The sequence below is a fragment of the Pseudomonas sp. FEMGT703P genome, from assembly GCF_002786345.1.
In the GTDB taxonomy this organism is placed as follows: Bacteria; Pseudomonadota; Gammaproteobacteria; order Pseudomonadales; family Pseudomonadaceae; genus Aquipseudomonas; species Aquipseudomonas peli.
The window spans coordinates 1-57671 of the sequence record NZ_PGCM01000013.1 but is presented as its reverse complement, the minus strand read 5'-3'; the positions used below and the strand labels follow the sequence as shown (position 1 = coordinate 57671).

The 57671-nt window shown below is 60.9% G+C and carries 46 protein-coding genes and 3 pseudogenes (1 of these 49 running past the window's edge); 26 read left to right on the top strand and 23 right to left on the bottom strand.

Going from position 1 to position 57671, the window contains the following annotated elements; all coding sequences use genetic code 11:
• On the top strand, positions 1 to 1892 hold the 3' portion of the coding sequence (locus CUR33_RS19565) for a putative bifunctional diguanylate cyclase/phosphodiesterase (protein WP_289240674.1). Its footprint begins 502 nt before the window's first position; only the last 1892 of its 2394 coding nucleotides appear in the window; the start codon falls outside the window, past its left edge; its stop codon occupies positions 1890 to 1892.
• Here CUR33_RS19565 and CUR33_RS19560 read toward each other — a convergent pair.
• The 4 genes from CUR33_RS19560 to CUR33_RS19545 form a co-directional block, all read right to left on the bottom strand.
• Entirely contained in the window at positions 1849 to 2352 is a 504-nt protein-coding gene (locus CUR33_RS19560) for a DUF7482 domain-containing protein (protein ID WP_160085882.1), read from the bottom strand. The two genes, CUR33_RS19565 and CUR33_RS19560, sit on opposite strands and share 44 nt — an antisense overlap.
• 220 nt (positions 2353 to 2572) lie before the next feature.
• Positions 2573 to 2743, bottom strand: coding sequence for a hypothetical protein (locus CUR33_RS19555; RefSeq protein WP_167143638.1), 171 nt, complete (start codon positions 2741 to 2743; stop codon positions 2573 to 2575).
• Between the two features lie 181 nt (positions 2744 to 2924).
• Positions 2925 to 4415: a flavin-containing monooxygenase gene (locus CUR33_RS19550; RefSeq protein WP_289240673.1), complete on the bottom strand. Its 1491-nt coding sequence runs from the start codon at positions 4413 to 4415 to the stop codon at positions 2925 to 2927.
• Between the two features lie 175 nt (positions 4416 to 4590).
• Positions 4591 to 5193, bottom strand: a complete 603-nt coding sequence (locus CUR33_RS19545) for a nitroreductase family protein (RefSeq protein WP_289240672.1) — start codon at positions 5191 to 5193, stop codon at positions 4591 to 4593.
• A 151-nt stretch (positions 5194 to 5344) separates the two neighbouring features.
• Between CUR33_RS19545 and CUR33_RS19540 the strand changes: the two genes are divergently transcribed.
• Together CUR33_RS19540 and CUR33_RS19535 are read left to right on the top strand one after the other, a co-directional pair.
• A complete protein-coding gene (locus CUR33_RS19540) occupies positions 5345 to 6283 on the top strand; it encodes a class I SAM-dependent methyltransferase (RefSeq protein ID WP_289240671.1) in 939 nt (312 codons plus the stop codon).
• An 88-nt stretch (positions 6284 to 6371) separates the two neighbouring features.
• Positions 6372 to 7025, top strand: a complete 654-nt coding sequence (locus CUR33_RS19535; protein WP_289240670.1) for a DUF3313 domain-containing protein — start codon at positions 6372 to 6374, stop codon at positions 7023 to 7025.
• Between the two features lie 11 nt (positions 7026 to 7036).
• Here CUR33_RS19535 and CUR33_RS19530 read toward each other — a convergent pair whose 3' ends face one another.
• Positions 7037 to 7378 (bottom strand): cupin domain-containing protein, encoded by a 342-nt coding sequence (locus CUR33_RS19530; RefSeq protein WP_090250378.1) that lies wholly within the window; start codon positions 7376 to 7378, stop codon positions 7037 to 7039.
• 189 nt (positions 7379 to 7567) lie between these two features.
• On the opposite strand from CUR33_RS19530, the gene CUR33_RS19525 reads away from it, so the two are divergent.
• Genes CUR33_RS19525 through CUR33_RS19500 form a run of 6 tightly spaced genes read left to right on the top strand, consistent with a single transcriptional unit; the run spans position 7568 to position 12477 of the window.
• Entirely contained in the window at positions 7568 to 8494 is a 927-nt protein-coding gene (locus CUR33_RS19525; protein WP_289240669.1) for an exopolyphosphatase, read from the top strand.
• A 60-nt stretch (positions 8495 to 8554) separates the two neighbouring features.
• Positions 8555 to 9700 (top strand): MlaE family ABC transporter permease, encoded by a 1146-nt coding sequence (locus CUR33_RS19520; protein WP_167143653.1) that lies wholly within the window; start codon positions 8555 to 8557, stop codon positions 9698 to 9700.
• Positions 9697 to 10485 carry an ABC transporter ATP-binding protein gene (locus CUR33_RS19515; protein ID WP_160085895.1) on the top strand — a complete coding sequence of 263 codons (789 nt, stop codon included), beginning with the start codon at positions 9697 to 9699 and terminating at the stop codon, positions 10483 to 10485. The genes CUR33_RS19520 and CUR33_RS19515 overlap by 4 nt, the downstream gene beginning before the upstream one ends.
• Positions 10486 to 11403, top strand: coding sequence for an MlaD family protein (locus CUR33_RS19510; protein WP_170048631.1), 918 nt, complete (start codon positions 10486 to 10488; stop codon positions 11401 to 11403).
• A complete protein-coding gene (locus tag CUR33_RS19505; RefSeq protein WP_289240668.1) occupies positions 11400 to 12011 on the top strand; it encodes an ABC-type transport auxiliary lipoprotein family protein in 612 nt (203 codons plus the stop codon). Before CUR33_RS19510 ends, CUR33_RS19505 begins: the two co-directional genes overlap by 4 nt.
• Before the next feature lie 28 nt (positions 12012 to 12039).
• Positions 12040 to 12477 (top strand): nucleoside deaminase, encoded by a 438-nt coding sequence (locus CUR33_RS19500; protein ID WP_289240667.1) that lies wholly within the window; start codon positions 12040 to 12042, stop codon positions 12475 to 12477.
• A gap of 3 nt (positions 12478 to 12480) precedes the next feature.
• Here CUR33_RS19500 and CUR33_RS19495 read toward each other — a convergent pair whose 3' ends face one another.
• The 3 genes from CUR33_RS19495 to hslO all read right to left on the bottom strand — a co-directional run bounded on the left by CUR33_RS19495 (position 12481) and on the right by hslO (position 17780).
• Positions 12481 to 14409, bottom strand: coding sequence for a RecQ family ATP-dependent DNA helicase (locus CUR33_RS19495; protein WP_289240666.1), 1929 nt, complete (start codon positions 14407 to 14409; stop codon positions 12481 to 12483).
• A 761-nt stretch (positions 14410 to 15170) separates the two neighbouring features.
• On the bottom strand, positions 15171 to 16712 hold the full coding sequence (locus tag CUR33_RS19490; protein ID WP_090250397.1) for a phosphoenolpyruvate carboxykinase: 1542 nt from the start codon (positions 16710 to 16712) through the stop codon (positions 15171 to 15173).
• A gap of 180 nt (positions 16713 to 16892) precedes the next feature.
• Entirely contained in the window at positions 16893 to 17780 is an 888-nt protein-coding gene (gene hslO, locus CUR33_RS19485; protein ID WP_090250400.1) for an Hsp33 family molecular chaperone HslO, read from the bottom strand.
• A 215-nt stretch (positions 17781 to 17995) separates the two neighbouring features.
• Between hslO and CUR33_RS19480 the strand changes: the two genes are divergently transcribed.
• The gene (locus tag CUR33_RS19480; protein ID WP_289240665.1) at positions 17996 to 18790 is read left to right on the top strand and encodes a phosphatase PAP2 family protein; all 795 of its coding nucleotides are present in this window, start codon (positions 17996 to 17998) and stop codon (positions 18788 to 18790) included.
• A 68-nt stretch (positions 18791 to 18858) separates the two neighbouring features.
• Here the strand turns inward: CUR33_RS19480 and CUR33_RS19475 are convergent, their stop codons facing one another.
• Positions 18859 to 19293 carry an RNA-binding S4 domain-containing protein gene (locus CUR33_RS19475; RefSeq protein WP_289240664.1) on the bottom strand — a complete coding sequence of 145 codons (435 nt, stop codon included), beginning with the start codon at positions 19291 to 19293 and terminating at the stop codon, positions 18859 to 18861.
• Positions 19294 to 19391: 98 nt separating this feature from the next.
• On the opposite strand from CUR33_RS19475, the gene rimB reads away from it, so the two are divergent.
• Both rimB and rimK read left to right on the top strand, forming a co-directional pair.
• The gene (gene rimB, locus CUR33_RS19470; protein WP_090250408.1) at positions 19392 to 19859 is read left to right on the top strand and encodes a retropepsin-like aspartic endopeptidase RimB; all 468 of its coding nucleotides are present in this window, start codon (positions 19392 to 19394) and stop codon (positions 19857 to 19859) included.
• Entirely contained in the window at positions 19856 to 20761 is a 906-nt protein-coding gene (gene rimK, locus CUR33_RS19465) for a 30S ribosomal protein S6--L-glutamate ligase (protein WP_160085908.1), read from the top strand. The genes rimB and rimK overlap by 4 nt, the downstream gene beginning before the upstream one ends.
• A gap of 84 nt (positions 20762 to 20845) precedes the next feature.
• Here rimK and CUR33_RS19460 read toward each other — a convergent pair whose 3' ends face one another.
• From CUR33_RS19460 to ompR, 3 genes are all read right to left on the bottom strand, one after another.
• Positions 20846 to 24616, bottom strand: a complete 3771-nt coding sequence (locus CUR33_RS19460) for a bifunctional diguanylate cyclase/phosphodiesterase (RefSeq protein ID WP_289240663.1) — start codon at positions 24614 to 24616, stop codon at positions 20846 to 20848.
• 67 nt (positions 24617 to 24683) lie between these two features.
• Entirely contained in the window at positions 24684 to 25997 is a 1314-nt protein-coding gene (locus CUR33_RS19455) for an ATP-binding protein (protein ID WP_090250417.1), read from the bottom strand.
• 430 nt (positions 25998 to 26427) lie between these two features.
• Positions 26428 to 27162 (bottom strand): osmolarity response regulator transcription factor OmpR, encoded by a 735-nt coding sequence (gene ompR / locus CUR33_RS19450; protein ID WP_090250422.1) that lies wholly within the window; start codon positions 27160 to 27162, stop codon positions 26428 to 26430.
• A 225-nt stretch (positions 27163 to 27387) separates the two neighbouring features.
• Between ompR and CUR33_RS19445 the strand changes: the two genes are divergently transcribed.
• The 7 genes and pseudogenes from CUR33_RS19445 (at position 27388) to CUR33_RS20880 (ending at position 35660) form a co-directional block, all read left to right on the top strand.
• The gene (locus tag CUR33_RS19445; RefSeq protein WP_289240662.1) at positions 27388 to 29727 is read left to right on the top strand and encodes a Tex family protein; all 2340 of its coding nucleotides are present in this window, start codon (positions 27388 to 27390) and stop codon (positions 29725 to 29727) included.
• A gap of 207 nt (positions 29728 to 29934) precedes the next feature.
• Positions 29935 to 31515 (top strand): glutamate--cysteine ligase, encoded by a 1581-nt coding sequence (gene gshA, locus CUR33_RS19440; RefSeq protein ID WP_289240661.1) that lies wholly within the window; start codon positions 29935 to 29937, stop codon positions 31513 to 31515.
• A gap of 150 nt (positions 31516 to 31665) precedes the next feature.
• Positions 31666 to 31875: a ribosome modulation factor gene (gene rmf / locus CUR33_RS19435; protein ID WP_282874695.1), complete on the top strand. Its 210-nt coding sequence runs from the start codon at positions 31666 to 31668 to the stop codon at positions 31873 to 31875.
• Between the two features lie 302 nt (positions 31876 to 32177).
• Positions 32178 to 33059, top strand: a complete 882-nt coding sequence (gene aguB, locus CUR33_RS19430) for an N-carbamoylputrescine amidase (RefSeq protein ID WP_167143683.1) — start codon at positions 32178 to 32180, stop codon at positions 33057 to 33059.
• 89 nt (positions 33060 to 33148) lie between these two features.
• Positions 33149 to 34258 (top strand): agmatine deiminase, encoded by a 1110-nt coding sequence (gene aguA, locus CUR33_RS19425; RefSeq protein WP_289240660.1) that lies wholly within the window; start codon positions 33149 to 33151, stop codon positions 34256 to 34258.
• Between the two features lie 79 nt (positions 34259 to 34337).
• Positions 34338 to 35117 (top strand): annotated as a pseudogene (locus CUR33_RS20885) (PAS domain-containing protein); the annotation flags it as partial.
• Between the two features lie 84 nt (positions 35118 to 35201).
• On the top strand, positions 35202 to 35660 hold the full coding sequence (locus tag CUR33_RS20880; protein WP_448703262.1) for a methyl-accepting chemotaxis protein: 459 nt from the start codon (positions 35202 to 35204) through the stop codon (positions 35658 to 35660).
• A 67-nt stretch (positions 35661 to 35727) separates the two neighbouring features.
• Here CUR33_RS20880 and CUR33_RS20875 read toward each other — a convergent pair.
• From CUR33_RS20875 to desA, 11 genes and pseudogenes are all read right to left on the bottom strand, one after another.
• Positions 35728 to 36168: pseudogene (locus CUR33_RS20875) on the bottom strand (methyl-accepting chemotaxis protein); the annotation flags it as partial.
• A 111-nt stretch (positions 36169 to 36279) separates the two neighbouring features.
• Positions 36280 to 36948, bottom strand: a pseudogene (locus CUR33_RS20870) (PAS domain-containing protein); the annotation flags it as partial.
• A 201-nt stretch (positions 36949 to 37149) separates the two neighbouring features.
• Positions 37150 to 38871, bottom strand: coding sequence for a SulP family inorganic anion transporter (locus CUR33_RS19410; RefSeq protein ID WP_289240657.1), 1722 nt, complete (start codon positions 38869 to 38871; stop codon positions 37150 to 37152).
• Positions 38861 to 39724: an MBL fold metallo-hydrolase gene (locus CUR33_RS19405; protein WP_289240656.1), complete on the bottom strand. Its 864-nt coding sequence runs from the start codon at positions 39722 to 39724 to the stop codon at positions 38861 to 38863. Before CUR33_RS19405 ends, CUR33_RS19410 begins: the two co-directional genes overlap by 11 nt.
• Before the next feature lie 47 nt (positions 39725 to 39771).
• Positions 39772 to 39963: a YgaP family membrane protein gene (locus tag CUR33_RS19400; protein WP_090250448.1), complete on the bottom strand. Its 192-nt coding sequence runs from the start codon at positions 39961 to 39963 to the stop codon at positions 39772 to 39774.
• A 20-nt stretch (positions 39964 to 39983) separates the two neighbouring features.
• Positions 39984 to 40400, bottom strand: a complete 417-nt coding sequence (locus tag CUR33_RS19395) for a DUF6691 family protein (RefSeq protein WP_289240655.1) — start codon at positions 40398 to 40400, stop codon at positions 39984 to 39986.
• A gap of 2 nt (positions 40401 to 40402) precedes the next feature.
• A complete protein-coding gene (locus CUR33_RS19390; RefSeq protein WP_289240654.1) occupies positions 40403 to 40834 on the bottom strand; it encodes a YeeE/YedE family protein in 432 nt (143 codons plus the stop codon).
• On the bottom strand, positions 40831 to 41157 hold the full coding sequence (locus CUR33_RS19385; protein WP_289240653.1) for an ArsR/SmtB family transcription factor: 327 nt from the start codon (positions 41155 to 41157) through the stop codon (positions 40831 to 40833). The genes CUR33_RS19390 and CUR33_RS19385 overlap by 4 nt, the downstream gene beginning before the upstream one ends.
• 177 nt (positions 41158 to 41334) lie before the next feature.
• A complete protein-coding gene (locus tag CUR33_RS19380) occupies positions 41335 to 42636 on the bottom strand; it encodes an OprD family porin (protein WP_170048647.1) in 1302 nt (433 codons plus the stop codon).
• A 471-nt stretch (positions 42637 to 43107) separates the two neighbouring features.
• Positions 43108 to 44079, bottom strand: a complete 972-nt coding sequence (locus CUR33_RS19375) for a GGDEF domain-containing protein (protein ID WP_170048648.1) — start codon at positions 44077 to 44079, stop codon at positions 43108 to 43110.
• A gap of 100 nt (positions 44080 to 44179) precedes the next feature.
• Complete coding sequence (gene desA / locus CUR33_RS19370; protein ID WP_090250462.1) at positions 44180 to 45364, bottom strand: delta-9 fatty acid desaturase DesA; 1185 nt, start codon at positions 45362 to 45364, stop codon at positions 44180 to 44182.
• 167 nt (positions 45365 to 45531) lie between these two features.
• Between desA and dibA the strand changes: the two genes are divergently transcribed.
• The 7 genes from dibA (at position 45532) to CUR33_RS19335 (ending at position 57618) form a co-directional block, all read left to right on the top strand.
• Positions 45532 to 47820 (top strand): phosphodiesterase DibA, encoded by a 2289-nt coding sequence (dibA, locus tag CUR33_RS19365; RefSeq protein ID WP_289240652.1) that lies wholly within the window; start codon positions 45532 to 45534, stop codon positions 47818 to 47820.
• A gap of 10 nt (positions 47821 to 47830) precedes the next feature.
• Positions 47831 to 48961 carry an HDOD domain-containing protein gene (locus CUR33_RS19360; RefSeq protein ID WP_289240651.1) on the top strand — a complete coding sequence of 377 codons (1131 nt, stop codon included), beginning with the start codon at positions 47831 to 47833 and terminating at the stop codon, positions 48959 to 48961.
• 40 nt (positions 48962 to 49001) lie between these two features.
• Entirely contained in the window at positions 49002 to 53465 is a 4464-nt protein-coding gene (locus CUR33_RS19355; protein ID WP_289240650.1) for a PAS domain S-box protein, read from the top strand.
• Positions 53458 to 53844, top strand: a complete 387-nt coding sequence (locus CUR33_RS19350) for a response regulator (protein WP_090250473.1) — start codon at positions 53458 to 53460, stop codon at positions 53842 to 53844. The genes CUR33_RS19355 and CUR33_RS19350 overlap by 8 nt, the downstream gene beginning before the upstream one ends.
• Positions 53837 to 55489 (top strand): diguanylate cyclase, encoded by a 1653-nt coding sequence (locus CUR33_RS19345; RefSeq protein WP_160085951.1) that lies wholly within the window; start codon positions 53837 to 53839, stop codon positions 55487 to 55489. The genes CUR33_RS19350 and CUR33_RS19345 overlap by 8 nt, the downstream gene beginning before the upstream one ends.
• A 179-nt stretch (positions 55490 to 55668) precedes the next feature.
• A complete protein-coding gene (locus CUR33_RS19340; protein ID WP_090250478.1) occupies positions 55669 to 56181 on the top strand; it encodes a fasciclin domain-containing protein in 513 nt (170 codons plus the stop codon).
• Between the two features lie 147 nt (positions 56182 to 56328).
• Entirely contained in the window at positions 56329 to 57618 is a 1290-nt protein-coding gene (locus CUR33_RS19335) for an NAD(P)/FAD-dependent oxidoreductase (RefSeq protein ID WP_289240649.1), read from the top strand.
• Positions 57619 to 57671: the final 53 nt, after the last annotated feature.

Below are 57671 nucleotides of genomic sequence, written 5' to 3'. Positions count from 1 at the left end.
ACCTGATGGGCTGGCTGCTGATGGCTTTTGAACTGGACGATCAGGCAACCGCTCACCTGGCCCGTCTCAGCGGCGCCGACGTCGCGCTGCTCGACGGCCACCCTGGGCAATACCGGGTATTGGCCAGCAACCTGCAGGCGTTGCCTCGGGCCGAGCTGGCCAGCCAGCTGCTGCCAAATGCTGAGGGCGTGTTCCGCTTCGACTTACAGGGCCTTGAGCAAGTGGCCCTGCGCGCTCCGCTAGTGGATACCAGTAGCGAACTGCAGGTGCTGCTGATGCGCTCGCTGGCCGCCGAGCTGGCTGATTACCAACCGCTGCAATGGCAGCTGGCAACCATCTTTACCATCGCCCTGCTGCTGGCCGGGCTCGGCGCGCTGTGGATTGCCAACACCGTCAGCCGGCCGCTGAGTCAGATGGTCGACAACGTGCGGCGCATCGCCAGCGGCGACTATCAGGTACCAATGGAAACGCAGGCGAGCGGCGAAGTCGGCTTACTCGCCCGCGAATTCGTCGCCATGCAGCAAGGCATTGCCGAGCGCGAAACCACCATCAGCTTTCTCGCTTACCGCGACCCGCTGACCGAACTGGCCAACCGCAACCGTTTTGTCGCCGAGCTGCAACAGGCCCTGACGCAGTGTCCGCCAGGCGCAGGTATCGCCGTGCTGCTGATGGACCTGGACAACTTCAAGGACCTTAACGACACCCTCGGTCACGACGCCGGTGACCAGCTGCTCTGCCAGCTCGCCGCACGCCTGCAGGTGCTGCTACGCCCCGGCGAGCAACTGGCGCGTCTCGGTGGTGACGAGTTTGCGCTGCTGATCAGCCCCTGCCAGCCGGGCTGGCTGATCCCTGCCGCCGAGCATTACCGCGCCGCTCTGCACGAACCATTCGCCGTACGCGGCATCAGCATGACCCTCAACGCCACGGTTGGCATCGCCCTGTATCCGGACCACGGTGAAAGCGCCGGCAGCCTGCTGCAGCATGCCGAAGTGGCGATGTACCTGGGCAAACAGCAGCGCTCGCCCTACGCCCTCTACCGCCCAGAGCTGGACCGCCACAGCCTGCTGCGCCTGGCATTGATGAGCGAATTGAAAGGTGCGGTGGAAGGCGGCCAACTCAGCCTGTATTTCCAACCGAAACTGAATATCCGTGCGCGCAGCCTGTATGGCGTGGAATGCCTGGTGCGCTGGATTCACCCGGTGCATGGGTTTATTCCGCCGGACGAATTTATCCCCTTGGCCGAACAGACCGGCAACGTTTGCGCCCTGACCCGCTGGGTGGTGCGCACAGCCGTGGCGCAGAGTCGCGCCTGGCAGGAACTGGGGCTGGCGCTGAAGACCGCGATCAATATCTCCGCACTGGATCTGGCCGATCCCGGCTTTGCTGGCTTTATCGCCGCGCAACTGGCCGCGCATGGCGTGCCGCCATCCGCCCTGATTGTGGAAATCACTGAAAGCGCGGTGATGGCCGACCCGGAACTGGCCATGGGGCAATTGCAGGAGTTGTGCGAATTGGGCGTGAAACTGTCGATCGACGACTACGGTACGGGTTACTCAAGCATGGCCCAACTCAAGCGCCTGCCGGTACATGAGCTGAAGATCGACAAGTCCTTCGTCCTCGACCTGTTGAGCAACCCCGATGACGACATCATCGTCCGTTCGACCATCGAGTTGGGCCACAACATGGGCCTGAAGATCGTCGCCGAAGGGGTGGAAACCGAGGCCATTCTCGACCGTCTGGATCAGCTCGGTTGCGATATCGCCCAGGGCTACTTGCTGAGCAAACCGCTGCCACCCGCCGCGTTTGCCAGCTGGCTGGAAAACTGCCAGTGGCACTTGCCTGTCGCAACTACTGAAGGCGCTGCTCGCCAACCGCGACCACCGGGCAATTAACGATAATCCCACTGGCTCTCACACTGACCAAGCCTTGTTCCTGCGCTTGCAACACGGCATCAGCCGAGCGCAACGGGCTGCCTGGCGTACCACTCAACCAGCGCACCTCATAGACATGCCACAACGGGCTGTAAGCCGTATCCTGGTTCTCCCCACCTAACGGCAGTGGGATAGACGGGAACACGCTGGCCTGACTGTCATCAACAAATTTGTAGACCCGATCATAAGTCGCCAACGGGTGCGGGCCGGGCTCATCGGGCAATGCATTGGCCAGCCTCGGCACATAATTGGCCTGCATCACTGTCGCCATCTGCGCATCCGAAATATCGGTGGTCAGGTAGTAAACCTGCTCACCGTTGTACCAACCCGGCAACACCGGCAGGCTCATATGAGTAACGTGCGACCGGCTACAACCGCTCAACAACGCGGCTAAAAAAAACACACCCAGCAAAGCACGCATGCACAGCTCCCTTAGACTTTTCCAGTGATCCGGCCAGTAGAGTCTGATTGTCCGGCGTTATTACAGATTCAGGCATAGCCCGCCTTGGCCCGTTGCCAACAGCGCTGCGATACAGGCATACCTGCCGCCAGTAAGCGCCTGAACAATGCAACACGCACAAAAAAGGCCGCTGCTGATCATCTTGATCAGCAGCGGCCCGGGAAAACAGTGGGGGCGCAGGTTAAAACGCGTTATCGCCAATCAACATGCCGTGCACAACCATGTAGGTCTTACGCCCGGACTGCAGAGTCAGCGGGCTGCGCTCAGCGATCACCCAGCCTTTGGCCAGCAATTTGTCGATGTGCGCCCGCAGCTCTGGCAGGTAACGTTGCTCTTGCTGAAGCGATTCCATTCTTTTCATCCTCTAGAGGACTCCTTTGCGACAGCAGCCAGGTATACCGGCCCGTTCATCCGTGAAAGCTGTCACAAAAGCATAGTGGCCTAATGCCTGTCTCTAAAGCGGCAAATGGCCACATCTCTGTAGGCATAACGCAGCAAGCAGCTATAGCGTTTGGCTTACATCACTGTTCAGTCTAGACCGCTGTCGCCGCAGTGGCAGTTTCGCCGACATGCGGTGAGCTGAACTCCAGGTAGCCGTCTTCCACCTTGCCATAGCGCAGCAGCGCCAGGTCGAGCAGATAGTTCTGGTAGAGCTTCCATGGCGCGCGATCACCCTGGGTGGGAATCTTGTCGGCGGCGCGCTGGATATAGCCGGACGCCAGATCAAGGAAGGGCGCCTCTTTAACCTTCCGCGAACTGTCACGCGGGGTGCACTGGCGCATGCCGTTGGCATCCATATGGTTGATCAGACGGCAGAAGTATTCGCTGGAGAGGTCCGCCTTGAGCGTCCAGCTGGCATTGGTGTACCCCAGTACCACTGCAGCATTGGGCAGATCACGCAGCATGATGCCGCGATAGCCCATGCTCTTGGCCGCATCGAAGGGCACCCCATCCACCACCACTTGCATGCCGCCAAACAGCTGCAATTCCAGACCGGTGGCGCTGATGATCACATCCGCTGGCAGCTCCTGGCCCGACTTTAGGCGGATGCCCTTGGCGGTGAACCCGTCGATAAATTCAGTCACCACCGAGGCCTTGCCCTGGCGTAGCACCTTGAACAGGTCGCCATTGGGCACTGCGCACACACGCTCGTCCCAGGGTTTGTAGCGCGGGCTGAAGTGACGCATGTCGAAGCCCTTGCCCAACTGATGACGCGCCAACCCGAGCAACGCCTTGCGTACCAGGTTGGGGAAGGCCTTGGACAGTTTGTAGAAGCCCAGTTGCACCGTCACATTGCGCGTGCGCGCCAGGCGGTAGACCCAGTTTTCCGGCAGGAACTTGCGCAGCACGTCGGAAATCGGATCACCCTGCGGCAGGCTCACCACATAGGTCGGTGAGCGTTGCAGCATGGTCACGTGCCTGGCCTTGTCGGTCATCGCCGGCACCAGGGTCACGGCCGTGGCGCCGCTGCCGATGACCACCACGTTCTTGCCGCTGTAATCGAAGTTTTCCGGCCACAGCTGCGGGTGGATAAAGTCGCCCTTGAATAGTTCGCGACCTTTGAACTCGGGGGTGTAGCCTGCTTCGTAGCGGTAATAGCCGGTGCACATCAGCAGATGCTGACAGCTCAGTTTGATCGGCTCCGGTTCATCGCCGCGCTGCACCTGCAGGGTCCAGGTGGCGCGCTCGCTGCACCAGTCGGCCTTGAGTACCTTGTGCTGGAAGCGGATGTGCTGCTGGATGCCGTTTTCCTCGGCCGTTTCTGCGATATAGCTGCGGATCGACGGGCCGTCAGCGATCGCCAGCGGGTTGGTCCAGGGTTTGAAGTTGTAGCCAAGGGTGAACATGTCCGAGTCGGAACGGATGCCTGGATAACGGAACAGATCCCAGGTACCGCCCAGCGCTTCCCGGCCTTCGAGGATGGCGAAGCGCTTGCCGGGGCAATGCTTCATCAGGTGATAGGCCGCACCGATGCCGGACAGGCCGGCACCAATGATCAAGACATCCAGGTGTTCGACAGACATGGGGGCTCCTCAGGCTTCTTGTTATGGCTGCAGGTCGATAGATCGACCCGTAATGCCCGCCAGATTCACCCCCAATAGCGCGTTTGTCATCCAACCTTTAGTGGTGTGATCAGGCGCAGGCTGACCACAGTTATGGCTGAAGAATGACCAGAGCGCTCAACAACCTGCCCAGCGATCAGAAACGGTCGCGCAACACCACTTCGGTGTACGGCAGTTTGCCGATACGCGGCTTGGGCTCAATGGTCTTCTTGCCTACCGCGACCATCAGGGCGATGACATGGTTTTCAGGCAGGTTGATCAACTTGCCCACCGCATCGAAATCAAAGCCGTCCATCGGGCAGGAATCCAGACCCTTGCCGCGCGCGGCGAGCATCAGGGTCTGCGCCATCAGGCCACAGCTGCGCATGGTTTCATCGCGCTGCACCTGCGGTTTGTCGCGGTAATAGGTGTCGATGGCACCGGCCATATAGGCCTGTACTTCTTGCGGAGCGCCTTCCCAGACGCGGCCGACATCCTGCTGCCAGCTGTCGAGTTTGGCGCAGACCACCACCAGCATCGAGGCGTCGGTCACCTGCGCCTGGCCCCAAGCCACGTCACGCAGCTGCTGGCGCAGTGCGGGATCGCTGACTTCAACCAAACGCACGTGCTGCAGGTTGAACGCTGAAGGTGCGAGCAACGCCAGTTGCAGCAGCTCATCCTTCTCGGCATCACTCAGGGTAAATGCCGGGTCATAGCCTTTGACGGCGCGGCGGCTGCGGATGGCTTCGTCGATATGCATGGGGGATCCTTATATGCAGGTGTGAAAGAGAGCAATGCTAGGCACTTGCCGGGCGTAACGCCAAACGCCTTTACCGATAACAATGATCGATACAGACGATTCTAGGCGGCCGCCTGTTAAAATCGCCGCCTCGCCAAATTGACCACAGCCCATGACACCAGCCGCACTCATGACCCTCCAGCAACACCTGCTCGACGCCCTAACTGCGCCGCCCAGTGAAACCCGCCGGCTGTTTCACGGCAGAGGCCGCTGCTGGCCGGGGCTGGAACAGATCACCGTGGATTGGTTGCAAGGCGTGCTGCTGGTGGCGCTGTTCAAGCCGGTGAGCGATACCGAACTGGCCGCACTGCAGCAGATGCTGCTCGACCTCGGGCAATCTAACGCCTGGCAGCAAAGTGGCGCGCACAGCCTGTTGCTGCAACAGCGCTACCTGCCAGAAAGCCCCACGCAATGGCTACTGGGCGAACCGGTTGAGCACTGGGATATCTGTGAGCACGGCCTGCACTACCGCCTCGATCTGGGCAAAAAGCAAAACAGCGGGCTGTTTCTCGATATGCGCTATGGCCGTCAATGGGTACAGGCGCAGGCAGCGGGCAAGCGCGTGCTCAACCTATTCGCCTACACCTGCGGGTTTTCCGTGGCTGCACTGGCCGGCGGCGCGCATCAGGTGGTCAATCTGGACATGGCCAGAGCAGCACTCAGCCGTGGCCGCGATAATCATCGGCTGAACCAGCACGACCTCAGCCAGGTGGTATTTCTCGGCCACGACCTGTTCAAATCCTGGGGCAAGGTGGCCAAGTACGGTCCTTATGACCTGATCATCATCGACCCACCATCGTTTCAGCGCGGCAGTTTCGTGCTGAGCAAGGACTACCCGAAGGTGCTGCGCCGCCTGCCCGAATTGTTGAGTGCAAACGGAACGGTACTGGCCTGCAGCAATGAGCCGGAAATCGGCCCCGATTACCTGATCCAGGCCATGGCCGCTGAAGCATCAAGCCTGCACTTCAGCGAACGCCTGGACAACCCGCCAGAGTTTCCCGACAGCCAGCCAGACAGCGCCCTCAAGGCCCTGGTGTTTCAGCGGCACTGAACCCGCTCGCAGGGCGCCGGCTAAGGACGATATTGCCTGTTGCTGGCTGGTCTACAGTTAGGCGACCACCCCTCGCGAGATCGCCGCAATGACGCTAAAAATCCTTGGCCTTGCCCTTTCCGCCACGCTGTTACTGACCGCTTGCGCCAGCAGCACACCGCAACCGTCGCAGTATTCGGGCTTCCTCAGTGATTACTCACAGCTACAGCCCGCACAGTCGGCCAGCGGCGCGCCGGTGATGCGCTGGGTATCACCGGACTTTAAGCCCGAGAACTACCGCTCAGTATTGGTCGAGCGGCCAGTGTTTTACCCCGCACCGACGCCCACTGCCCAAGTTAGCCAGCAGACCTTGGACAGCATTGCCCTCTACTTGCAGCAGGCCATACGCCTTGAACTGGCTGGACGATTCAAGGTTGTCGAATATGCCGACCGTGACACCCTGGTACTGCGCTCAGCCATAACCGCGGTCAACCTGTCGCCGGAAGGGCTGAAAGTCTATGAAGTGGTGCCGATTGCCCTGGTTGCCGCGGCCGCCAGCACCGCCGCCGGTACTCGCGATCTCAACAGCAGCATTTATGTTGAGCTGGAAGCCATCGACGGGCGCAACAGCCAGCCGATGACCCGCGTGATACGCAAGGGCCATGGCCTGCAGCTGGAAAACGACAGCACTCAGCTCAACCTCAAGGACATCAAGCCGGCGCTGGATGAGTGGGCCAAAGATGCGCGCAACTTCAAACCCTAAGGTCTGACGGCTTAGGCAAATACAAAGTATTTGCGCACCGTCTCGACCACCTCCCAGGTGCCTTTCATCCCGGGCTCGACGATAAAAATGTCGCCGGCCCGCAGATGAATCGGCGCCTGCCCCTCAGGGGTGATGATGCAGTAACCCTCCTGGAAGTGGCAGTACTCCCATTTTTCATAGGCCACCTGCCATTTACCGGGCGTGCAGATCCAAGTGCCCATTATCTTGCTGCCGTCCGCCGAGGTGTAGGCGTTGAGGTTGACGGTGTGAGGCTCGCCGGCGATGCGCGTCCACTTGCAGGCATCCAGCAGCGGAATCGGCTGGGTATCACGCAGTACGGTAATCGGTGACATGAGTGGCTCCTAAGGTCGGTATAACATCACCCGCAGCCTACGGCCGCCCACCTGTCGCGACTGTCCTGAGGTCGACCTGCAACTGCCTGGAAGCGCAGCCCCTCCACTCAGGCCGACGTACCAACCGCGTGCTACTTTGAAGAGGGCCTGTTGGCTTATTCAGCCGTTTGCCCGATCCGGAGATGCTCTATGTCCAGTCTTTACCGCTTGGTCACCCGCAGTGATTTTGACGGCCTGGTGTGCGCCGCCCTGCTCAAACACCTGAACCTGATCGACGACATCCTCTTCGTCCACCCCAAAGACATGCAGGACGGCAAAGTGGCGATCACCAGTCACGACATCACCACCAACCTGCCGTATGTCCCTGGCTGCCACCTGGCCTTTGACCATCACCTCAGCGAGACCCTGCGTAACCAACCGGCGAGCAATCATCTGATTGATGCCGATGCGCCTTCCGCAGCCAGGGTGGTGTGGAAGCACTACGGCGGTCACGACGCATTCCCACGGGACTGGGACGAAATGATGGAGGCCGTGGACAAGGCAGACGCCGCACAATTCAGCCGCGAGGACATCCTCGACCCACAGGGCTGGGAGCTGCTGAGCTTTATCATGGATGCGCGCACCGGCCTCGGCCGCTTCCGTGATTTCCGTATTTCCAATTACCAACTGATGATGCAGCTGATCGACTTCTGCCAGACCCACGGCATCAATGAAATTCTCCAGCTGCCCGATGTTGAAGAGCGTGTGGCGCTGTACCTGGATCACCAACGCGAGGCCAAAGCACAGATCCAGCGCTGTGCCACGGTCTACCACAACTTGGTGGTGCTTGATCTGCGCAATGAAGAAACGATCTACGCGGTCAACCGCTTCGTCATCTATGCCCTCTATCCGCAGTGCAATATCTCGATCCACGTGATGTGGGGCGTTAAACAGCAGAACACCGTGTTCGCCATCGGCAAATCGATCCTCGACCGCAGCTCCAACACCAATGTCGGCGAGCTCTGCCTGAGCTACAACGGCGGCGGCCATGCCAATGCCGGCACTTGCCAGCTGGCCAACGAGGACGCTGAAGCCGCTTTGCGCGAGCTGATTGCCGAAATCACTGCCGACGGTTAGGCAGCACGATGTCCTAAGCAGGCTGGGCGTAGCCTCTGCTAGAGGGTTAAGCTGTGCCCTATGAGCACAGTACCTTTTATCACGCCGCTTGAGTCCAGCCGCACGGATGCGCCTTCTGGGTTGCGCATCGGCGGCGACTGGACACTCGCTCACTACGCCGACCTGGAAGCCCAGGTTCGGCAACTGCACGGCACATTGAGCAGCACCGCCAGCGTCGACTTGCAAAGCCTTGGCGCTCTGGACACTGCGGGTGCTGCCTTGTTGGTGGAGTTGCTCGGGAGTCAGCGCTTAGCGCAACTGGCTCAGGACGCGCCAGGACTGCCCAGCGAGCGCCGCGCCCTGTTGCAAACCGTGGGCACAGCGATTGCCGACGCCGGCGATGCGCTGTCCAGCAAACACATCCCCGCCTGGCGTGAATTCTTCGGGCAGATCGGGCAGGCCGTCGATGAGCTCTGGCAACAAGGCATCGCCCTGCTCGGCTTTATCGGCATGACCCTGGCGGCGATGTTCGCCATCCTTCTGCGCCCCGGCCGCTGGCGCATCACCTCACTGGTCGCGCATTTGCAGCAGAGCGGCCTGAATGCCGTACCCATCGTCGCCCTGCTGACGTTTCTGGTCGGCGCGGTGGTGGCCTTTCTCGGCGCGACGGTGCTCGCCGACTTTGGCGCGAGCATCTATACGGTCGACCTGGTGGCGTTTTCCTTCCTGCGTGAATTTGGCGTGCTGCTCACCGCCATTCTGATGGCCGGGCGCACCGCCAGCGCCTTTACCGCGCAGATCGGCTCGATGAAGGCCAACGAGGAAATTGACGCCATCCGCACCCTGGGCCTGAGCCCCATGGAGCTGTTGGTATTGCCGCGGGTATTCGCCCTGCTGATCGCCCTGCCGATCCTCACCTTTATCGCCATGCTCAGCGGCATCCTTGGCGGCGCGGTGGTCTGCGCCCTGAGCCTGGATATCTCACCGGCCATGTACTTAGCCATGCTGCAGGAAAATATCGCCCTCAAGCACTTCCTGGTGGGCATGGCCAAGGCGCCGATCTTTGCCTTCCTGATTGCCGTGATCGGCTGCCTGGAGGGCTTCAAGGTCACTGGCAGCGCGCAGTCAGTGGGCGAGCGCACCACCTCCAGCGTGGTCCAGTCGATTTTCGTGGTGATCGTACTGGATGCCCTGGCGGCGCTGTTTCTGATGGAGATGGGCTGGTGAAGGGCGAAGCGATTATCGAAGTGCGCAACCTGGTCAACCGCTTCGGCGCGCAGACCGTGCACCAGGACCTGGCGCTGGACCTGTATCGCGGCGAAGTGCTCGGTGTGGTCGGCGGCTCAGGCACGGGTAAATCAGTGCTGCTGCGCAGCATTCTCGGCCTGCGCCGCGCCAACTCCGGCACCGTGCGGGTGTTCGGTGAAGAACTGCTGAGCCTGCCTCCCGAGCGCCGCTCGCAGCTGGAACGGCGGTTTGGTGTGCTCTACCAGCGCGGTGCGCTGTTCTCCTCGCTGACGGTGACCGAAAACACCGCCTTGCCGCTGATCGAACATGCCGGCCTCACGCGCGCCGCCGCCGAACGTCTGGCTCAGGTCAAGCTGGCACTGGTCGGTCTGCCACGTGGCGCGGGCGACAAATACCCGACCGAACTGTCCGGCGGCATGATCAAACGCGCGGCTCTGGCCCGCGCCCTGGCCCTGGAGCCGGACATCCTGTTTCTCGACGAACCCACCGCAGGGCTCGACCCGATTGGCGCGGCGGCCTTCGACCAATTGATCCTGACCCTGCGCGACGCCCTTGGGCTCAGCGTGTTTCTGGTCACCCATGACCTCGACACCCTCTACACCATCTGTGATCGGGTGGCCGTACTGGCGGAAAAACGCGTGCTGGTGGCCGACCGCTTGGACGTGGTAGCCGCCACCGACAACCCTTGGATTCACGAGTATTTTCACGGCCCGCGCGGACGCGCAGCCGAACAGGCCGCCAGCGGCGCGCCAGGGAGCAACTGAATGGAACCGCGTGCCCACCACGTGTTGATTGGCCTGTTTACTGTGCTGATGGTTGCCGCGGCCTTGGGCTTTGCCCTGTGGCTGAGCAAGGCCAGCTCGGACCAGGAAACCCACGACTTTGACGTGATCTTTAACGAAGCGGTCAGCGGTCTGTCGGCCGGCAGCGCGGTGCAGTACAGCGGCATCAAGGTCGGCGACGTGATCAGCCTGCGTCTCGACCCGAACGATCCGCGCAAGGTTCGCGCGCACATCCGCGTCAACGCCAACACACCGATCAAACAGGACACCCGCGCTCGCCTGTCGATCACCGGGATCACCGGCGCCTCACTGATCCAGTTGCACAGCGGCACCCCGGAAAGCCCGGCATTGGAAGGCAAGAACGACCAACTGGCGGAAATCATCGCCGATCCATCGCCGCTGACCCGCCTGATGTCCAACGGTGAAGACCTGGTTGTCAGCGTCACCCGCCTGCTCGACCGCGCCAATCAGCTGTTCTCGCACGAAAACATCGGGCGTATTTCCCGCACCCTGGACAACATCGAACAAACCAGCGCCAGCGTGGCTGAACAGCGCGACGAACTGCGCCAGGCCCTGCAACAGATGACCCGCGCCAGCCAGGAGGCCACTGACTTGATGCGCAACGCCAACCAGCTGCTCAGCGGCCCAGGCCACGACGCGGTCAACAGCGCCAATCGTCTGATGGCCTCATTGGAGCGCAGCAGCAGCAGCGTCGAACGCTTGTTAGCGGATAACCACAGCACCCTTAACAACGGCATGCAAGGCATCGGCGAACTGGGCCCGACCATTGTCGAACTGCGCGAAACCCTCAGCGCCCTGCGTTCCTTCGCCCGCCGCCTGGAAGAAGACCCGGCCGGCTACCTGCTGCGCAGTGACACCATCAAGGAGTTTCAACCATGAGTCGTCTTCGCCTGCTCGCCGCCCTGCTGCTGATCGGCAACCTGGCCGCCTGCTCGGTCTTGCCGAAAAGCCAGGTGCTGAGCATCTACCGCCTGCCGGCCAGCAGCCTGCCCAGCCATGACGCCAGCACCGATTGGGCGTTGCGGGTGAACAAGCCCTACAGCAGCCAGCTGCTCGACAGCACGCGGATTGCCGTGTTGCCGCCGGGTGACCAGATCAGCGCCTACCAGGGTGTGCGCTGGAGCGACCGCGCACCACTGCTACTGCGCGACCGGTTAATTGACGCCTTCCTCGACGACGGCCGCCTCAAGGCGGTGAGCAGCGATGAAAGCCGCCTGCAGGCCGACCTGGAGCTGGACGGCGACCTGCGCGCCTTCCACAGCGAATACCAGAACGGCCGCCCAGCCGCGCGCATCCTATTCGAAGCCCGCCTGGTGCAGAGTGGCAGCCTGCGCATCCTCGCCAGCCGGCGTTTTGAAGTCAGCCAGGCGGCCAGCGACACCTCGGTGCCGGCGGTGGTCAACGCCTTTGGCCAGGCCGGCGACCAACTGGCCCGCGAGGTGCTGGAGTGGACCCTGACCCAAGGTCAGACCGCGCAGCAAAAATGAACTGAGTTGTTCCAGCGAGGGGCGAACCATGGACAAATTTATGCAAGCGGCCATCGACGAAGCCCGCCAGGGCCTGGCCGAGGGCGGCATCCCAATCGGCTCGGTGCTGGTGCACAACGGCCAGATTATCGGCCGTGGCCATAACCGTCGCGTGCAACAAGGCAGCGCCATCCGCCATGGTGAAATGGACGCCCTGGAAAACGCCGGCCGGCAAAGCGCGCAGACCTACCGCGAGTCAGTGCTCTACACCACCCTTTCACCCTGCGCGATGTGCAGCGGCGCAATCCTGTTGTATGGCATCCCCAAGGTGATCATCGGCGAGAACCAGACCTTCCTCGGCGAAGAAGCGTTGCTGCGCGAGCGCGGCGTGCAGCTCGATGTGCTGCACAACAACGAATGCCTGCACCTGATGCAGGCCTTTATCGCCGCACAACCGACGCTGTGGAACGAGGATATTGGCGAGTAGCGGCTAGCCGCGCTGGGCGATCAGCCACTCGCGCACTGCCGCATAGGGGTAGGCGTCCAACGCAGCAAAGCCACTGAACTGACGCGCTTTGAGCTTGGTGAACAGCGGCACGCTGATGCCACAGAGGTAGCGCGTCAGGCATTCAGTGCTCGGCTCAACGCCCTTGAGTTCCTGATGCTTGCGCACAAAACCGTCACAGAGTGCCTGCATATCCAGCTCCGCCAGCGGCGGCAACGCTGGCGGCTCGGGTAGCAGGGCAACCTGCCCCCGGCACACAGAACAATGCCCACACTGCTGCGGCGCGTTGGCGTCACCGAAATAGGCGGCCAAACGCTGACTCAGGCACTGCTCGCTGGCAAACAGCGCGAGCATGGCGTGAATCCGGCTGATCTCGCTGGCCTCCTGCTGGCTGAAATAGCCATGCAGTTCGACGCTCAAGGCCGCCGGATCGAAGCCGGGGTCGAGCAGCGCGTAGACCTCAGTCATCTGCTTGCTTTCCAATTCGACCCAACCCTTTTCCTGGAAGTAATCCAGGGCTTTGATCACCCGACCGCGCTCGGCCTGATGCTGCTGGTAGAGCTGGTCGAAATCCACCGTGCACCAGGTACGGGCGCGCTGCGAGGTGCTGATCAATGCCTCGACAAACTGCCGCCGCTCGCCCTCAAACTTCTCCAGCAGCGCTTCGGGCTCAAGGAGGAATTTGAAACGATATTCGGCGAAATAGGCGTAACGCGGGGCGATGATGCCGCGTAGCTCCAACTGCACCAGCAGGGTTTTCAGCGGCAGCTGGCGGATATTGCTCTGCTCGGAGAGCTGGTTAAGCATCAGCTCCCATTCGCCGTTATCACTTTCACTCAGCAGCTTATCGAGCACACAACGAATGCCGTCCAGCTCCGGCGTATCGCCATAAACAAAGTTTTCCAGCACGTTGAGGCTGTCGCGATTGGCCAGCACCAGGCAGTCGGAGGGCTGGCCATCGCGCCCAGCGCGACCGATCTCCTGGCTGTAATTCTCGATGGATTTTGGCAGGTCGAAGTGCAGCACATTGCGGATATCGGCCTTGTCGATGCCCATGCCGAAGGCGATGGTGGCGACGATGCAGTTGATCGTCCCGGCCATAAACTGACGCTGAATCGCCTCGCGCGCCTCATGCGGCATACCGGCGTGGTAGGCACTGGCAGCAATGCCCCGCTGGCTCAGGCGCGTGGCCACTTGCTCAGCAGTTTTCTGCTGGGTGACGTAAACGATGCTTGGCTGCCCGGCTTTGGCATCCAACCACTGCTCCAGACGACGCTGCTTGTCGGCGCCGCCGACTGGCTCGACTAGCAGGTTGAGGTTGGCGCGGTAGAAACCGGTGGTGACCACATCATCAGCGGCGATGGCAAACTTCTGCTGCATATCGGCAATCACCGGCGGCGTGGCCGTGGCAGTGAGCAGCAGCACCTGCGGGATGCCGAACTGGCGCTGATAGTCCGGCAGTTTGAGGTAATCCGGGCGGAAGTTATGGCCCCACTCGGAGATGCAATGAGCCTCGTCAATCACCAGCAACGAGATCGGCACCTGGCCGATAAAGTTGCGAAAGCGCTCGTTCTTCAGCCGTTCGACCGAGATCATCAGAATTTTCAGCTCGCCGGATTTCGCCCGGCTCATCACCGCGCTGGCCTCCTCGCGACTTTGCGCCGAATCGATACTGGCGGCGCTGATGCCGCGGCCATGCAGGAACGCCAGCTGGTCCTGCATTAACGCCAGCAAGGGTGAGACCACCAGGGTCAGATGCGGCAGATGCAACGCCGGCAGCTGATAACACAACGACTTGCCCGAACCGGTGGGGAAGATCGCCGCCGCCGAACGTCCGGCGAGCACGGCCGTGACCACACGCTCCTGACCGGGGCGCAATTGCTTGAAGCCGAACACACGTTCCAGGGTACTCATGGCTGTCACTCCATTGACCGCCGCGGCGGTAAACAATGATTAATTCCTACAGGTCGCACCGCTATTGCCAATCCAACTAACACGACGGGCAACACAGGCGTACATTCAAACCATGCCAATAAAAAGGAGATGAGTATGCAGGTATCTGGTTTCAGCGGCAGCTTGCCGGTTATCCACTAGATCGCTCACCACCCAGGCCAGATGGCCGCGCAGCAAAGACCCCGGCGGAACCGGAGTAGCTGATGCGAACCACAGGCCGATGCGCAGTCTGGCGGGAAACTCAGGTTCGCCGTTAGGTGTGCCAAACCATGGCCCTAACGCCGCCACACAACTCGAAAGCACCAGCGGCCACCCGCGACATATCGACACCTACCTGGCACTCGCCAGTCATGCTGAAGTCGACAGTCGCAGGCAAAGGCCCTGGATATCGCCTGAGTTGCCAACCCGGTTAGCGCTGTGGCCTGAGACAGCCATACAGCAACAGCCAAGGCCGTGCAGAGCGGCCACCTGAGCAAGAGTGCAACGCGCGACACCCGCAAACGTGCCTGATCTGCTAGCAGATACGCACCCAAAGCCGCCTCCGGGCGGCTTTTCCGTTTCTTACTGTGCCTGCCAGTGCACCGCAAGAGGGGCTTTAGCCGCGACAACTCGCTCATTAACGAAAGTTCGCCGCTAAAGCGCCTCCTACAGATTGATGCTTAATTTCCCATGCATAAAAAAACCGCCGATTTCGGCGGTTTTTTCAACGCGGCAGTTACAACTTAAAGCTGCGGGCCGGCGTTCTTGATGGCATCGCTGACATCGAACTTCTTGAAGTTCTCGATGAACAGACCGGCCAGGCCTTTGGCGGCTTCGTCGTAGGCGTTCTTGTCTTCCCAGGTGTTGCGTGGGTTGAGCAGATTGGTTTCAACGCCCGGTACCGACTTCGGCACGCTCAGGTTGATGATCGGCAGCAGCTCGGTCTCGGTACCAATCAGCGCACCGCTCTGAATCGCTGCAATCACGCCACGGGTAGTCGGGATGTTGAAGCGCTTGCCAACACCGTAGCCACCGCCGGTCCAGCCAGTGTTGACCAGGTAGACCTTGGAGCCGAAGCCGCGGATACGCTTGATCAGCAGTTCAGCGTATTCACCAGCTGGACGCGGGAAGAATGGCGCACCGAAGCAGGTTGAGAAGGTCGACTTGATGCCGCCGCCCGAACCCATTTCGGTGGACCCGACCAGCGCGGTGTAACCGGAGAGGAAGTGGTAAGCCGCTTGCTCTTCGTTGAGGATCGACACCGGCGGCAGTACGCCAGTCAGGTCGCAGGTGAGGAAGATCACGGCGTTCGGCTCACCGCCGAGGTTCTTCTCGCTGCGCTTCTCGACCAGCTCCAGCGGGTAAGCCGCGCGGCTGTTCTGGGTCAGGCTGTCGTCGGCGTAGTTCGGTACGCGGTTCTCATCGAGCACCACGTTTTCCAGCACGGCGCCAAACTGGATGGCTTTCCAGATCACCGGCTCGTTCTTCTCGGACAGGTCGATGCACTTGGCATAGCAACCGCCTTCGATGTTGAACACCACGCCCACGCCCCAGCCGTGCTCGTCGTCGCCGATCAGGTAGCGGCTTTCGTCGGCCGAGAGGGTGGTCTTGCCGGTGCCGGACAGACCGAAGAACAGGGTCACGTCGCCTTCTTCACCGATGTTGGCCGCGCAGTGCATCGGCAGCACGTCGGCGTCCGGCAGCAGGAAGTTCTGCACGCTGAACATGGCTTTCTTCATTTCACCGGCGTAACGCATGCCGGCGATCAGGACTTTCTTGGCGGCGAAGTTGAGGATCACGCAGCCATCGGAGTTGGTGCCGTCACGCTCCGGTACGCACTCGAAGTTGGCAACGTTGAGCACTTGCCACTCGTCTTTGCCAGCCGGGTTGTACTGCTCCGGATTGATAAACAGGCAACGGCCGAACAGGTTCTGCCAGGCAGTGGCGGTGGTCATTTTGACCGGCAGGTAGTGCGCGTCGGCAGAACCTACATGAACGTAGGACACGAAGCTGTCCTGCGCGTCGGAGAACGCTTGTACGCGGTCCCACAGGGCATCGAACTTGTCAGCCGGGAACGGACGGTTGATTGCGCCCCAGGCGATTTTCGCCTCGGTGCTCGGCTCTTGCACGATGAAGCGATCAGCCGGCGAACGACCAGTGCGATGGCCTGTGCGTACGACCAGCGAGCCGTTGGCGGCCAGCTCGCCTTCACCGCGACGAAGAGCTTCTTCGACCAGTTGGGCAGCGCTGATGTCGGTGTACACGGCGTTGTTGGCTTGCGTCATGTGGGTCCCCGTCGGCCACGTGGCCGAGTCTTCCGAACGTTTTGTAGTAGAAATATAGGCACTACTACAGCGAAAAAAGTGCGCCGGATTATGCCAGAAAAAGCCAGCTGCGGGTGCAGCCTCTGATCAGATCATTCCGACACGGTTTAGGGGCTGTGTGCCCCCGAATCTGCTTGAAACTCAGTGGCGCGTATCCGATGGCGCTTCGATGCTGCCATCGATAAACAGTTGCAGCACATCGGCGGCATCGAACAGATAGCGCTCGTTGCAGAACTGGCAATCGATTTCCACGCTGCCGCCGTGCTCCTGCACAAGCGCTTCGGCGTCGGCTTGGCCAAGGCTGATCAGCGCGCGGCTGGAGCGCTCACGCGAGCAGCTGCAGCGAAACAGCAAGGCACGTGGGTCGAACAGGCGCAGCGCTTCCTGGTGATACAGGCGATGCAACAGGGTTTCGTTATCCAGGCCCAGCAGTTCTTCAGCCTTCAGCGTATCGGCCAGGGCCATGGCGTGCTGCCAGCTGGCTTCACGCTCATCCGCTTCTTTCAGGCGGTCCGCCGGCAGCTGCTGCAACAGCAGGCCGCGAGCACGCTGACCATCGGCGCTGAGCCAGAAACGCGTCGGCAGCTGCTCGGACGTGGCGAAGTAATTGGTCAGGCAATCGGCCAGGGTATCCCCTTCCAGATCGACAATCCCCTGATAACGCTGCCCGGATTTCGGGTCAACGGTCATGGCCAGTACGCCATCGGGCATCAGCTCGCGCAGGTTGGCATCGGCAGTGATCTGTTCAGCGTGGTAGCGGGCGATACCGCGCAGCTCACCTTCGCTGGAGCACTCAACCATCAGCAACGGCACAGCACCGGAAGAGCGCGCTTGGAGAATCAGCAGGCCTTCAAATTTCAGGGTGCCAATCAGCAAGGAGGCGGCAGCAAGCAGTTCACCCAACAGCTGAGCGACCGGTTGCGGGTAGGTGTGTTTGGCCAGCACATGGCTGTAGCTGTCGGTCAGACCGACCAGTTCGCCACGGATATCGCTGTCGTCGAACAAGAAGCGTTGGGAAAAATCAGACATGCCAACTTCACTGAATGTGACTCGGCCCGCGATTTTAGGCGCAAACGCCCATCCGACCAAGCGCCTCTTATCTATCAGCGCTGCGGGTGGAAGCTATCGATACAAAACCGGGTCACAGTTGTCGACAAAAGACAGGGGGAATTTTGCATTCTCAGGCCCGACTCCCTAGGATGCCGGCCGCTTTAAACCCCTACAGATGACAAGGATGCCTCTGCATGACCTCTTCTTTTCTTAACGATCAGTGGCGTATTCGCCCATTGGTTGCCAGCCATTTCGTCGCTCTGCTGCTGCTTGCCAGTTGGTTGTGGGCACCCAGCCGCGCGCTGTGGGACCAATTCGACCTGCAGCTGTTTACCCTGCTCAATGAGCCCGTGCACAGCGCCGGGCTGTGGGCGCAAACCTGGGCGATCGGCAGCATGCGCCCGGTGGACATGGGTGTTGGCGTGCTGATGCTGGCCGTGATGCTCAAGGCCGGTCTGGTGTTCAGCGGCGCCCAGGTGCGCAAGGCGCTGTATGCCTTTCTCGCGGCGCTGATCGTGATGCTGCTGTTTCGCGTCGGTTTCGCCGAGCTGGTCAAGCTGATGGGTTGGCAGCGCCCGAGCGCATCCCTGGTGGTGGAAGGCGCCGCACGGCTGACCGAACTGTTCCCTGACTGGGAAGAACGCTGGGATATGAAGGACAGCGCCACCCGCAGCTTCCCTGGCGATCACGCATCGGTGCTGTTGATCTGGGCGATGTTTATGAGCTTCTTTGCACGCAACTGGCGTTTGCTGCTGGTCTGGAGCCTGGCGGTGATCTTTATGCTGCCGCGTCTGGTAGCGGGTGCGCACTGGGGTTCGGATGCCCTGGTGGGCGGCCTGTTCCTCGCCTTGCTGGGCCTGGCCTGGTCCTGCTTTACCCCGTTTGCGTACAGGACCAGCGAATGGCTGGAATATGTTACCCAGCCGCTGATCAAGAGCCTGGCCGCGCTGCCAATGCTGGGCCGACTGAACGTTATCAGCGGCCGCTAGGCGTGGGCTATGCAGTGCGCAGCTGAACAGTGCAGCGCTGCTGAGCACGGCGGTCGGCGACACGCGGCCTAGAACTCGTCATCAGCCCACGGATGGCGAAGACCGCCATCCTGCCGGTCATTGAAGTCGTGAATCTGCCGCCGTTGCTTCTTGCTGGGCCGACCCTCGGTCTGCATGCCCAGTGCTCCGGCTTTGCGCTGTGCGGCGGCCTGTTCGCGGCGCTCAATGCTTTCGGCTGTCTCGGTGTACAACGCCTGCGCTTCAGGCGCACCGCGACGCACCACGGACAGTGCCTGCACCACTACACTGCGCTCCTCAAAGCAAGTGCGAATCACATAGACATCACCCACCCTCGGCTCCTTGCCGGGTTTGCAGCGCTCACCGCGATGATGCACCTTGCCACCCTCAATCGCCGCCTTGGCCAAGGCGCGGGTTTTATAGAAACGCGCAGCCCACAGCCATTTATCCAGGCGTACCTTGTCGTCGTCTTTTTTCTCGCTCATCCGGCCCTCGCTGATCACACCGTGCAGGCGGACATTTTGCCTGATGCAGTTGTCACACGTGCCAACTAGAATGCCCGCACATAACCCGGAACTGCCCTTTGAAGACTTTTGACCAACTTGGCGTAATCGGTTTGCGCGAATGGATCAACCTGCCGGAACTGGGCATGGTCGGCCTGCGCGCCAAGATTGATACCGGGGCCAGTACCTCCAGCCTGCATGCCAGCGATATTCAACCGTTCGACCGCGACGGCGAGCCGTGGGTGCGCTTTACCGCCCACCTCGGCACAGTGGTGCAGCGTCGGCATCGCTGCGAGGCACAACTGGTTTCAGTGAAAACCATCAAAAGCTCCAACGGCCACAGTCAGTCGCGCTATGTGATTCGCACCCCTCTGACGCTAGGCGAACGCGAATGGCCGGTCGAATTCACCCTGACATGCCGCAAAACCATGCGCTACCGCGTGTTGCTTGGCTCCAAGGCGCTGATTGCCGGTCAGCTGCTGGTCAACCCGGCGCTGACTTACGTACAGAACAAACCCACCCTCGCTGACTCCCCTGGTGCCCCATGAAGATCGCCGTGCTGTCGCGCAACCCGCGCCTGTATTCCACCCGCCGCCTGGTCGAAGCCGGGCAACAGCGGGGCCACGAGATGGTGGTGATCGACACCCTGCGTGCCTATATGAACATTGCCAGCCACAAGCCGCAGATCCATTACCGCGGCAAGCCGCTGGAAGGCTTCGATGCAGTGATTCCACGCATCGGCGCCTCGGTGACGTTCTATGGCTGCGCGGTGCTGCGCCAGTTCGAGATGATGGGCGTGTTCCCACTCAACGAGTCGGTGGCCATCGCCCGCTCACGGGACAAACTTCGCTCACTGCAACTGCTGTCCCGCCGTGGCATTGGCCTGCCGGTGACCGGTTTCGCCCACTCTCCGGATGACATCGCCGACCTGATCGACATGGTCAATGGTGCACCGTTGGTGATCAAGGTGCTGGAAGGCACCCAGGGCATTGGCGTGGTGCTGTGTGAAACGGCGACGGCGGCCGAGTCGGTGATCGAGGCCTTTATGGGCCTCAAGCAGGACATCATGGTGCAGGAATACATCAAGGAAGCCGGCGGCGCGGACATCCGCTGTTTTGTGGTCGGCGACAAGGTGATTGCGGCGATGAAGCGCCAAGCCAAGCCAGGCGAGTTCCGCTCCAACCTACACCGGGGCGGCAGCGCCAGCCTGATCAAGATCACCCCGGAGGAACGCATGACCGCCATCCGTGCGGCCAAGGTGATGGGGCTGAGCGTAGCCGGCGTGGATATCCTGCGCTCCAATCACGGCCCGCTGGTGATGGAAGTGAACTCATCGCCCGGCCTGGAAGGCATCGAAACCACCACCGGCAAGGATGTCGCCAGCCTGGTAATCCAGCACCTGGAGAAGAACAGCGGCCCAAACCTGACGCGCACCAAGGGCAAGGGTTGAGCCGGATATAGGCGAACGCACGGCCAAACATGGCCGGGCCTGTATGGCAGGACGCGGCAAAGGTGCCGACACACAGACTCAAGCCTATACGTCGTGCCGCTCCATCCAGGCCTGGAAATCCGCTTCTTTCAGCGGGTGACTGAAGTGATAGCCCTGCCCCAACGAGCAGCCATGCTGGCGCAGGCAATCAAGTTGCCACTGGCTTTCAATGCCTTCGGCCACGCACTCCAGCCCCAGGTTGCGGGCGATCACCAAGATGGTCTGCACCAATACCAGGCCGCTGCCGTCTTCAGCGTCCATGTCCCAGGTAAAGCTGCGGTCAATCTTCAAGCGATCCAGCGGCAGGCGCTTGAGGTAAGTCAGCGAGGAGTAGCCAGTGCCGAAATCATCAATGGCAAACCGCACGCCCAGCGTCTTGAGCGCCTGCATATTGCTGATGCACTGCTCGACTTCTTCCAGCAACACGCCTTCGGTGATTTCCAGCTCCAGCGCCGTCGCCGGCACCTGATGGCGCGCCAAGCACTCACTGATGCGCGCGACACAGTGACGCTGGCGCAGTTCACGCGGGCTCAGGTTGACTGCCAATACCAGCTGCGGCCACTGCGGTAACCAGCGTGCCAGTGCTGCGCAGGCCTGTTCCAGCACCCAGGCGCCGAGTTCCTCGATCAACCCCGTTTCTTCGGCCAGCGGGATAAAGTCGCCGGGCATGACTTCGCCGCGTTCCGGGTGCACCCAACGCAGCAGTACTTCTGCGCCGGCAATACGCTCGGTGGCCAACGCCAGTTGCGGCTGAAACACCAGGTACAGCTGGTTGCGCTGCACCGCCTGACGCAGTTCGCTTTGCATCTGCAAGCGCTGGTCGATGGCCGCCTGCATCTCCGGGGCAAAGAAATGCAACGCGTTGCGCCCGCCCTGCTTGGCCCGGTACATGGCGGTGTCCGCCTGTTTCAGCACGTCGGAGGCCACCTGACTGCCGAAAGGATGCAGGGCGATACCGATACTGGCGCTGATCGACAACTCGTGGCCATCAATCCAGCAGGTGCCCACCAGGCTTTTCAGCAGCTTCTCCGCTGTAATGGCTGCCGCTTCAGCCGCCAGTTGCGGGTTGCTGTCGAGCCCTTCGAGCAGCACCACAAATTCGTCCCCGCCCATCCGCGCCAGGGTGTCTTCGGCACGTAAACCACTGGCCAGTCGCGCCGTCACCTCACGCAGGAGGCCATCGCCGACCAAATGACCGAGGCTGTCGTTGACCGTTTTGAAGTGATCCAGGTCGATGAACAACAGGGCGCCCAGGGTGTTTTCGCGCTGCTCACGGTCCATCGCATGCTGCAGGCGGTCGAGCAGCAGGCGTCGATTGGGCAGACCGGTGAGTTCATCGCTGAACGCCAGTCGCTCAATTTCACGCTGATAACGCTGACGTTCGGAAATATCGGTGACGCTGCCGCGAATCAGCACCGGCTCACCGGGCATGCGCACCAGGCGTACCTCGCACGGAATCTGTCGCCCTTTACTGTCGCGGTGCAACCAGTCGAATACTGGCGCTTCACCGTTCATTGCCCGCTTCAAGTAAACCTTACCCAGCTCAGCCGTAAGCTGGCCATCGGCCTGTTTGTTAGGGCTCAGATCAAACACACGCTTGCTGGCGATTTCCTCGCGGCTATAACCCAGCAAACGCAGGGCATTGTCGTTGCACTCGACCAGCGTTCCGTTGAGATCGAACAGCAGGATCGCTTCAGGTGCATTCTCGACGATGGTGCGGTAGCGCGCCTCGGCCTGCAGGCGCTCGCTGATGTCTTCGACCAGCAACAGAAACATGCGCACCCGACCGGTGCTGTGGCGCACCGCACGCAGGCTGACACGGGTGTGCACCAGGCTGCCGTCGGCCCGACGGAAGCGCTTTTCCAACTCGAACCCTTCACGATGCCCGCTGAGTACCTGGTCGAGCAGCGGCTGTTCGTTTCGCAGGTCATCGTCCTGCGACAGCTCTTCCCAGCTGGCCGCCAGCAGCTGTTCGCGCGAGCGCCCAAGGATGCTGCAGAGCTTATGGTTGACCTCTTCCCAGGCAAAGCTCGGGCTGGTCAGGGCCATACCGATCAGCGGCGCTTCGAAGAACAGGCGCAGCCGCTCATCACGTTCGCGCAGTTGCTGCTCGGCGTATTTGCGCGCACTGACATCCTGCAACGCGCCATACACCCTGACCAGTTCGGCGCCATCACGCTCGGTAATACCGCGGATACGCAGCCAGCGCGTCTTGCCCTTGGCAGTCAGCAGGCGCACCTCAATGTCGAATTGCTCCAGCCCATCAATCAGCTGCTGCAGCACTTGCTCGGCCAATACTCGGCCGCTGGCATCCAGGTAGCTCAGGGCACCACTGAGGTCCGGCGTGCCGTTTTTCGGGTCCAGCTCGTAAATACGAAAGCAGCCGGCGCTCCAGTCCATATTCTGCTCGGGCATGTTCAACACCCAGCCGCCCAGGTTGGCAATGTGCTCGGTCTGGCTGAACAGGTAGCTTTGCTTGAGCAGCTCGTCGCTCTGCGAACGCACCTGGGTGGCCAGCTGCTCGCGGGCAGTGACATCACTTTGCAGGGCGACGAAATGGCTAATGCCCTGGTCGTCACGCATCGGCGCAAGGGTAAATTCATTCCAGAACTGCTGACCATCCTTGCGGTAGTTACGCAGCACCACATCGCAGCCCATGCCCTCGCGCACCGCCTGCTGCAAACGGCTCAAGCCCTGTTGCTGCTGATCATCACGCAGCAGGAAGTTCCAGTTATTACCCAGGGCTTCCTCGCGGCTGTAACCGGTAATCTGCTCGAACGCCGGGTTGCAGTAGATCAGCGGCAACGCCGGCTGGCGGGCATCAGCAATGATCACGCCCAGTGGGCTGGCCTCCAGCGCCAGGTTGGCCAGGGCCAGTTGCTGCTGTATCTGCGCACTGCGCGCCAGGGCCTGGCGCAGGTCACTCAGGCTGCGCCCCACCAGCAGCGTGGCGAGCATAAATAGCAGTACGCTGAAATGCAGTTCCAGACGCTGCGGGTCGAGCCAGGCTGAACTGTTCACCAAGCCGCGCAACAGCGGCAGAATCAACACCATCAACACACTGAGCGCCGCGCCACAGAGGCCGCCGGCAAAGCCCCAGACCAAGGCCAGTCCCAGCATCATCACGCCGATCAATGGCAAATTGAGGGTTAGCGGCAATACACCGAGCAGCCAAGGCATGCCGATTAACAGCACCAGCAGCAGCGGCCATGGCGGTAACTGGCGTAGCACCTCGGGCACGTGCTCGCAGCCGCTGCGCACGGGGCCCGCCAGCCAACCGCGGCGGCGCAACCAGGGCGTCAGGTAGACCAATAAGGGGATGGCGAGGGCCAGGGCTGTGAGGCTGTCAGCCAGCCATAGCGTCATGCTGCCCGAAAGCAACGCCTCAAGCGGTATGTGGCCGAACAGCCAGAGATTGCCCTGTAACCCCAGCACCATGGGCGCAATTGGCAACAGCACACCGAGCAACATAAAGCGCAGCAAATGGCTGAGATCGGGCAAGGCCGGGTCAAACGGCCGCAATCGCAGCAACAGCCAGGCCAGCGCTACACCCAGGGTTTCCGGCAGGGCATAGAGCGCAGCCCATTGCCACTCCAGCCCCCACAGTGGAATCGAAAACGCAGCATTGAGGTACACCGCCAGCAGCACGCGCGGCCCCCACCACAGCGCAAACACCAGTGCCAAGGCAAACGGCGGATACCAAAGTGCTGCCCCGTCGGTGAACTGAGTCGCCAGGGACAGCCAAGTGGCCAGATGGAGCAATGGCAACGGCAGCAGCCAAGTCCATAGAGAGAGGCGGTGGGGAACTGCAGGCATGCTGACCTCATGTCATCGCGCTGATAAAGCATAGTTCAGCGCAGTGATGACAGTATGCCAGTGCGGTCTAGACGGCGTCGCGCGGTAACAACAGACCCAACGGCAGGCACACCCGCGCCTCCAGGCCGCCGCCAGAGCGGTTGCGCAACTCGACGCTGCCGCCATGCAAGGCGGCAATCCGCTTGACGATGGCCAAACCCAGGCCGGCACCTTGCCCGCCCCGGGCACGGTCACCACGAATAAAGGGATTGAAAATACTGCCCAGCTCCGCCGGATCAATCCCTGTCCCACGGTCCAGCACGCTCAACACCACATACGGAGCGCTGTGGTCACCCGACAGGGAAACCGCCACCTCCACCGCATTGCCGCCGTAGCGCAGGGCGTTTTCGATCAGATTGACCAGCAACCGCTTGAGCGACACTCGGCGCAATGGGAACGCCGGCACGGACTCCAGGCACAGCCGGACCATTTCCTGCTTCTGGTTATACGGCGCAACCACTTCACGGATCAGCTCAAGCAAATCCAGCTGCTCCAGCGGCTCATCACGCCCGTCGCGGATAAAGGCCAGGAACTGGTCGAGAATCGCATCCATATCCTCGATATCGCGCACCATATCTTCGGTCAGTTCCGAGTCGGTGTGCAGAAACTCCATGGACAAGCGCAGGCGAGTCAGCGGCGTGCGCAGGTCATGCGACACCCCGGCGAGCATCAGCTCCCGCTCGCGGGCTGCCTGTTCAACGTCTTCGGCCATCTGGTTGAAAGCGCGGTACACCTCGGTCATCTCGCTCGGCGTATCGCTAACCGGCAGCCTGACGCTGCGGCCTTTACCGATCTGCCGGGCAGCGAATACCAGGCGCTTGAGCGGTGCACTGAGCTGACGCACAAAAATCCACGCGGCGGCGGTGGACAGTAAGCCAATGGCCAGGAACCAGCCCAGCACACTCCAGATCCGCTGGCCGCGCAGCGGGTGCGGATACAGCGGCACCCGTAACCAATCATCACCCAGCGCCGGTGCATGCACCCAAAGCGCAGGCGGGCTCTTGGCGCGCACCCGTACCTCGGTGTCGGGACCCAGCTCGGTGCGCATCTGACGCTCGAAAATCTCACTGTAGGGCCAGTGCTGTTCGGTGGCGGGCACCTGCTCGTAAGGCACCCGCTTCAGCCCGGCAGCCTCGGCGATGGTGGCGCGGTCTTCCGGGTCCGCCGCCCAATAGGCGCGCAGGGTCAATGCGGCGCCGTGGCTGTACTGACGGTCGACCAGCACATCCTCGTTCATCATCAGATAAACCAGGGTCAGCGCCTTGGAGAACAGCACCACGATCAGCACCAGCCACAGCGTGCGGGCGAAAAAGCTTTGCGGGAACCAGAGAGGGGTTTTCATGCATCAGACCGTAAGCGAACAGTGAAACCGCGCCGCTGTATAAGCGGCCATACATTCTGGCCAGCCAGAGACAAGGCAAAACCTGCCGTGGAGCAAAAGAGTAAAAGTGCCCAACGATAAGGATGAGCCCAAGGTGCAAAGGGGTTCGCCAACAGCGTTAAAAACCCCGCGAAGGTCAGCCATACCAACACAGCCAATCGTGTTCGTCTGGCGGGCCAACGCACTGCAGCGGCATTTTGCAGCACTGACAGGGCAACAAAAACATACAGCGCGAGGTGCAGCGCAATGCCCCAGCTGATCCCGCCACGCAGGCTCAGCCCGCGTGACGCTGCCATTGATACAGCGGTTTCATGCAGATACACGAATAGCAGAACAGCCGAAGCGCTTAACAGCAGTGCCTGCCAGCACGCCATGAGCACCACCCGCCATGTCACTTATTACCATCCGGCACAAACACGTAGCCCACACCCCAGACGGTCTGGATATAGCGCGGTTTGGACGGATCCGGCTCGATCAGTCGGCGCAGACGGGATATCTGCACGTCGATGGAACGCTCCAGGGCGTCCCACTCGCGGCCACGGGCTAGATTCATCAGCTTGTCACGGGTCAGTGGCTCACGGGCGTGCTGCACCAGCGCCTTGAGTACGGCGAACTCGCCAGTGGTGAGCATGTGCACTTCCTCACCTTTCTTCAGCTCGCGAGTGGCCAGAGACAGTTCGTACTCGCCGAAACTCACGCTTTCGTCTTCGCTGCCCGGCGCGCCTGGCACTACCGGGGCCTGACGGCGCAGCACAGCCTTGATCCGCGCCAGCAGTTCACGCGGGTTGAACGGCTTAGCCAGGTAATCGTCGGCGCCCAGTTCCAGGCCTTGAATACGGCTGGCTTCATCGCCCTTGGCGGTGAGCATGATGATCGGTACTTGGTTGTTCGACTCACGCAGGCGACGGCAGGCAGACAGCCCGTCCTCACCCGGCAGCATCAGGTCGAGCACCACCAGGTTGAACAGCTCGCGGGCCAGCAGGCGGTCCATCTGCTCGACGTTTTCCACCGCGCGCACACGGTAGCCCTGCTCGTCGAAGAAGCGCTCAAGCAGGCGACGCAGGCGAGCGTCGTCGTCGACGATCAGGATTTTTTCGCCTTCAACAGGAAGTGCAGTGCTGCTCATTCAGGGCTCCTTGACCAGACCTCCGCCGGGCGCGGACGCGCTGGCAGTATGCAATGGCCGGCATTATGGCTCAGGTGCCACAGCCGACGTGCAGCCCATTGTTAGCAGATTTTTCCCGGACGGGTTCCCGGCGCGTTGCCGGGCAATGTTTATAATGCGCGGCTTTCGTGTCTGGCCCGTGGTCTGCGTGGCTGGTTTTTCGTTTCCGTGTGGGTAGCTTTTTCTATGCTCAGCATCAACAACCGCATCGCCGAAGAACTGGGCGTACGCCCGCAACAGGTCGCCGCCGCCGTGGCGCTGCTCGACGAAGGCTCTACCGTGCCGTTTATCGCGCGCTACCGTAAAGAGGTCACCGGCAGCTTGGATGACACCCAACTGCGCAACCTGGAAGAGCGCTTACGCTACCTGCGCGAACTCGACGAGCGCCGCGCCAGCATCCTCGCCAGCATCGAGGAACAGGGCAAACTGACCCCTGAGCTGACCCGCGACATTAACTTGGCTGACACCAAGACTCGCCTGGAAGACCTCTACCTGCCGTTCAAACAGAAGCGCCGCACCAAGGGCCAGATTGCCCTGGAAGCGGGCCTCGGCGAGCTGGCCGACGCCCTGTTTAACGACCCCGAGCTGAATCCCGAGAGCGAAGCCGAACGCTTTATCGACGCTGAAAAAGGCTTTGCCGACGTCAAGGCTGTGCTCGAAGGCGCCAAGTACATCCTGATGGAGCGCTTCGCCGAAGATGCCAACCTGCTGGCCAGCCTGCGCAGCTACCTCAAAGACAACGCCATCCTCAGCGCCCGCGTAGTCGCCGGCAAAGAGAACGAAGGCGCCAAGTTCCGCGACTATTTTGAGCATGACGAGAAGCTCAAGGGCGCACCGTCGCATCGTGCCCTGGCGATTTTCCGCGGCCGCAACGAAGGCATCCTCAGCGCCAGCCTGAAAGTCGGCGACGAGCTGCCGGGCGGCGCTCCGTCGGGTAGCATGCACCCGTGCGAAGGCATGATCGGCGAGCGCTTCGGCATCAGCGCCCGTGGCCGCGCGGCCGACAAGTGGCTGGGCGAAGTGGTGCGCTGGACCTGGAAGGTCAAGCTCTACACCCACCTGGAAACCGACCTGTTCGGCGAACTGCGTGAAGCCGCCGAAGACGAAGCGATCAACGTGTTTGCGCGCAACCTGCACGACCTGCTGCTGGCCGCCCCGGCCGGCCCGCGCGCCACCCTGGCGCTGGACCCGGGCTTGCGCACCGGCTGCAAAGTGGCGGTGGTCGACGCCACCGGCAAGGTGCTGGAAACCTCCACGGTTTACCCCCACGCGCCACGCAACGACTGGGACGGCACATTGGCGATCCTCGCCAAGCTGTGCGCCAAGCACGCGGTCGACCTGATCTCCATCGGCAACGGCACCGCCAGCCGCGAGACCGACAAGCTGGCCGCGGACCTGATCAAGAAGTTGCCGGGCCTGAATCTGACCAAAGTCATGGTCTCCGAGGCTGGCGCCTCGGTGTATTCCGCCTCGGAGCTGGCCGCCAAGGAATTCCCGGATATGGACGTGTCGCTGCGCGGCGCCGTGTCTATCGCCCGTCGCCTGCAGGACCCGCTGGCCGAATTGGTGAAGATCGACCCGAAATCCATCGGTGTCGGCCAGTACCAGCACGACGTATCGCAGCTGAAGCTGGCGCGCTCGCTGGATGCGGTGGTCGAGGACTGCGTAAACGCAGTCGGCGTGGACGTGAACACCGCCTCCGCCGCCCTGCTGGCGCGCATCTCCGGGCTGAATACCACTTTGGCGCAGAATATCGTCGCCTTCCGCGATGCCAACGGCGCGTTCAACAGCCGCGCCGACCTGCTCAAGGTGCCGCGCCTGGGTGACAAGACCTTCGAACAGGCCGCAGGCTTTCTGCGCGTGATGAACGGCAGCAACCCGCTGGACGCCTCCGCCGTGCACCCGGAAACCTACCCGCTGGTGCAACGCATCGCTGCCGATACTGGCCGCGATATTCGTTCGCTGATCGGCGATTCAAGCTTCCTCAAGCGCCTCGACCCAAAGCAGTTCACCGACGATAAATTCGGCCTGGTGACCATCGGCGATATCCTTAGCGAGCTGGAAAAACCCGGCCGCGACCCGCGCCCGGAGTTCAAGACCGCCGAGTTCCAGGAAGGTGTGGAAACCCTCAACGACCTCAAACTGGGCATGATGCTCGAGGGCGTGGTGACCAACGTGACCAACTTCGGCGCCTTCGTCGATATCGGCGTACACCAGGACGGTCTGGTGCATATCTCGGCGCTGTCGGAGAAGTTCATCAAAGACCCGCACGAAGCGGTCAAGGCCGGCGACGTGGTCAAGGTCAAGGTTATGGAGGTCGACATCCCGCGTAACCGCATTGCCCTGTCGATGCGCATGGGTGATACGCCGGGCGAGAAAATCGAAGGTCCGCGCGGCGGCGCACGTGGTGGCAAGCCGGCCGGTAATGCGCCGCGCAGCGAACGCCACTCCAGCCAGGACAAGCCGGCTCCGGCCAGCGGCGGCATGGCGGCACTGTTTGCCAATGCCAAACAACTGAAGAAATAAGCCAACGCCCACGGACATAGGCGCTATGTCCGTGGGCCGCCCTTGCAGCGTCGCCCAGATGCAAAAGCACAGCGCCCAGCTATAACCTTCTTCATCCGCGCCGGGTTATAAAGCGCTATCGACCGCTGAACGCGGTTTTCTCGCCCCCTTGTAGAGCGTGCGTGTCGTCCCCATATTGAGGCGACCGATGCGTGAAGGAATGCAATCTTGAGCGACCTGTTACCCCGCCGCCTGGCCCAGCTTGGCGAGCGCGCCAACCTCTCCCTGCTTTCCCAATGCCTGCACGGTATCGAGCGCGAATGCCTACGCGTCGACGGCGATGGCCAGCTGGCCCTCACGCCGCACCCGGCCGCCCTCGGCTCGGCGCTGACCCATACGCAGATCACCACTGACTACTCCGAGTCGCTGCTGGAATTTATCACCCCGGCCGAGCCTGATCCGGCGGCGACCCTGGCCGATCTGGAGCAGATCCACCGCTTCGCCTACAGCAAGCTGGATGGCGAGTACCTGTGGAGCCCGTCGATGCCCTGCGCCCTGCCGGACGAAGAGACGATTCCAATCGCCCGTTATGGCAGCTCGCATATCGGCGAACTCAAGTACGTCTACCGCAAGGGCCTGGCCCTGCGTTACGGCAAAACAATGCAGTGTATTGCCGGCATCCATTACAACTTCTCGCTGCCGGAAGCGCTGTGGCAACTGCAACAGCAGGCCGAAGCTGATACGCGCAGCGCGCGGGACTATCAGTCGGCGCGTTATATCGCGCTGATCCGCAATTTCCGCCGCTACAGTTGGCTGCTGATGTACCTGTTCGGTGCCTCACCAGCGCTGCACAAGGGCTTTATGCGCGGCCGCCCACATCAGTTGCAGGAACTGGACGCAGAAACCCTCTACCTGCCCTACGCGACCAGCCTGCGCATGAGCGATCTGGGCTATCAGAGCACTGCCCAGTCCGGTCTGACACCCTGCTACAACGACCTGGCCAGCTACACCGACAGCCTGCGCCAGGCCGTCGGCACGCCCTACCCGCCCTATGTGGAAATCGGCGCGAAGAAGGATGGCGAGTGGCTGCAACTGAACACCAATATTCTGCAGATCGAAAACGAGTACTACTCGAATATCCGCCCCAAGCGCGTCACCTACAGCGGCGAGCGGCCGATCCAGGCGCTGATGGCCCGTGGCGTGCAATACGTTGAAGTGCGCTGCCTGGACATCAACCCGTTTCTGCCGCTGGGCATTGATCTGAGCGAATCGCGCTTCCTCGACGCCTTCCTGCTGTTCTGCGCATTGGCCGACAGTCCGCTGCTGGAAAGCGGCGAATGCCATGCCTGCACCGACAACTTCCTGGCCGTGGTCAAGGAAGGTCGCCGGCCAGGTCTAGAGCTGCAGCGCAATGGCCAGCCAGTGGCGCTGCAGGCATGGGCCGATGAGTTGCTGGAGCAGATCCGTCCGCTGGCCGAACTGCTCGACCAGAACCACGGCGACAACGCCCATAGCCTGGCCTTGCAGGCGCAACAGGCCAAGGTTGTCGACCCCAGCCTGACGCCTTCCGCTCAAGTGCTGGCGCAACTGCAGCAGGGCCTGAGCTTTACCGAGTTCGCCTTGCGCCAGAGCAAGCGGCACGCCGAGTACTTCCGCAGCCAGCCGTTGAGCGCCGAACAGCAAGCGGCCTTCGAAGCCAGCGCCGCCCAGTCGCTACACGACCAAGCCGAACTGGAAGCCCACGAAGAAGGCGACTTTGACAGCTTTGCCGCGGCGTATCAGGCCAGCATCCTGGCTCTGGCTGTTTAACCTGCGGAGAATGCCGGCTCGCGCGCAGCCGGCATTTCGCCAACTGCATCACATAAACTGCCAGCGGTGGCAAAAGCGAGATCAGCGGCGCAGCCCTGCCCAAGCGATGCGGCTAGCATTGCACGGGTAAATCCACTGCGAGCTGCCGCCATGGCCTGCGCCGACCTCAACACGGAAGATGACCAGCACTGGAGCCTGGAAAGCCTTAATAAGGCTTACCAACAGGGCTACATGGCAGGGCTGACCGGGCAAAACAACACCCCACGCGCGCTCGCCGCCGATGTGCTGATCGCCGCCTGGGAAGCCGGCTGGGACGACGGCCACGAGCAATTCGAGCTGCACAAACGCTACAGCGCCTGATCCCTCGCTCTACCCAACCTTCATCTGCACACACCGTTCACGCCCACAGCACGTCAATCTGCGCGGCTGTGCATCGCCTTGCCTTTGATCGGCGATTGATTTGCCATAGCGCATTAATTCGATTTTTATTCGATATAAATCGATAAAAACTCATATAGCGTCTTATATTTTGCTTTTAAAGCCGATTTTTATCGGATATAAATAGGCCATCCACTGTCGTGACTCGCCCGCGAGGCATGGCACAGTCGCCGGCCTCTGCTAGTGTCAGATGACCGCCCCAACTGCTCTTGAGGTGCCAAATCATGCCCCGTATCGTTACTGTCGCCGCCACCCAGATGGCCTGCTCCTGGGATACCGCTGCGAATCTCGCCAACGCCGAGCGCCTGGTGCGTCAGGCCGCCGGCAAGGGCGCACAGATCATCCTGCTGCAAGAGCTGTTCGAGGCGCCGTACTTCTGCCAGAAGCCCAACCCGGACTACCTGCAACTGGCCACCCCGGCCGAGAGCAACCCGGCGATCCTGCACTTCCAGAAAATCGCCAAAGAGCTGCAAGTGGTCCTGCCGATCAGCTTCTACGAACTGGCCGGCCGCGCGCGTTTCAACAGCATCGCGATCATCGACGCAGACGGCAGCAACCTCGGGATTTATCGGAAAAGCCATATCCCGGACGGCCCGGGCTACCACGAGAAGTACTACTTCAACCCCGGCGACACCGGTTTCAAAGTGTGGAACACCCGCTACGCCAAGATCGGCGTGGGCATCTGCTGGGATCAGTGGTTCCCCGAGTGCGCGCGCAGTATGGCGCTGCTCGGTGCCGAGATTCTGTTCTACCCAACCGCCATCGGCAGCGAGCCACATGACCCGAGCATCAGCTCGCGCGACCATTGGCAGCGCGTACAGCAGGGCCACGCCGGTGCTAACCTGATGCCGCTGATCGCCAGCAACCGCATCGGTCGTGAAGACCAGGGCGACTACCACATCAACTTCTATGGCTCGTCGTTTATTGCCGACCAGTTCGGCGCCAAGGTGCAGGAAGCCAACGAAACCAGCGAGGCGGTGCTGATGCACAGCTTCGATCTGGATCAGCTGGAGCATATCCGCAGCGCCTGGGGCAGCTTCCGTGACCGCCGCCCGAACCTCTACGGCCCGCTAAAAACCCTCGACGGCCATCTGGCCTCCGAGTAACAACGCCCCTGTAAGAACGCCCCTATAAGATGGGAGGCGACGCGCAGCGTTAATACCCATCCGTCCCCGCTCAATGTTTTGGTGAATTTATGACTACCCTGACGACTACCCCACGCGCCGACGGCTTCCGCATGCCCGCCGAGTGGGAAAGCCACAGCCAAACCTGGATGGTCTGGCCCGAGCGCCCGGACAACTGGCGCTTGGGTGGCAAGCCTGCGCAAGCCGCGTTCACCGCCGTGGCCAGGGCGATTGCCGAATTCGAGCCAGTGACCGTTGGCGTGTCCGCCGGCCAGTATGAGAACGCCTGCGAGCGCCTCACCCACGCCAATATCCGCGTGGTGGAAATCACCACCGACGACGCCTGGGTGCGCGACACCGGGCCGACCTTCGTCACCAACAACAGCGGCGAAGTGCGCGGCGTGGACTGGGCCTTCAACGCCTGGGGCGGCCTGAATGGCGGCCTGTACGCCAATTGGGTACGTGACGATCAGGTAGCCCGCAAGATTCTGCAGATCGAAGGCTGCGCGCGTTATCGCACCGATGAGCTGATCCTCGAAGGCGGCTCGATCCATGTCGACGGCGAAGGCACCCTGATCACCACCGAGGAATGCCTGCTCAACCCCAACCGCAACCCACACCTGAACCGCGAGCAGATCGAGCAATACCTGGCTGATCACCTGGCCATCGACACGGTAATCTGGCTGCCGGACGGCCTGTTCAATGACGAAACCGACGGCCACGTCGACAACTTCTGCTGCTACGTGCGCCCCGGTGAAGTGCTGCTGGCCTGGACCGACGATGCCAACGACCCCAACTACCCGCGCTGCCAGGCCGCCATGCGCGTGCTGGAAAGCGTGCGGGACGCCAAGGGCCGTCAGCTGATCGTGCACAAGATGCCGATTCCCGGCCCGCTGTATGCCAGCGATGAAGAATGCGCCGGCGTCGATCTGGTCGCTGGTACTCAGGAGCGTGATCCGTCGATCCGTCTGGCGGGTTCCTACGTCAACTTCCTGATCGTCAACGGCGGCATCATCGCGCCAAAGTTCGACGACCCCAAGGATGCCGAAGCTGAGGCGATTCTGCGTCGCCTGTTCCCTGAGCACCGCGTGGTGATGGTGCCGGGCCGGGAGATTCTGCTGGGCGGCGGCAATATTCACTGCATTACCCAGCAGCAGCCGGGCCCGCAAATGGCTGGTTAAACATTCAAGGTAGGATGTAAAGTTTCGCCCTGCCAGTCCGATACAGTTCTGGTGAGCGCCAGTGGGCTGGCAGGGGAAAATGATGTTCAACAAGGCAATTAAACAAGCGCTCAGCAGCGCGCTGGCTAAACTGCGTGCCGCAGAAGCCAGGAAGATGGCCGTCGACCGCTCGACCGCCATGATTGAATTCAAACCTGACGGCACCATCGTCAGCGCCAACGAAAACCTGCTGGCCACAATGGGTTATCGACTTGAGGAAATCGTTGGTCAGCATCATCGCATCTTCTGTTTTCCCGACTACCAAGCCAGTGCCGAGTACCGGAAGTTCTGGCAGCGCCTGGCCGCGGGTGAGTTCATCCGCGAGCGTTTCCTCAGACGCCACAAGCAAGGCCAGGAAGTATGGCTAGAGGCCAGTTACAACCCGATCAAGGGTCCTGATGGCCGTATTGAAGGCGTGCTCAAACTGGCTACCGACATTACCGCGCAGGTAGCCCGCGAGCAGGAACAAAACAGCATGGTTGAGGCCATTAGCCGCTCCATGGCCGTAATTGCCTTCAACCCCAAAGGCGAAGTGCTCGAAGCCAATGAAAACTTCGAGCAAACCATGGGTTATCGCCTGAATGAGATTCGCAGCAAACACCACCGCATGTTCTGCACCCGAGAGGAGGCGGACTCCGCCGAATACCGCCGCTTCTGGGAGCGTTTGAACAAAGGAGAGTTCTTCTCCGGTCGCTTCCAGCGTATCAATCGGCATGGCGACACCATTTGGCTGAGCGCCACATACAACCCAGTGTTTGACGCCAGCGGCAAGCTCTACAAAGTCGTCAAATTTGCCCGTGATGTCACGGGCCTGGTACGTCAGCAGCAGGCCGAGTCAGAAGCCGCCAAGCTGGCCTACGAGATCTCCCAGCAAACCGATGAAAGCGCTCGCCATGGTGCCAAGGTGATTCGTGAAACCGTTGATGTCGTGCGCGGCATCGCCGATGAGCTGTCACGCGCCGCCGAAGGCATCACCGCTGTCAGCCAGCAATCGGAGATGATCAGCAGCATCGTTCAGGTGATCCGCGGGATTGCCGAACAAACCAATCTATTGGCGCTCAATGCGGCCATCGAAGCGGCGCGTGCCGGTGAGCAAGGCCGTGGCTTTGCCGTGGTGGCGGATGAAGTGCGCAACCTGGCGGCGCGCACCAGCCAAGCCACCGTGGAGATTGTCGAGGTTGTCAAGCGCAACCATGAACTGGCGCAGGTTTCGGTCGATAGCATGCAGGCAAGCCGTCACAAGGTTGACCAAGGGGTGAACCTGGTCAACCAGGCCGGTGATGTCATCGAAGAAATCCAGAGCGGCGCACGGCAAGTGGTGGAAGCCGTCCGCCAGTTCGCCGACGCCCTAGAAGAGCACTGATTGCGGCGCGCGAGCCGCGCCGCTAGACCGCTGTGAGCAGCGTGCCCGCGCTATAAAGCGGCATTTCTTAATGCTGCATGACTTCAGTGAATCGTCCAATAGCATCGACAACACGCTGGGCCTCATCGCGTATTTCCAGCATGACCTCACCAGCCCGATTGGCCAACAGTACACCTTGTTCCGCACGCTGTTTGCTGCCATCCATGCCACTAACGGCCTGCAAGGCCAAGTCATGATTCAGGCGCACCACGTCATTGATCTCAACTGTCGCCTGGCTGGTACGCGCGGCAAGATTGCGTACCTCGTCGGCTACCACCGCAAAACCTCGCCCCTGCTCACCAGCACGCGCCGCTTCGATGGCCGCATTGAGAGCAAGCAGATTGGTTTGCTCGGCGATACCCCGAATAACCTGAACAATGCTGCTGATTCGTTCTGACTGAGCACTCAAAGCACCAATACTGCTGGAGACCTTTTCCAACTCATCTGCTATACCGCGCACAACCTGGACTGTCTCATCTACTGTGTGTGCACCTTTAACAGCGCTTGCATCCGTTTCACGTGCAATCTCAAAAGCAAGCTTGGCAGCAGCAGCCTCGGCATAACTATGCTCAATTTGAGCAGTAATATCTGTAGCAAATTTGACCACGCCGTATAACTTTCCATGTACGTCATAGAGCGGGTTATAGGAAGCGCGCAACCAAACTACGTTACCGCTCTTGCTAATTCGCTTAAATTGATCGGCAATAAACTCGCCTCGATTCAAGCGCTGCCAGAACTGACGATATCCTTCGCTAGCAAGATCGTCAGCCGTACAGAATTGTCGGTGGTGCTTGCCAAAAATCTCCTCCGGCCGGTAGCCCATAGTGCTGAGGAAGTTCTCATTTGCCACTACCACTTCACCCGCTAAGTTAAATTCGATGACCGCAGTCGAACGATTGATAGCATTCAAATAACTCTCGTGCTGATGCTCAGCATGCATACGCTCGGTGATATCGACAGCAAGCTTGATGACCTTGCTGAACTTGCCCTGTGTATCGCGCACCGGCATATAGCTGGCCTCCAGCCAAACTTCACGACCATCCTTGGTCACACGCATAAATCGATCGCTGAGGTTCTCACCATCAGCTAGGCGCTGCCAAAATTGCGCGTAAGACGGGCTCGCCACCTGCTCCTTGCTGCAGAACAGGCGGTGATGCTGGCCACGCAATTCCTCCGGGCGATAGCCCATGGTTGCGAGAAATAGCGGGTTGGCATCGAGAATCTCACCCTGGGCGGTGAACTCGATCATGGCAAAGGTCTGTCGAATTGCCCCGACGAACTGCTGATTGGTTGCCAGTTGCAGCTGGCACTGCTGCAACTCACTGCGAAGCTGTGATCCGAACATAGGAAGCGCCTCAAAAAGGACAATTTTTGCTCAGGGCACGCGGCAATGAGTTTATCCCTGACACACCAGCGTATCGACACGCGGTGGTTAACGTTTAGCTCAGATTCACTGCGCGCGCATGGCCCGCGCCGTGCTTTCTGCATCCAGCGTTCGCAACGCCTGGTACTGGCTGACAAATACCTGCCCGCCAAAGCGCTGCAGAAACTCCGAACGCTGCAGCCGATCCATCACCGGCCCCTTCACTTCGGCCAGGTGCAGCTGCACGCCTGCGCTGTGCAGACGCTCGCTGATCGCCTCCAGGGTATCCAGCGCGCTGGCATCAATTTGATTGACCCCGGAGCACATCAGCACCAGATGCCGCACGCTTGAGCGGTTAGCGATCAGCGCGCCGATACGCTCTTCCAGAAACCGCGCATTGGGGAAGTACAGGCTTTCATCGACGCGCAGCGACAGCACGCTGGGACTTTCCACGACCTGATAGCGCTCGACATTGCGAAAGTGCTCGCTGCCGGGCAGCTGGCCGACCACCGCCATATGCGGCCGGCTGGTACGCCAGAGAAACAACAGGAGCGACAGACTCACCCCGAGCAGAATGCCGGCCTCAACACCGTACAACAGCACGCCGACCAGCGTTGCCAGCTGCGCCATCCCTTCCTGCGGTGAGTAGCGCCAGGTGCGGCGCAGGCTGGATACATCAATCAGCCCCACTACCGCGACAATAATGCTCGCGGCCAATACCGCTTGCGGCAGGTGCTGCAGCAACGGCGCCAGCCCCAGAACCGCAGCCAGCATCAGCACCGCCGCAAACACACCCACCAACGGCGTGGCCACATTGCTTTGCAGCGCCAGCGCCGAGCGCGAAAAGCTCGCCGCGACCGGCATGCCACCACTGCATGCGGCAGCAATGTTGGCGGCGCCCTGGCCGAGCAGTTCCTGGTCAGGGTTGATCGACTGACGCTTGCGCATCGCCTGGCTCTGGGCAATGGACACCGACTCGACAAAGCCCACCAGGGCAATCAACACGGCCGCTGGCAGCAACTCGCGCAACAAGCCCATCTCCAGGTTCGGCAGCCCCAGTGGCGGTAGACCCGCGGCCACCGTGCCGACCACCCGCACGCCATAAACTTCCAGTTGTAGCGCCGCGCCCAGGGCCATCGCCAACAGCATCAGCAGCAACGCACTCAACTGCCTGATACGCAGCGCCAGCGCCTCAGGCACACCGAACATGCCCAGGTTACGCAGCAGCACCAGCAGCGCCAGGCTACCCAGCCCCAACAGCAGCGTCGGCAGGTGCAGCGCCGGCAACTGCGTATACAGCGCGGGCAACACCTGCAACAGGGTCAGCCCGTCGGCCGAGATGCCCAATAAATGCTTGAACTGGCTGACCGCAATCAGCAACGCCGAGCCGCTAACAAAACCGGAAATCACCGGATGGCTAAGAAAGTTGGCGACAAAGCCCATCCGCAACAGGCCCATCAGCAGCAGGAACACCCCGACCAGCAGGGTCAAGGTGGTGGCCGCTGCCAGATACGCCGCAGTACCAGCGGCAGCCAACGGGGCCAAGGCCGCCGCAGTCATCAGCGATAGCACCGCCACCGGGCCGAACGACAGTGCCACGCCGGGGCTAGCCCCGATCAAGGCATAGACAACCAGCGGCAGAATGCTCGCGTACAACCCCGCCACCGCCGGCAACCCGGCCAGCTGCGCGTAGGCCAACGCCTGTGGCACCAGCAGCAGACAGACCAAGCAGGCGGCGAGCAGATCGCGGCCAGCCTGATCGCGGTCGTAACGACGCAAGGTAGTTAGCAGCGTCCATCTAGAGAACATTCAGCGGCACCTTGAGGTAACGCACACCATTGTCTTCGGCGGGCGGCAGATGGCCGGCGCGCATATTCACCTGCACCGAGGGCAGCATCAAAGCCGGCATGCCCAGGCTGGCATCGCGGGCCTGACGCATGGCGACAAAGGCCTCCTCGTCGACGCCCTGGTGTACATGCACGTTATGCACGCGCTGCTCGGCCACGGTGGTCTGGTAGCGATGCTGCTCACGCCCCGGCGCCAGGTAGTCGTGGCACATGAATAGTCGGGTGCTGCCTGGCAGGGCAAACAGCCGACTAATCGAACGGTACAACGCCCGTGCATCGCCACCCGGAAAGTCGCAGCGCGCGGTGCCGTAATCCGGCATAAACAGGGTGTCGCCGACAAACGCTGCATCGCCGATCAGGTAAGTCATGCAGGCTGGAGTATGCCCAGGGGTGTGCAGGGCACGGGCATTTAGCGAACCGAGCTGAAACACCTGCTCATCGCGGAACAACTGATCGAACTGGCGGCCATCAACGGCGAACTCGCTACCGGCATTGAACAACTTGCCGAAAGTATTCTGCACCACGCGGATCTGCTCACCGATTGCCAATTGCCCACCCAAAGCAGCCTTGAGATAGGGCGCGGCGGACAGGTGGTCGGCATGCACATGGGTTTCCAGCAACCATTGCACGCTCAGGCCCTGCTCGCGCACGTAGGCGATCAAGCGGTCGGCGCTGGTGGTGGCGGTGCGCCCTGCAGCCGCGTCGTAATCCAGCACCGAATCGATAATGGCGCACTGCGCGGTGGCTGGATCGCTGACGACATAACTGTAGGTCGAGGTGGCAGGGTCGAAAAAAGCCTGAATGAGCGGGGACATGGCAGCTCCAACCGACCGGCGGCGAAACCGGTCGGTATTGCAGTGGGTTAAGCCTTGGTCTTGCAGGTGCTGATACCCAGCAGCGGGTACAGCGGACAGAAGCGAAACAGACCGGTTGCCAGCGGCACGATGCCGATCAGCCCCCAGAGGCCAATCACGCCGCTCAGGCTCAAGCCCAACAGAATCAGACCTGCGGCAATGCGCAGGCTACGGTCGAGGGTGCCAACATTTGCTTTCATAGTGATCTCCCGATCATCAATTACCCGCGCCGGCGTTCCAGCGCAGCAAACACAACCATTCCCACCAGCATGGCCGCCACGAACAGCAGCACCTGCCAGCGCCCTGTGAGCAGAATCGCCACGGCCGGCCCCGGACAGATGCCAGCAATCCCCCAGCCGATACCGAACAACAGGCTGCCGCCGATCAACCGCCGATCCAGCTCACGTTTGCCCGGTAACTGCATCGGCGCACCAAGCAGACTGCTGCGCTGCGAGCGCGCCCAACTGAACGGCAGAAATGCCACGCCAATCGCCGCCACCATCACCAGGGCCAGCGATGGATCCCAGGCACCTGCCAGATCGAGAAACGCCAGCACCTTGGCCGGGTTGGCCATGCCTGCGCTAAGCAGGCCGATGCCAAAGGTCACACCGGCGAGAAAGGCCAACAGTTTGCGCATGTTCAAGCCCCCAGCAGGTGACGCAGGACAAACACGGTGGCGAAACCGGCGGCCATAAAACTCAAGGTGGCAGCCAGGGAACGCGGTGACAGCCGCGATAAACCACAGACGCCATGCCCGCTGGTGCAACCTGCGCCATAACGGGTGCCGACACCGACCAGCAGACCGGCAACCGTCAGCGCCAGCCAGCCGCTGTCGATCTGAATTTCGGGCTGACGACTAAACAGCTGCCAGAGCAGCGGCGCGATCAGCACGCCCAGCAGAAATAGGCCCTTCTCGCCCCGCCCTTCACCGCGCTCGAGCAAACTGCCGAGCAGGCCGCTGATGCCAGCCATCCGGCCATTCATTACGGCAAACAAGCTGGCGGCCAGGCCAATCAATGCGCCACCCGCCAGGGCGCTCCAGGGCGTGAAGTTGTACCAGTCGATGCTCATTGCTCGGCACCTGCGCAGAACAGCTGATAAAGGGTGTTGATCACCGCCAACGCCGCCGGGCTGCTGATGCAGTAATAGATCTGCTTACCCTCACGACGCGTCGCCACCAGCCCTTCACGGCGCAACACCGCCAGTTGCTGCGACAACGTCGGCTGTTGAATACCCAGCAGCGTTTCCAGCTCGCTGACATTGCGTTCGCCCTGGGAGAGCTGACACAGCAACAACAGGCGATCCGGATTGCCCAGGGCCTTGAGCAACTGCCCCGCCGCATCGGCATTGGCGCGCAGTTGCTGGATATCGAGTGGCGGATGTTCAGGCGTCATGGCAAGCAACTCAGTTAAGATAAAAACAATCTATTCTTTTATATATTGAATAGCAAGCACCGTCCGATCACTACGCAGCGGTCAATCGCGGGCGATAAAAAACCCGGAACAGAGTCCGGGTTTTTTGTTCAGTGTGGGCAGGGCTGGATGCAACAACTCAGCCTACAACCACCACAATCAGAGCAGTGGCAGGGTGTAGCTGACGATCAGACGGTTTTCGTCGATGTCGTTCGCGAAGTTGGAACGCACCGACGCGTTACGCCAGCGTACGCCCAGGTTCTTCAACGCCCCCTCCTGGAACACATACATCAACTCGCTATTGCGCTCCCACTCCTTGCCTTCGGATATCCCGCGACCACGATCGACATTGTCGCCGGTCAAGTAACGAGTCATAAAGGTCAGGCCCGGAATACCGATCGAGGCGAAATTGAAGTCATAACGTGCCTGGTAAGACTTTTCGTCTTTGTTGGCAAAGTCGCCGATCTGCACGTAGTTAACCAGGAACGGGTCAGTGCCATTGATATAGGCGAAGCCAGTGTCACCGCTCATTTTCTGGTAGCCCAGGCCGAAGGCATGACCATCCAGACCATAGGTAACCATGGCACCTATAGCTGTGTTGTCGATGTTGCTACGGTTGCCGTCGTCAGTGGAGCGCGCATAACGCAGGTCAGTTTTCAGGCTTTGCTTATCGCCCAGAGGCAGTACATGCACGGCGTTAAAGGAATGCTGCTTATACAGCTCGTCCAGGTTGGAATAGTAATAACCGGCCGTCAGATCCTTGGTGATTTTGTAGGTACCGCCAATGAAATCAAAAGCATCAGTCGTGGAACCACCGCTCAAGCGGATACCACGGGTACCTACAGTTCCACGGGTGCTATTGAAGCTATTGGTAACCGAAATATCTTCGTAGTCACTGGAGTTACGATTATTCACTTCACGCACATGTGCAGCTTCAAGCATCAGCCCATCGATCTCCTGCGAGACCAGGTGGCCAGCTTCAAACACCTGCGGCAGAAGGCGACTGTCGCTGGATGCGATAGCAGCATTCTTGAACTGCATCTGACCTACGCGCAGGGTGCTATTGGAAATCTTCGCCTTGGCAGCAACTGCCAGGTCTGAGTAGTTGTCCTGAGAACCACCGGAGGAATTATCAGGGACCAGCAAGCCACTGCCGGCGGTACCGTCACCAGAATCCAGCTTGAAACCGAACATGCCGATGGCATCAGCACCAAAGCCAACGGTACCGTCGGTAAACCCAGAGTTCGCACGCAGAATAAAACCTTGCGCCCACTCTTCTTGCTTGGACTGGCTCTGCGCAGGCGCATCGCTATTGCCCTGGCGGAAATCACGGTTGAAGTAGAAGTTACGCGCTTCGAGAGTGGCTTTGCTGTCGCCAATAAAATCGGCATGGGCGACTTGGCTCAGGGACAAGCCCAGGGTGCTGGCCGCGACGGCCAGGGCCAGGGAGGTCTTTCTCATTATGTTTTCTCCAGTTGTGTGTGGGTTGCACATCGGTGCGGGTACTGTCTTCACGGATGAAGCGGCAGGCGCGCACCGAATTCGGGGGTTATTGCAAAGCCAGGCGCCGGACAGGCGAACGGGGGCCGCAGCCAGAGTGGCCGTGCAATAAGCGAGATCAGGTGAGCGCGTGAGAACAGTCAGCGCGAGCTGGGGAATGAGGGCATGGCAGCGGACAGGTCAGCATCATGGCGCAGGTCTCTTCATTTTTATTGTCGGCCCATCAACCAGGCCGTTATGTAGAGAGCCCTACGCAGATACTGTGCCAGCCGCCAAAAACAGCTCGCCGACGCGTCTATTACAAGGTTTTACAGGCTTTCCGGGGGAGTGCCGAAGCCTGACCGAAGCAGCGATAAGCGGATTTTTGCCGATAGCAAAATATGAAGAGGCGGTTTATCGCCAGCACGCAGACCGTCATACCTCGGCGCGTGATCAGTCCACCACCACCTGATTCTTGCCCTGGCGTTTAGCCCGGTACATCGCGGCATCCGCCCGGGCATACAAGGCATCCAGGCTTGCATCTTCGGGGCGCAGGCTGGTGAGGCCCTGGCTCAGGGTGATGCCGAAGGTTGTCCCGGCATGGCTGAAACTCAGCCGCCGTGTATCACGCTGTAACCGCTCGGCAATCTGCTCGGCCAAGGCCGGCTCGCAGCGCGGAAACAACGCGGCAAACTCCTCCCCACCGATGCGTCCGAACAGATCACCACGGCGCAGAGTGGTCGCCCCGCAGTAGGCCAGACGCTGCAGCACCTGATCACCCATCTGGTGGCCATAGCGGTCATTGATCTGCTTGAAGTCATCCAGGTCGAGCAGCAGAAAGGCCAGTGGACTGTTGTATTCACGGGCCTGCTCGAACTCGCGCTGAGCGCATTCGAAGAAGTGCCGACGGTTACTGCTCTGGGTCAGCACATCGGTGGTGGCCAGGCGGTGCAGCTCACCTTCCAGCTGTTTCTTCTCAGTGATGTCTTCGGCAATGCCAACAATAATATGCGGCTTACCCGGCGAGCTTTCACGGCTGACAAAGCACTTATCACTCAGCCAGCGGACCTGACCATCGCCACGGATGATGCGGTACTCGCGCGCTTCGACGGCGCCGGTTTCCAGCACTTGGGCAAAGCTCTCGGCGGCGTATTCCAGGTCATCGGGGTAGATGTTGTTGCGCCACTCGTCGTAGCCGGCCAGCAACAGCTCGGTGGAGCGCCCGAAGACGCGCTCATAGGCGGGGCTGACGTAGACCACCCGCTGGGCATTCCAGTCAAATGCCCAGAGCACCGCGTTCACACTGCCAAGTAGGGTGCTGAACAGCTGCTCGCGCTCCTGTAGCCGCGCCACCTCGGCACGCGTGTGCAACAACGCCAGTGTCAGCTCTTCCTGCTCCAGCTGCTGTCTGTTGACTTCATCCATAAACACCGCCGCCGCTCTCAGATAACGGGGATATGACAGCAGCATACGCCAGAAGTTAAAAAGCCCGCCAATAGGCGGGCTTCGTGGGCGTAAAAGACCGTCAGGCCGTCGCCGGACGCAGCGAGTAGGTCTTCAGTTGTTCGGCGAATTCACGCAGCGACTGAATGCCACTGGCTTCGGCCTCAGTGACCCACTGCTTGATGGCTTCAAGCATGTCATGACCATTGGCGCTGGTTTTCACCCAGATTTGCTGCAGCGCCAGGCGCTTTTCGTAGATCACCTTAAGTGCCTGGCTCTGCTCCAGCATGCGCTGGATACGGGCCTGGTGACCTTCGTCCAGCAGGCTCGGCTCACGCGAGAGCAAACGCTTGGCGCGGTGGAAGTGGTGACGAACCGAGGCATCAGCCTTGGCCAGTTCCTGCTGCACCAGCGGTGCGATCACCAGCTTGCGGTACTGCGCCATGATCTGGAAGCGGTTGTTGAGGATAGCCATTGCAGTGTCCATGTCCAGGCTGCGCTTACCTTCTACCCGGTGGGCAATCGGCGCAACGCGCTGCACCTGGGCCAAACCAAGCAGACTGAACAGTTTGATCCAGAACCAGCCCATGTCGAATTCCCACTTCTTCACCGACAGCTTGGCGCTGTTTGGATAAGTGTGGTGATTGTTATGCAGCTCTTCACCGCCAATCAGAATGCCCCACGGCACTAGGTTGGTCGCCGCATCGCGGCACTCGAAGTTGCGGTAGCCAACGGCATGACCAAGACCATTGATCACGCCCGCAGCCCAGACAGGAATCCACATCATCTGAATAGCCCAGATGGTGATACCCGCAGCACCAAACAGCGCCAGGTCGATGGCGCCCATCAATGCCACGCCGCCAACCGGGAAGCGTGAATAGAGGTTACGTTCGATCCAGTCTTCGGGGCAGTTTTTGCCGTAGATGCGCAGGGTTTCCAGGTTCTTCGCCTCTTCGCGGTACAGCTCGGCACCGGTACGCAACACGGTGCCCAGGCCCTTGATCACCGGACTGTGCGGATCATCCACGGTTTCGCATTTGGCATGGTGTTTACGGTGGATTGCCGTCCACTCGCGGGTGTTTTGTGCCGTGGTCAGCCACAGCCAGAAACGGAAAAAGTGCTTCAGCGCCGGGTGCAATTCAAGCGCGCGGTGCGCCGAGTAGCGATGCAGGTAGACCGTGACACTGACGATGGTCACGTGCGTCATCAGCAGAGTGACTGCGATCAGCTGCCAGACCGACAGATCGAGAAAACCGTTGTACCACATGGATCACGTGCCTCATGAAAAAGGAAAGACATGGCTGCTTTTTAGCGCACATCTGTACACATTATCCCTGACCCGGATCAGAAAACCAGTTGGTCTTTTGCATAAGAATGCCGCGCCCTATCTACATCTATAATGCCGGCCTTACGCAAAGGACTGACTTTTACCCCATGAATATCCCGCAAAGCCCTTGGCGCTTGACGCTCACCTATACCTTGGCCGCTGGCCTTTGGGTGTTTTTTAGTGACCGTTTGCTGGCCACTCTGGGCCTGCCGTTGGCGCAACTGGAACGCGCACAACTGCTCAAGGGGCTGGGCTTTGTGCTGCTCACTGCTGGTTTGCTGTACGCCGTTCTGCGCACCCATCGTCAACAACACAACCTGGTTAACCTGGCACTGAGCAGCAGTAAGCAGCGCTTGCATCAGGCATTAGAGGCGGCCAAGGACGGTATGTGGGACTGGGACCTGCAAACTCAGAAGCTGTATTTCTCCCCCGGCTACTCGGCCCTCCTGGGCGTTGCCCCTGAAGCACTGGGCGATGACCCCGACCTCTGGCGACAGCGACTGCACCCCGATGACCGCGTGCTCTTCGACCGTAACCTGGAACAGCGCCTGGCCGCCCGCAACCCTGCGCCCTATGAAGTCAACTATCGCCTGCTGCACCAAGACGGCAGCTACCGCTGGATTCAGTCACGCGGACGCCTGTTGCTCGACGAGCATGGCCAGGCCGAACGCCTGATCGGTACCGCCAGCGACATTACCCAGCGCCGCTACGACGAAGACAGCCTGCGCCAGGCTGCTGCGGTCTTCGATGCTACCCAAGAAGGCGTACTGGTCACCGATGTGCAGCAACACATCGTGCACTGCAACCCGGCTTTTACCCGTATCACCGGTTACAGCCAGGATGAAATCCTCGGCCAGTCACCGGCCATTCTGAAATCCGGGCGGCATGACCAGGCCTTTTACGACAGCCTATGGCATGCCTTGGAAAACCGCGGGGCGTGGAGCGGTGAAATTTGGAATCGGCGCAAAAGCGGCGAAATCTACCCGCAGTGGCAATGCATCCGCGTGATTCACGACGAGCAGGGCGAGATCAGCCATTACGTCGCAGTGTTCTCCGATATCAGCGCGTTGAAACGCTCACAACGCGAGTTGGATTACCTGGCGCATCACGACCCATTGAGCAACCTGCCCAACCGCCTGCTGTTCACCGAGCGTGTCGAGCGCGCCCTCGAGCGCGCCACGCATGATGAGCAGCGTGGCGCGGTACTGCTGATTGACCTCGATCATTTCAAGCACATCAACGAAAGCCTCGGCCACACCATCGGTGACATGCTACTCAAGGAGGTGGGCGAGCGCCTCGGCCAGCAGCTCGGCAAGCGTATGACGCTCGCCCGCCTGGGCGGCGACGAGTTCGGCCTACTCGATGAGAGCTGCAGCAGCGCCGAGCAGGCCGCCGTGGTCGCCCAGCGCTTGCAGGCGTGCCTGACACAGGCCTTCCGAATCAATCAACAGGAGCTGTTCGTCACCGCCAGCATCGGCATCAGCCTCTACCCCGCAGAGGCCACTGATGTCGGCCAGGTGTTGCGCAATGCCGACTCAGCGCTGTTCAAAGCCAAAAGTAACGGCCGCGAAAGCTACGCCTTTTACAGCCAGGAGCTGACTGAACACGCCCGCCAGCGCGTCGAACTGGCCAGCGCCCTGCGTCATGCCCTGGATCATCAGGAGCTGCGCGTCTACTACCAACCGCTGATCTGCCTGCACAGCCAGGAAATGATCGGCGTTGAAGCCCTGGTGCGCTGGCAGCACCCGCAACGCGGGCTGGTGCCGCCCGGCGAATTTATCCCGATTGCCGAAGAAACCGGGCTGATCGGCGCCATCGACGCCTGGGTACTGGAGCAGAGTTGTCGGCAGATGGTCGCCTGGCAGATCGCGGGGTATTCACTGCGCTTTGTTTCCGTGAATGCCTCCAGTCGCCTGTTCAGCCGGGGTGGGCTGGACCGACGAGTGGCAGAGGTACTGCGTGATACCGGCCTGGCCCCGGCATACCTGGAGCTGGAAGTGACCGAAAGCGCGGTGATGGAAGACCCCGACGCCGCGCTGGCCTTGCTTGAGCGCCTGCGCGTACTCGGTATCCGCCTGGCGATTGATGACTTCGGCACGGGCTACAGCTCGCTGGCACGCCTCAAGCGCCTGCCCGTGCACAAACTTAAACTGGATCAGAGCTTTGTCAGTGGCTTACCGCATGATCAGGACGACGTGGCCATCACGCGAGCCGTCATCGCGCTAGGTCATAGCCTGGGGCTCAAGGTACTGGCCGAAGGCATTGAGCAGCTCGAACAGGTCGAATTGCTCCAACAACTCGGCTGCGACCATGCCCAGGGCTACTATTTCGGTCGCCCGCAACCGGCAGAACACTTGATCGCACACCTGGCGCGCAGCGCCACAACCACGAGCTAAGGCAGCACGCATGCGCGTCATGATTCTGGAAGATGACAGCTGGATCGCCGATCTGCTCAAGCAGATCGTCCTCAGCCTGCGCCCTACCAGCCACGTGGTATGCCTCGACAGCGTCAGCGCGGCCCTGCGCGAATGGCAGCAGCACCCCGCTGAGCTGGTCATTTGTGATTGGAATCTGCCGGACGGCCCCGGCACCCGCTTGCTTGAGCAGGTGCGCCGCGACAACAGCAGCACACCGCTGGTAGTGATCACCGGCCGTTCCGACCGCGCCAGCGTACTGGCCGTGCGTGCTTTGAAAATCAGCGCTTTTATCAGCAAGCCCTTTCAGGCCGCGCATGTCGCCGCCAGCCTGGCCGTCTTGCTGCCCTCGACAGGTGATGAGTCACACCACCCGAGCGCCTTACACCAGGACCTGCTCAGCCACCTGGCCAACGTGCCCAGTCATGAGCTGCAGTTACCGCTCAAATCACATGTTCGCGATCATCTGCTGCAACGCTTTAGGGGTGAGTCTGTCGACTTACGCCAGTTGGCCAGCGAATGGCAGCACGACCCCGCACTCACCGCACGCCTGCTCGCCGTGGCCAATAGCAGTGCCTACAACCTGGCGGGAAAGCCCTGCATCAGCCTGCTCGACGCGTTGCAGAAACTGGGCGCAGACAACAGCCTGAACCTGGCACTGGGCCTGGCATTACGCCAATGCAGCGTGCTGGATAACGCCCTGCTGCGCCTGTTTGCCCAGGCCCACCTGGACAGCAGCGAGTTACTGATTGAGCGCAGCACTCAGCTCGCCCGCCAATGCGCCCTGGACCCAGCGCCGCTGCACACCGCGGCCCTGCTGCACCGCATGGGCGAGTTGTGTGTGCTGTACCTGGCGCAGGTCTGGCAGGACAGCGGGCAGTGTTTCAGTGAAGGCCATGTGTTGCAGGCCCTGGACCAATTCAGCGGCCCGTTTGCCATCAGTATCAAGGCACAATGGCACGTGCCATTGCAGCTGCGCGAGCTGATCGGCGCGTGCTACAACCTGCCTGCCCACAACCTCAAACGCGAGAACATCCTCATGCGCCTGGCCGCCTGTGAACTCAACAGTGCACCTGATGACCCCGAGTTGGCCCGCCTACGCCGGCTGGCGGGGCTGATCTGAATGGCACTCTGCCTGGCTAGACGCATGACGGAGCTGAAGGATGTTTAAACCCTTCAAAGTCAACGCCATCCACGGGATTGTCGGCTTGGGTAGCCTGGGCCTGGCGCTGCTTTTCAGCGTGCTCGGCGGTATTGCGCTGAACGAGCGGGAAACCCTGTGGACCCTGCAAATCGCCAAACAGCATGAGCTGCAACGCCTCACCCTGAACAACAGCCAGCATGAGCTGGAGCAACAGGCGCAGCTACTCGCTGAAACCTTAGCGGCCGACGCCTGGCTGGTTGACCTGGTGCGCCAGGCCCAGACGCTAACAGGCGGTGCGCCCGCAGACAGACAACACCTCAACGCTATCCGCGACCAGCTCTACACCCGCCTTGCCCCCCGTTGGAGAAACCTGCAGGGCATTCGCCCGTTTAACCTCTCGATCCACCTGGCTCCTTCGGCCGAAGTGCTGCTGCGTGTCCATGAACCGCAGTCGTTTGCCGACTTCCCCAGCGCGCAGCGCCCCATGTTGCTCGACAGCCTGAGCGAAGGTGCAGCCAAGGCAGGCCTGACGGTGGATGGCGACGCCCTAAGCATGCGCGCCATTGTGCCATTGACGGTGGACACCCCTGACGGTCGCATGAATGTCGGCGCGCTGGAGGTCAGCCTGGATGTATTGAATAACTTGCCACAGCTGGATCGTGAGCTGGATGCCGGCGTAGCCCTGTTGGTCAAACGCCAGATTCAAACGTCCGCCAGCCGCGATGACGCGCGTAACGCTCCGGCGAAACCGCACGCTTACTGGCACCTAGCGGGCTTCTCACAGGTGCAGATACAACACTGGCAAGCAGAGCATCGCCTGCCCGCCCCGGATGCAGGCAATACCTTCACACTGCTGGAGGATCGCGGCCGCACCTACCTGCTCAACCAGGTGCTCTTGAATGACTACCAAGTCGAGCCGGCCAACACCGAAAGCAGCGTTACCGTCCTGAGCTGGCGTGACATCACCACGCTGTACAGCCTGCACCTGCGCGACAACCACTGGCTGGTGGCCAAGTGGTTACTGGCCTGGCTGGCCGCCGAAATGCTGTTGCTGTTGCTGCTCCGGGCCACCCGTCACAGCAGCCAACGGTTTATTCAGCGCCACAACGCCGAACTAGAGGCCAAGCACCAACAAAGCGAAGAGGCGCGCCAGCTACTGGCGTTGATCACCGAAACGCAGGCGGCCTATATCAATGCCGACAATCAGCGAGAATCCTTCGAAACGCTGCTCGGCCGTATTCTGCAAGTCAGTGCCAGTCAGTTCGGCTTTATCGGCGAAATCCGTCGTGACGAAGCCGGTGCGCCCTACCTGCGTACATTCGCCATCAGCAATATCGCCTGGGATGCCCAGAGCAGCGCGTTCTTCGCCGCCCATGCGCCGCAAGGTCTGGAGTTTCGCAACCTCAACAGCCTGTTTGGCCAGGTGATCCGCAGTGGTCATGCACTGATCAGCAACGACCCCGCCAATCACCCGAACCGTGCCGGATTGCCCCTCGGCCACCCGCCGCTATTGGCATTTGCCGGCTTGCCCATTCATGCCAATGGCGAGCTGCGCGGCATGCTCGGTTTGGCGAACCGCGAAGGTGGCTACGACGAAGAGTTCGCCACACAACTGCAACCGCTGCTGACCACCCTCGGCCAGCTGCTCGAAGCCCTGCGCCGCGACCATCAACGCATGCAGACCCAGCAACATATGCAGCGACAGCAAGCAGCCTTACGCGCGCTCAATGAAATTGCCGCACTGCCTAAGCTGAGCAGCCACGAACAACTGCGCCAGGCCCTGCAACTGGGTGCACAATTCTATGACATGCCAATTGGCATCATCAGCCAGATCGAGGCGGACACCTACCAGGTCAGGGTTCAAGTGTCGCCGCCCGACACCCTGCAGGACGGTCAATGCTTCGTCCTCGGTGACACCTATTGCAGCATTACCCTGCGCAGCAATGATGTAGTCGCCATTGCAGCCATGGGCCAGAGTGAACATGCCGCCCATCCCTGTTACCCGCTGTTTGCCTTGGAAAGCTATATCGGCACCAGCATCTGGGTCACCGGTCAGCGCTTCGGCACCCTGTGCTTCGCGTCCAGCAAGGCGCGCGCGACGCCCTTTGATGAGGCCGATGAAGAGTTTATGCGCCTGTTCGCCCGCTGGGTCGGCGCCACCCTGGAGCGCATGCGCCATGAAGAACAGACCCGCGAAGCGCGCAGCTTTCTGCAGGCAGTGCTCGACTCTGCGACCGGAGTCAGCATCATCACCACCCATACCGACGGCCTGATTACCCTGTTCAACTCCGGCGCCGAACGCCTGCTGGGTTATCGCAGCGCCGAAGTCATTGGCCGCCACACCCCAGCCTTGTTCCACCTGACCGAGGAAATTCAGGCGCGCGGCCAGCAGTTGACTCGCCAGCTGGGCACGGACGTCAGCGGCTTTGCGGTGTTCACCCGCGTTCCCGACCAAGGCGAGCCGGAAACCCGTCAGTGGACCTACCGCCGTAAAAACGGCGAGCTGCGTATCGTCAACCTCACCGTCAGCACCATGCGTGATACACAGGGCGTGATCACCGGTTACCTGGGCATCGCCAGCGACATCAATGACCAGCACATGACCACCCGCGCCCTGCAAAAGAGTGAAAGTCGTTTTCGCGGTCTGGTCAGCAATTTACCGGGCGCGGTGTACCGCTGCCGCAATGACGAAAACTGGTCAATGAGCTACCTGAGCGAGGAGATTTATGCGCTCAGCGGCTACCCTGCCCACGACTTTATCAACAACCGCGTGCGCAGCTTCTCCAGCGTGGTGCACCCGGATGACCTGCCGATCACCTACCGCGCAGTGGCCGCGATTGAGCGTAAGGAGTCCTTCGAACTGACCTACCGTCTGTTGCATGCCGACGGACGCAGCGTCTGGGTACGGGAAAAGGGCCGCGGCGAATACGACAGCCACGGCGAGTTGCAATGGATTTCCGGCTTCATCTGGGACATCAGCGACCGCAAGGCCGTGGAAGACCAGCTGCGCCTCAGTCAACAGCGTTTCAGCAGCGCCTTCAGCACCGCGCCCCAGGGCATGGCGCTGGTCTCACTGCAAGGGCAATGGCTGGAAGTCAACGAAGTGCTCTGCGAGATGCTTGGCTACAGCCGCGAAGAGCTGCTGCGCAGTAACTTTCAGCAGATCACCCACCCTGACGACCTGGATGCCGATCTGCAACATATCGAAGAACTGCTGGCCGGCGAGATCAGTACCTATCAGATGGAGAAGCGCTACCTGGATAGCCAGAGGCGGATCATCTGGGTACTGATGAGCGTGTCACTGGTACGCGACAGCAACGATGCGCCAGTGCACTTCGTGGTGCAGATCCAGGACTTCAACGAACGTATCGCCGCCGAAATGGCCATCCGTGAGCGCGAGGATTACCTGCGCACCCTGCTCGACAACGTGCTCGACGCAATCGTTACCATCGACCAGCAGGGCTATATCGAAACCTTCAACCACGCCGCCGAGCGCATCTTCGGCTACAGCCACCTGGAGGTTTCCGGGCACCGGGCCACCCTGCTGCTGCCTGAGCCGCAACGTTCAATGCGTGCCCGCTACCTCAACCATTTCCTGAAAACCGGCATCCAGCAGATTCTGGGCAAGGAAATCGAGCTGACCGCCCTGCGCAAGAATGGCGAGAGCTTCGCCATTGAGCTGGCCATTTCGCAGATCAGTCACCAGGGTGAGCGGCGCTTTATTGCGGTCATCCGCGATATTGAAGAGCGCAAACGCATTGAGCGGATGAAGAACGAATTCGTCTCCACCGTCAGCCATGAACTGCGCACGCCACTGACTGCGATTGCCGGCTCCCTGGGCCTGGTCAATGGCGGCGCGCTGGGCGCCGTGCCGGCGGGCATGCAACAGATGCTGCAGATCGCTCAGGACAACAGCCAACGCCTCAACCTGCTGATCAATGACCTGCTCGACATGGAAAAACTGGTGGCCGGCAAGATGCTCTTCGAGCTACAGGACGAAGCACTGCAACCGCTGCTGGAACAGGCCATTGAAGAAAACCAGCCTTACGCCAGCCACTATCAGGTGCACTTGCAGCTACACGACCTGCCTATCAAGACCCGCGTGCGTGTCGACAAACTGCGCCTGGCTCAGGTGCTGGCAAACCTGCTGTCCAATGCCGCGAAGTTCTCACCGCAGGGCCAGACCGTTGATGTGCGCGTGCACGAACAGGGCACGCGCGTTCGCGTCAGCGTGACCGACCACGGGCCCGGTGTTCCAGAGAATTTCCAGGCGCGCATCTTCAGCAAATTCTCCCAGGCGGATGCCACCGATACCCGGCAGAAAGGCGGCACAGGCCTGGGCCTGGCGATCAGCAAGGAAATCATCGAGCGGATGAACGGTCACATCGGTTTCGACTCGAGCCCCGGTCATGGCGCGACTTTCTGGTTTGAACTGACTACCCTGGCCCAAGAAGCCAGCCCTGAGGAAACCCGGCATGTCTGAGCTACAGCGTATTTTGCACGTGGAAGACGACCCCTCCATCCAAGCCGTGGCCAAGCTCGCGCTGGAAGCAGTGGGCGGTTTTCAGGTGCTCAGCTGCTCATCCGGCCAGGACGCCCTGGATCAACTGCAGGGCTTCGCCCCGGACTTTATCCTGCTGGACGTGATGATGCCGGACATGGACGGCCCGCAAACCCTGGCGCAGATCGCCCGGCTGATCGACATCAACCAGGTGCCAGTGGCCTTTATGACCGCCAAGGTGCAACCGGCGGAAATCGCTCATTACCGCAGCCTCGGCGCCCGCGATGTGATCATCAAACCCTTCGACCCGATGCAGCTGGCCGCGCAGGTGCGCCAGATCTGGAGCCTGGCCCATGAGTAAAGGCAAAAGCACCGCTGATGAACTGCAGCAACACCTGCAGCAGTTAAGCAACGCCTTCGCCGTGCGCCTGCAGGTAGAACTGCCCGCCCTCGCACAGAACGCCGAACGCCTGTTGCACGCCGCCGACCCGCAGGAGCAGCTACAGCACCTGCAAAGCCTGCGCGACCAATTACACAAACTGGCCGGCGCCGCTGGCACCTTTGGCTTCAGTAGCCTGGGCCAGCGCGCCCGCGAGCTGGAACAAGAAGCCGATCAGTGGCTGGAAACCCTGCAGCAGGAACAACAGAGCCTGCAGGACTTCAGCCACAGCCTGCAGCAACTCGCACTTCAGCAGTTTCAAGCCGAACGCGGGCAGGAAGCCGCCACCCGCGCAGTCAAACCGCCACGACCGAACAGCAGTGCGCGGCGCATTTATATCCTCGAAGATCAATTGGCGATTGGCGAAAACATGCGCCTGACACTGAACAACTTCGGCTATCACGCCGAACACTTCAGCCATATCGCCGACCTCGACCACGCACTGCAACAACAACTGCCCGATGCGCTGATCGTCGACGTCAACCTGCCTGACGAAAGCCTCACCGGCCTGGAATATGCCGCCAGCCTGCAACAACGCCTGGATGAACCGCTGCCGCTGCTGGTGATCACCACCCAGGACGATTTCGCCACCTACCTTGAAGCCGTGCGCGTTGGCGCCATGGGTTTTTTCACCAAACCCGTCGACATCCCACAACTGGAAAACCGCCTGGAGCGCTGTTTTGCCCAGCAACAGGGGGAACCGTATCGGGTGCTGATCATCGATGACGACCGCGAACTGGCCAGCCGCTTCAGCCTGATTCTGCGCGGCGCCAATATGCTGGTGGAGATGCTTCACGAACCGGCTGATATCTTCGCCCGCATGCGCAGCTTCAACCCCGAGGTGGTGCTGCTGGACGTGAGCATGCCCGGCTGTACCGGTCCCGAGCTGGCGCAGATCATCCGTATGAACGACGACTGGCTGCGTGTACCCATCGTTTACCTGTCGGCGGAAACCGATATCAACCGGCAGATGAACGCACTGATCAAGGCCGGTGATGACTTCGTCACCAAACCGATTTCCGACAACGCCCTGGTCGCCGCCGTGTTCTCCCGCGCCCAGCGCGCGCGCCTGCTGAGCAATGCGCTGTCGCGCGACAGCCTCACTGGGCTACTCAAACATGCCGACATCAAAGAGCAGGCGGCAGTCGAGCTGGAGCGTGCGCAGCGCAGCGGCAAACCCGCCAGCGTGGCCATGCTCGATATCGATTTCTTCAAGAAGGTTAACGACAGTTACGGCCACGCCGCCGGCGACAACGTGATTCGTGCCCTGGCCAACTTGCTGCGCCAGCGCCTGCGGCGCATCGACAGCCTGGGACGTTACGGCGGCGAAGAGTTCCTCGTTGTGCTACCGGACTGCCCGCCCGATCAAGCCTTACGGATTCTTGATGAAATCCGCCAGCGCTTTGCCGACCTGCACTTTATTGCCGACGGCCAGCAATTCTCGGTCACGCTGAGCGCCGGCATTGCCTCCACCGATGATGCCCCGGCAAGTGCCGACGACCTGCTGGATAAGGCAGACCGCGCGCTCTACACCGCTAAACACGGCGGACGCAATCAAGTGCGATAGCCGCCGTCGAACAGCCCTCTCGACCTGCCACCACCTCACGCCACAGGCCAACGCTCAGCCGGGATGGGCTGCGCCTGCTCGCCAGACAAGCTTTACAAATCATGTCGAAGCCTGAACTCTGCGGCATATTGTTGTACAAAGGTTGTGCAAAACAAATAACCCTGAATCAGGAGATTTTTATGTTTGCCCAACTGACTTCGACCACTCAACGTCTCAAGCGCACGCTCATGCTCACAACTGCCGCACTGACATTCGCGGCAATGCCAGCGTTCGCCGACATGCACGGTGATAAGAAAGACATCGTCGACAGCGCGGTTGCCGCCGGCCAATTCAACACCCTGGTGACCGCTGTAACCGCCGCCGGCCTTGCTGAAACCCTCAAAGGTGAAGGCCCTTTCACCGTTTTCGCCCCCACTGACGCGGCGTTTGCCAAGATCCCTAAAGCCGACCTCGATGCCTTATTGGCCGACAAGGAAAAGCTCACCGCCGTGCTCACTTATCACGTCGTACCCGGCAAGCTGATGGCCGCTGACCTGGCCGGGAAAACCAGCCTGAAAACTGTACAAGGTGGTGAGCTGACGCTGGATACCAGCAATGGCGTGACCGTCGACGGTGCAGCCGTCACGAGTGCCGACATTGAAGCCAGTAATGGTGTGATCCATGTCATCGACTCAGTCGTACTGCCCAAGTAAACCGCACCAACGCTGCACAAAAGCCGACCCTGTTTAGGGTCGGCTTTTTTGTTGGCGGACCGATGAGATGTAGCCCGATTTGGCTTTATGAAATTTGTAGCGTAGATTTTCATGAAATTATTCAAATAGAATTTCATGAGGCGCACCATGTTCAAACAATCCGCCCAGCACATCGGCACCTACTACGCCGGCACCTACCCCGGTGCCATCCCGCTGCGCCCGCGCCTGCAGGAAGCGTTGCAATGCGATGTGCTGATTATCGGCGGTGGCTTCAGCGGCCTGCACAGCGCACTGCGCCTGGCACTCGCCGGCAAGAAGGTGGTGCTGCTGGAAGCCAGTCGCCTGGCCTGGGCCGCCTCCGGACGTAACGGTGGTCAGGCGCTGCCGGGTTGGTCCTGCGACATGCCGCCGTTCGAGAAGGCCCTCGGGCTGGAACGCGCCCGCCGCCTGTGGGACAGCATGGTCTGGGCTGCCGAGGAAATGCGCGAACTGCCCGAGCGGCACAACTTCGATATCGACTACCGCACCGGCGCGATCTACACCGCCGTACTGCCGCGCCGTGTGCGCCAGTTGCAGGAAAGCCTGGAAGAAGCCGAGCAGAAGTACGGCTATACGCAGCTGAGCTTTATCCCCAAGGAGCAATTGCCCGAGTGGATTGCCAGCCCGCGTTACCTGGCTGCCCTGCACGACAGCGGCGCCGCGCACCTCAACCCGCTGAAACTGGCCCAAGGCCTGGCCGATGCCATCGAGAAGGCTGGCGGAAAAATCTTCGAGCAGAGCAAGGCGCTGAGCTATCAGGAAACGGCTGACGGTTACCTGGCCCGCACGGAACAGGGCGAAATTCGCAGCGATATGCTGGTACTGGCCTGCAATGCCTATATCGACAAGCTCGATCCGCAACTGTCGAAACGCCTGCTGCCGGTCGGTTCCTACCAGGTCGCCACCGCGCCACTGGATCCAGAGCTGGCGCGCTCACTGTTCCCGCGTGGCACCTGCGCCATCGACAACCAGTTCGTACCGGACTACTTCCGCGTTACCCCGGACAACCGCCTGCTGTTCGGCGGCGGCTGCACCTACCTGGGCGGTATCCCCGCGGACGTGCCAGCAGCCACCCGACCTTATCTGGAGCGGGTGTTCCCGCAACTGCGCGGCGTGCAGATCGACTACGGCTGGGGCGGGCATATCGACTGCACCATGCACCGCACCCCGGATGTCGGCCGCAGTGGGCAGAAGTACTGGCTGCAGGGCTTCTCCGGCCACGGCATCCTGCCGACCCTAGCTGCCGCCCGCGCGGTCAGCGATGCGATCCTCGGCGACGCCGACCTGCTCGATCTGTACCAGGGCCTGAGCAACCCGCGCTTCCCTGGCGGCGATCTGCTCGCGGCGCCGATTGAGGCGGTGGGTAAGGCCTGGTATCGCCTGCGCGATGTAATCTGACGAGGGCCAGTCCCCTCTCCCCTCGGGGAGAGGGTTAGGGAGAGGGGGCAGCC

What these genes read in the sequence shown, in the direction of transcription:
- CUR33_RS19390 (WP_289240654.1), bottom strand. Translation starts at nt 40,834, where the DNA reads ATGAGCATCGACTGGTACAACTTCACGCCCTGGAGCGCCCTGGCGGGT.
- CUR33_RS19385 (WP_289240653.1), bottom strand. Translation starts at nt 41,157, where the DNA reads ATGACGCCTGAACATCCGCCACTCGATATCCAGCAACTGCGCGCCAAT.
- CUR33_RS19475 (WP_289240664.1), bottom strand. Translation starts at nt 19,293, where the DNA reads ATGAGCGAGAAAAAAGACGACGACAAGGTACGCCTGGATAAATGGCTG.
- ompR (WP_090250422.1), bottom strand. Translation starts at nt 27,162, where the DNA reads ATGAGCAGCACTGCACTTCCTGTTGAAGGCGAAAAAATCCTGATCGTC.
- aguA (WP_289240660.1), top strand. Translation starts at nt 33,149, where the DNA reads ATGACTACCCTGACGACTACCCCACGCGCCGACGGCTTCCGCATGCCC.
- CUR33_RS19410 (WP_289240657.1), bottom strand. Translation starts at nt 38,871, where the DNA reads ATGTTCTCTAGATGGACGCTGCTAACTACCTTGCGTCGTTACGACCGC.
- desA (WP_090250462.1), bottom strand. Translation starts at nt 45,364, where the DNA reads ATGTGGTACAACGGTTTTCTCGATCTGTCGGTCTGGCAGCTGATCGCA.
- hslO (WP_090250400.1), bottom strand. Translation starts at nt 17,780, where the DNA reads ATGTCTGATTTTTCCCAACGCTTCTTGTTCGACGACAGCGATATCCGT.
- CUR33_RS19455 (WP_090250417.1), bottom strand. Translation starts at nt 25,997, where the DNA reads ATGAAAACCCCTCTCTGGTTCCCGCAAAGCTTTTTCGCCCGCACGCTG.
- CUR33_RS19490 (WP_090250397.1), bottom strand. Translation starts at nt 16,712, where the DNA reads ATGACGCAAGCCAACAACGCCGTGTACACCGACATCAGCGCTGCCCAA.
- CUR33_RS19360 (WP_289240651.1), top strand. Translation starts at nt 47,831, where the DNA reads ATGCGCGTCATGATTCTGGAAGATGACAGCTGGATCGCCGATCTGCTC.
- CUR33_RS19535 (WP_289240670.1), top strand. Translation starts at nt 6,372, where the DNA reads ATGACGCTAAAAATCCTTGGCCTTGCCCTTTCCGCCACGCTGTTACTG.
- CUR33_RS19340 (WP_090250478.1), top strand. Translation starts at nt 55,669, where the DNA reads ATGTTTGCCCAACTGACTTCGACCACTCAACGTCTCAAGCGCACGCTC.
- CUR33_RS19480 (WP_289240665.1), top strand. Translation starts at nt 17,996, where the DNA reads ATGACCTCTTCTTTTCTTAACGATCAGTGGCGTATTCGCCCATTGGTT.
- CUR33_RS19445 (WP_289240662.1), top strand. Translation starts at nt 27,388, where the DNA reads ATGCTCAGCATCAACAACCGCATCGCCGAAGAACTGGGCGTACGCCCG.
- CUR33_RS19405 (WP_289240656.1), bottom strand. Translation starts at nt 39,724, where the DNA reads ATGTCCCCGCTCATTCAGGCTTTTTTCGACCCTGCCACCTCGACCTAC.
- CUR33_RS19560 (WP_160085882.1), bottom strand. Translation starts at nt 2,352, where the DNA reads ATGCGTGCTTTGCTGGGTGTGTTTTTTTTAGCCGCGTTGTTGAGCGGT.
- CUR33_RS19500 (WP_289240667.1), top strand. Translation starts at nt 12,040, where the DNA reads ATGGACAAATTTATGCAAGCGGCCATCGACGAAGCCCGCCAGGGCCTG.
- CUR33_RS19335 (WP_289240649.1), top strand. Translation starts at nt 56,329, where the DNA reads ATGTTCAAACAATCCGCCCAGCACATCGGCACCTACTACGCCGGCACC.
- CUR33_RS19505 (WP_289240668.1), top strand. Translation starts at nt 11,400, where the DNA reads ATGAGTCGTCTTCGCCTGCTCGCCGCCCTGCTGCTGATCGGCAACCTG.
- CUR33_RS19350 (WP_090250473.1), top strand. Translation starts at nt 53,458, where the DNA reads ATGTCTGAGCTACAGCGTATTTTGCACGTGGAAGACGACCCCTCCATC.
- CUR33_RS19380 (WP_170048647.1), bottom strand. Translation starts at nt 42,636, where the DNA reads ATGAGAAAGACCTCCCTGGCCCTGGCCGTCGCGGCCAGCACCCTGGGC.
- CUR33_RS19545 (WP_289240672.1), bottom strand. Translation starts at nt 5,193, where the DNA reads ATGCATATCGACGAAGCCATCCGCAGCCGCCGCGCCGTCAAAGGCTAT.
- CUR33_RS19530 (WP_090250378.1), bottom strand. Translation starts at nt 7,378, where the DNA reads ATGTCACCGATTACCGTACTGCGTGATACCCAGCCGATTCCGCTGCTG.
- CUR33_RS19540 (WP_289240671.1), top strand. Translation starts at nt 5,345, where the DNA reads ATGACACCAGCCGCACTCATGACCCTCCAGCAACACCTGCTCGACGCC.
- CUR33_RS19400 (WP_090250448.1), bottom strand. Translation starts at nt 39,963, where the DNA reads ATGAAAGCAAATGTTGGCACCCTCGACCGTAGCCTGCGCATTGCCGCA.
- CUR33_RS19510 (WP_170048631.1), top strand. Translation starts at nt 10,486, where the DNA reads ATGGAACCGCGTGCCCACCACGTGTTGATTGGCCTGTTTACTGTGCTG.
- CUR33_RS19525 (WP_289240669.1), top strand. Translation starts at nt 7,568, where the DNA reads ATGTCCAGTCTTTACCGCTTGGTCACCCGCAGTGATTTTGACGGCCTG.
- aguB (WP_167143683.1), top strand. Translation starts at nt 32,178, where the DNA reads ATGCCCCGTATCGTTACTGTCGCCGCCACCCAGATGGCCTGCTCCTGG.
- CUR33_RS19345 (WP_160085951.1), top strand. Translation starts at nt 53,837, where the DNA reads ATGAGTAAAGGCAAAAGCACCGCTGATGAACTGCAGCAACACCTGCAG.
- rmf (WP_282874695.1), top strand. Translation starts at nt 31,666, where the DNA reads ATGGCCTGCGCCGACCTCAACACGGAAGATGACCAGCACTGGAGCCTG.
- dibA (WP_289240652.1), top strand. Translation starts at nt 45,532, where the DNA reads ATGAATATCCCGCAAAGCCCTTGGCGCTTGACGCTCACCTATACCTTG.
- CUR33_RS19550 (WP_289240673.1), bottom strand. Translation starts at nt 4,415, where the DNA reads ATGTCTGTCGAACACCTGGATGTCTTGATCATTGGTGCCGGCCTGTCC.
- rimK (WP_160085908.1), top strand. Translation starts at nt 19,856, where the DNA reads ATGAAGATCGCCGTGCTGTCGCGCAACCCGCGCCTGTATTCCACCCGC.
- CUR33_RS19460 (WP_289240663.1), bottom strand. Translation starts at nt 24,616, where the DNA reads ATGCCTGCAGTTCCCCACCGCCTCTCTCTATGGACTTGGCTGCTGCCG.
- CUR33_RS19520 (WP_167143653.1), top strand. Translation starts at nt 8,555, where the DNA reads ATGAGCACAGTACCTTTTATCACGCCGCTTGAGTCCAGCCGCACGGAT.
- CUR33_RS19495 (WP_289240666.1), bottom strand. Translation starts at nt 14,409, where the DNA reads ATGAGTACCCTGGAACGTGTGTTCGGCTTCAAGCAATTGCGCCCCGGT.
- CUR33_RS19555 (WP_167143638.1), bottom strand. Translation starts at nt 2,743, where the DNA reads ATGGAATCGCTTCAGCAAGAGCAACGTTACCTGCCAGAGCTGCGGGCG.
- CUR33_RS19395 (WP_289240655.1), bottom strand. Translation starts at nt 40,400, where the DNA reads ATGCGCAAACTGTTGGCCTTTCTCGCCGGTGTGACCTTTGGCATCGGC.
- CUR33_RS19355 (WP_289240650.1), top strand. Translation starts at nt 49,002, where the DNA reads ATGTTTAAACCCTTCAAAGTCAACGCCATCCACGGGATTGTCGGCTTG.
- CUR33_RS19375 (WP_170048648.1), bottom strand. Translation starts at nt 44,079, where the DNA reads ATGGATGAAGTCAACAGACAGCAGCTGGAGCAGGAAGAGCTGACACTG.